The following is a 54,733-nucleotide window of genomic DNA, read 5'->3' as shown; positions in this document are numbered from 1 at the left end:
CTTTGGCGAAGACTTGGGGCAACTGAGTCCGAATCAGGGGTTCATTCGGACAGCTTTGACCAAGACATGGAGCGACCGAGTCCGAATCAGAGGCTCATTCTCTGCAGCTTTTGCGAAACCATAGGGAAATCGGGTCCAAATCAGGGGTTCATTCGGACAGCTTTGGTGAACCCAATGGCATTCGAGTCCAAACTGGAAGCCGTAGGGAGAAACGGTTTAACATTAATTTTGTTCGAAAAACACAATCTATCCGAAAACAACCTAACTAAAAGGGGATGGGAGAAATCTTTCACGGTCAAACAAAGGGGTTTATGTTTGTTGTGATCAACTTCACGAGTTAACTATATCATGGCGTTGTACCTTAAACAATGACTTTGTGCTTTATTTCACAATATTGTCAAAAAGTCATATTTTTTCGAATTGGACAATAAACTAATATTGAGATAAAGCAAAAGTAGGTGGAATTTCCAATGAAGAAGCTCTCGATTTTCTTCATGATTCTTTTTTTTATCCTAGCCTTTTTTCTTCATTTGCTAGCACTGCTTAAAATTTTCCCATTATGGATCAGCATTCCCCTGTTGTTCCTATCCATTTTCGCCATTTTATTCTTCGTAAATGAAAGGAAACGATTTCGCGGGTTTTAAAAAGGGATGACGCATGTTTAAGCGCCATCCCTTTTCTCATGATAACAACTGTTCAAGCTCGTTTAGCTTTTCTTCAAATACCTTGCAGGCATCTTTAATTGGCTGGGAGCTGGTCATGTCCACTCCTGCCTTTTTAAGGACTTCAATTGGGTAATCAGAGCTTCCTGCACTAAGGAACCCTATATAGCGCTTTACGGCAGGCTCCCCTTCTTCTAGAATTTGCTTACTTAATGCGGTTGCCGCACTAAATCCAGTGGCATATTGATACACATAATAATTGTAATAAAAATGAGGGATTCTTGACCACTCTAAGCCAATTTCTTCATCAATGACAATATCCTCTTCTCCAAAATACTTTTTGTTTAGCTCATAGTATTCTTTTGTTAATAACTCAGCCGTTAACGCCTCGTTATTTTGAAGTTTTTGATGGATAAGGTGTTCAAATTCTGCAAACATGGTTTGCCGGAACACAGTTCCTCTAAATCCTTCTAAGTAATGGTTTAACAAATAAATCCGTTTCTGTTCATCATCAATGGTCTTTAATAAATAATCATTTAACAATGCCTCATTACAGGTCGACGCCACTTCGGCAACGAATATTGAATAGTTCCCATATGGATAGGCCTGTGATTTACGTGTATAGAAACTATGCACGGAATGTCCTAACTCATGAGCAAGTGTAAATAGATTATTCACATTATCCTGCCAGTTCAAGAGGATATAGGGATTAGTGCCATAGGAGCCAGAAGAATACGCGCCGCTTCGTTTCCCTTTATTTTCGTGAACATCTACCCAGCGGTTTTCAAAGCCTTCTTTTAAAACTTTAGCATACTCTTCCCCGAGTGGCGCTAGTCCTTTTAAAACAATATCCTTTGCTTCCTCATATTTAATCTCCATTTTTACATCTTTGACAAGTGGTGTATATAAATCGTACATATGCAGTTCACTAAGACCTAGAACCTTCTTGCGCAGCTTTATATATCGCTGTAATAAATGCAAGTTTTCGTTTACTGCTTTTACCAAATTATCATACACACTTTCGGGGATATTATTGGCTGCCAATGCTGCCTGCCTTGCTGATTCATACTTTCTAATTCTTGCATTAAAATTATCCTTCTTCACATTTCCACTAAGGGTGCTTGCGAATGTATTGCGGAAATTACCATAGGTTTCATACACCGCTTTAAAAGCATCCCGGCGTACGCGTTGGTCAGTGCTCTCTAAGAATCGTATGTAGCGGCCATGGGTAATTTCTACCTCTTCCCCATTTTCATCTTTAATGGATGGAAACGCCAAATCAGCATTGTTTAGCATCCCAAATGTATTGCTCGAAGCATCCATCACCTCGCCCGCTTCTGCTAACAATGCTTCTTGTTCAGCTGAAAGAACATGCGGCCTTTGCAGATTAATTTCCTCAATTGCATGCTCGTAAAGCTTTAGCTCAGGCTTCTCCGTTAAAAACCCTTTAAGTTTACTTTCATCAATCGATAATAGTTCTGGAACAATAAAAGCAAGTGCACTACCCGCTTGAGCGTAAAGGTTTTTCATCCGATCATCTAAGCCTTGATAAAATGAATTCGTTGTATCTTGATCATATCTCATATGGGAATAGGCATAGAGCTTTCCAAGTCTTTCAAGAAGTTGATCCTGATACTGAAGGGCTTTAAATAGAGTCTCCGCACTCTCTCCAAGCTTTCCTTCAAATTGTTTCGCTCCAGGGATTTGGCCTTTTACCTCCTGGAATTCCTTTTCCCACGCCTCATCATTTGCAAATATATCTTCTAATTTCCAGGTTTCTTCAACAGGGATTTCACTTCTAGCCGGCAGCGTTTTAATTGCAGTTTCATTTGCCATCTTTCATCCTCCATTCTAATTTCCAAATTACCAAAAGAACCCACTATAATATTTCTCCTTTTCCTTCCAAATTCCTTCATTCTCTATTATTATGCCCTTCATTAATATTTCATTTATCCTTTTGAAATCATTCGCTGATATTTTTGAAAAAAACCCTTCTTCCGATCTTCCCTTTCACGATTTGATTGTGGAAGGGGGATATTCCTGTTTAGTTGAAAAGCAGCTTTTCCCTTTTGAGCCACAATCCCAAGTCTGTCCAATATAAAAAGATATTCCATCACTGCAGTAAAAGGATGAACCTGCTTAATTAACGGGAGATCACGGATGATAATTTCCTTTTTCCCTATTCTCTTATAAAAACTCCTTTCTACTTCTTGAACCGTAAATATGTCCATTGGATGTATTTGAGCCAAGATATCAAGATACACATAGGTTTGCCAAATGATTGGTGAAGTTTGAATCAATAGTGAAGAGTGAACTGGGAGACCAATTTCCGGAGGTAATAGAAAAAGATTAAGATTATGCTGATAAATCTCATGAAGGAAGGAGTTTTGCCTCGAATTTGGGTGAAGCGCCCAATTCAGATTGGCTTTCTCTAATTCAGAATTCCAATTTGAAAGATTAATTTGACCTAGACATTCAGGATTCAATAGACAATTGATTTTTACGTTACCAATGGGATAAAAGTGGTTTTGTATAAAGGCATTTTTTATTGAATAAGAGACAATTGAATCTAGTAGGTGAAAGTGCTTTTTTTCGGGGCAATAGGAGGGCAAGTAATAACTACCTTCTACTGTCTGTTGTATAAATAAATAGTGGAAATTTGAAAGTGAGAGAATATTTTTCCTCTTTTGATGGATTTGTTCATTCCCCAAAATCCAGAATGGAACATAGCCTGCATCAACATAGCTTCTTGTTCTTTTCAAAAAAATTTCATCAGCAATTGGGGAGCATTGAAACTCTAAAGCATATTTTTGATTTTTGTAAGTAAACTTTATATCGGGCCGCTGCTGGATTTCCTTATCATAATATTCAAGGATCGCAGGGATTTTTTGACGTAACAGCCAATGATAGAGCTGAAGTTTTCCTTCCATATGATAAACCGACTCATTTTCATAGGAGTTCCTGCATTCTCCCCCCTTTATATGAGAAAAATGATACATTCTCTGATCGCCCAGCTTTAGTAAAACTCTTTCACCACAAACTGGACAGAAGAATTCATCCCTGTTTCTAAAGTATAATAGCGTTTCTTTTTTGTAATTATAGCCCAGACATATTTTTTGACCATTTTTTGTGCGTGCTGTTAGCATGCCATTCACCTCCTCCTATAATAATTCGATTGATTATTTAAAAGTCCTTTTTTTGCAGAAAAAAAGCAATCAGCCAATTGCCGATTGCTTTGGTTATAGTAACGGGGACATCAGCCTTGCTGTTGATTCCAATAACCGCAGGCCCAAATGTCTTTTTTGGAATGTTTTAAGATCAAGCTGCTTGGCAAATTTTAAATCATTTTCGTATTCATCCACCAGCTTTTGTGCACTTTTCGTTCGAAACAAAAAGGCATTAACTTCAAAATTTAAATGAAAACTTCGCATATCCATATTGGCTGTTCCAATCGAAGCGAGTTCTTCATCTACAATGATAATTTTGCTGTGCATGAAACCACGTTCATATTCATACACCTTCACCCCTGCTTCCAAGAGTTCTGGAAAATAGGAACGTGAAGCGTGAAAAACGATTCGTTTATCAGGGCGGTTGGGCACCAAGAGCCGAACATCAATCCCGCTTAAAGCAGCCACCTTGATCGCCGAAAAAATGTCTTCATCAGGAATAAAATAAGGGGATGCAATCCAAACCGATTTTTCAGCTGAAGCAATCATTGAAAAAAAGATATTTTTAATCACACTCCACTCATTATCAGGTCCTCCTGCAATTAGTTGAACCCCCCCGTGGCTCTTATTATCAAGTTGCGGGGATAAATATTCGGCAGTTAAAAAACTATGGTTGGTCATATAATACCAGTCCTGTAAAAAAATTAACTGAAGGGTCCTTACGGCTTCTCCCTTTACCATTAAATGAGTATCACGCCAAAATCCGATACTTTTAACTCTTCCTAAATATTCATCGCCAATATTTAAGCCGCCTACAAAACCAATGGTACCGTCAATTACAATAATTTTTCTATGGTTACGAAAGTTGAATTTATTATTTAAAAATGGAAGTTTTACCGGACCAAAAGAAACTGTTTCAATTCCTGCATTTCTCAAATCTGCAATATACTTCTTAGACAATTGCCAGGAACCGACCGCATCAAAAAGGAAACGAACCTTGACCCCCTGCATTGCTTTTTCTACTAATATTTCTTTAATTTCTTGTCCAATCACATCATTACGAACAATATAATATTCAAGATGGATATGATGTTTAGCTCTTCTTAGTTCTTCTAAAATATGTTGGAATGTTTCTTCACCATTGGTTAAAATTTTGGTCGAGGTATCAAAAGATATGGGACTGTTCCCAAGCTTTTGCGCCAAACTGAATAATTTCCCTTGATGTTCTCTCATTAAACTTAACTTTTCCCTGCTTCGTGGATCATTTTCCCCTTCGACATTCAAAAAGGCTTGTTTATCTAGAAAATACTTTTTACGGAACATTTTCTCCTTTCGATAATTCCGCCCGAAAAGAAGATAAAAAATAAAGCCAACAAGCGGAAACCCGCCTAAAACAACCAGCCAGGTAATCGTTTGCGTGGGGTGACGATTCTCAAGAAAAATCACAAATCCAATGAAAATAACGGACAAGGAAATAAATAGGCTAAATACCCCGAAAAGACCACCCTTAATATGATCTTTAAAGATCAACATAATTACGGATATGACTATAACAAATAGAACAACCCTAACAGTGTTTTTCAGTGTCCTCACCTGCACTTTAAAATGAATAAATACTAAAAAATACCGATTTCAATAGTGAAATCGGCTCTAATTTTAGTGAAAATGCTTTCTAATTTCAGAAAACACATTTTCAGAAATTATTTCTTTTCCGTATTCCTGAACACGATGGATGGTAACTTGTGTTTCAGTACCGTATTCCAAAAGGATACTTAAGATATCATCTATTTCATCTTCCTCAAATACATCCTCAAGAAATTCGGTGTAGAGATAATATCTTCCTTCAAAATGATAAAGAGTCGTTTTTAATTCATCCAAACCCTCGCGTTTCGATAACATAATAACATCCTCAAAATCCTTAAAGGCAAGCATAAATTCAAGGGGATCTTCATCAAGTAAATAGTCTTCCTCAACCTCATGCTTTGGATTGAAATGTTGATCAAGAATATCTTCAATATTCTCATCAACCGGTATATCCTTTACCTTATCTCCCGGAATTGGCAGTTCAAATTTTTGGCCATCTTTAGAAAGCTGGGCTTTGGTAACAAGAATTTCTAAGCCTTTTTCCAATGCCTGAACTTGGATCCAAAGTGGACCTTCCACAACAAACTCTTCTTCCTGATGAACCTCATCCATCATTTCCCAGAAAAGTTCTTCGCTGCGCTCACGATTGTACCAAATTTCTTCTCGGTCAAAACCTCTGTCTTCTATATCACCATATGAAATGTAGAACTTTACAGTATTCTCATTTATTCTTTCAATCTCCATTTTTACCTCTCCCTTCCGTTTTCCATATTGAAGGGACTAAATACCCCCAAGCAGACAGTGCCAAAAGCATTTACCCAATTTAGAAAGGACTATTATTAGTGAGATTTGTTAAAAAAAGGACATAAATCCTTGTACTTTTATTTTATGACAAAAGCAGCAATAAGGGAAATAAAATTAATCAAATAATCAAAAACCATCAATACGCCTATTTCCCAGCATTAGCTGGCGTTTAAAATATAAAACGGAAGTTTCACTTATTATTAGATATTCATTTTATTGTATCAAAATGCCTTTAAAATCACAAATGAAAAAGACCTTCTGCTTCCAGAAGGTCTTGGCTTTTAATTTACCATTCGCTGTGCTTCACGCAATTGGAATGTTCTCACTCTTCTTGGTAAGAACCGGCGAATTTCATCTTCATTATAACCGACTTGTAAACGCTTCTCATCAATAATGATTGGACGGCGTAATAGTCCTGGATTTTCCTTAATTAATTCGAATAAATTCTGAAGAGGCATGGTATCTAAATTTACATCCAATTTTTGAAATGTCTTGGAGCGAGTGGATATAATTTCATCTGTTCCATCTTCAGTCATACGAAGTATTTCTTTAATCTCTTCAATAGATAAGGGCTCTGAGAAAATATTTCTTTCCTTGTAAGGAATCTCATGTTCTTCCAGCCATGATTTTGCTTTCCTGCATGATGTGCAACTTGGTGAAGTGTATAATGTTACCATTTGTCTTCACACTCCTCTTTATTTAACTATCGGTTTATAAGAAAAACGAAATCTGTTTAATAATTAATACCCTAATTAAAACTATCATAAACAAGGAATCTAATTAAAATTATTATAAACAAGGAATTTATATCATTTATTATACACCACTGATTCTGAAAAAGGTATCTTTTTTTCAAAAATTCACATAGGGCCAAAACTCAAAGAATTTTTTCAAACCACACTATATTAGACGAATATTTACGTAAAAAGTTTCAAGGTTTATCAATTTTTTTCGTTAAAATTTTGTAATACTTTGAGTTTTACTGTAAGATTATTCGTTTACTTTCTGCAGTTTTTGTAGGTCTAAAAAAATATTAATTTCGTCCCTTAATGCTTTTTATTCTAACAGATTATTCTTAAGTATTTCTTAACCTTTTATTAAATTTATATTCTCAATTAAATAAGGCAGAATGAAAACGCATACATCAAGCTGTGACATAGTCACAAAGTTTTCCCTAATTCTAAAGGAAATAATGAAGAATGTCTTTTAATTCCCCCTAAGTTCTTTTAAAATATAAATAGGGGATATTCAAAAGCATTCATCATGCTGACATTTGAAATAAAAATGGAGGGTTAACGATGATTGGTGGTTACATAGCAGATTTAACCATTGTAGCCGTTCTTGTTGTGGGTATTACAGCATTAATGGGTGTCATAACAAATGGTGTTGGTGAAAGAGTTTTCGGAGGAAAGAAACGGACCGAATTTACCGACCGTGTTTCAAAATATCAAACAAACTGGAAACAAGTTGGCGGAAATCAGAAATAAATGACAATAAAAAACGATCTCATTTGAGATCGTTTTTTATTGGTTATTTTGAAGTTTTAAATTGAGCAAACTCTTTTTCTGAGCAAAGGACAAAATGTCCTGGAGTTACTTCACGGAATTCAATCTTATCATTTTCATTATAATGATGGCTTGCCGGATCATAGGATCTCCGTTTTCTCATCCGCTCACTAATTGGGTCTGGTGCCGGAATTGCTGATAACAGTGATTGAGTATAAGGATGAAGTGGGTTTTTATACAATTCATCAGCTGGAGCAAGCTCAACCATTTTACCAAAATACATAACTCCAATTCGATCACTGATGTATTTTACCATGGAGAGATCATGCGCGATGAAAAGGTAAGTTAAGCCCTTTTCATGTTGCAGTTTCTTCATTAGATTTACAACCTGTGCTTGAATGGATACATCCAGGGCAGAAATTGGTTCGTCGGCAATAATGAATTCCGGCTCGACCGCTAGTGCACGAGCTATTCCAATCCGTTGACGCTGACCGCCGCTAAATTCATGAGGATATCTATTTGCATGTTCTCTATTTAACCCAACTGTTTCTAATAGCTGATACACACGTTCCATACGCTCTTGTTTTGATTTAGCAAGACCATGAATGTCAATTCCTTCGGCAATAATATCGGCAACTTTTAGTCTTGGATTTAATGATGCATGTGGGTCTTGAAAAATCATTTGCATTTTACGGTTAAAAGCTTTTAATTCACTTTTTGACTTTTTCCCATGGACATTTTCACCATCATACAATACTTCCCCGCCGGTAGCATTATATAATCGGATAATGGTCCGGCCGGTTGTAGATTTCCCACAGCCAGACTCCCCAACTAACCCTAATACTTCCCCTTTATAAATATCAAAGGAAACATTATCGACGGCACGAACTTCATTTGCTTTTCCAACATTAAAATATTGTTTTAAATTTTTAATCTCGAGTAATTTTTCATTTTGAGCCATTTACTTTCCCTCCTTCATTTCAGGGAATTGACGCTGACGTCTTTTTACAGCTTCCGGTGGTTCAACTTTAGGAGCATCCGGATGTAATAGCCAAGTTGCTGCATAATGAGTGTCAGACACCTTAAAGAATGGTGGCTCTTGCTCTAAATCGATTTTCATCGCATAAGGATTACGCGGTGCAAATGCATCCCCTTTAGGCGGTTCTAATAAATCAGGTGGTGTTCCCGGTATCGAATACAATTCTTCATCATCCGTATCCATATCCGGCATTGAACTGATTAATCCCCATGTATAAGGATGTTTGGGATTATAGAAAATCTCATCTGCTGTACCAATTTCGACAATCTTCCCACCATACATTACCGCAACTCGATCCGCTACATTTGCGACAACGCCGAGGTCATGTGTAATAAAAATAATCGAAGTATCAATTTTCTTTTGCAAATCCTTCATCAATTCTAATATTTGTGCCTGAATGGTCACATCCAAGGCGGTTGTTGGTTCATCTGCAATTAAAACTTTTGGATTACATGCTAAGGCAATCGCAATTACGACCCTTTGTCTCATCCCACCGGAAAATTGGTGAGGATATTGATTGATACGGATTTCCGGCTTAGGAATACCAACTAGCTTTAGTAAATCAATGGCTCTCGCTCTTGCATCATGTCTGCTCATATTTTGATGCTTAATCAGAGGCTCCATAATTTGATTGCCAATTTTCATTGTTGGATTTAATGAAGTCATTGGATCTTGAAAGATCATGGATATATCATGACCCCTGATTTTTTGCATCTCTTTATCTTTAAGTTTGGTTAAGTCCTTACCACCAAAGAGGATCTCACCTTTTTTAATTTCTGAATTATGTTCAGGAAGGAGACGCATAATTGATTTTGTTGTAACAGATTTTCCGGAACCTGATTCTCCAACAATTGCCAGCGTTTCTCCCTTATATAAATCAAAGCTCACACCTCGTATTGCTTGAACTTCCCCTGCAAAGGTGTGGAAGGATATATTTAAATCTTTTACCTCTAAAACTTTCTCCACTACCATTCACCTGCCTTCTAATCACGCATTTTTGGATCTAAAGCATCTCTAAGACCGTCTGCAATTAAGTTAAATGCTATCATAATAAGGGAGATCATAATAGCTGGAATAATCATCTGATATGGAAACGCTATCATTCCCCTAAATCCATCATTGATCAATGTACCTAATGAAGCGTGAGGGTCCTGCAAACCTAATCCGATGAAGCTTAAAAATGCTTCAAAGAAAATCGCATTCGGAATTGAAAACATTGTATTGATGATGATGACACCAAACATATTTGGAATCATATGTTTAAAGACAATAGTGGAATCTGATGCCCCTAATGTTTTCGCTGCCAATACGTACTCCATATTTTTATATTTTAGAACCTGCGCACGTACAACACGCGACATACTTACCCAACCGGTGATACTTAAGGCTAAGATAATCGGGATAATCCCTGCTTTTAAAACGAGAATCATCAGGACAACGACGATAAGGTTTGGAATTCCCATAATGATTTCGACGATACGTTGCATAATACTATCCGTTTTTCCACCGATGTAACCCGAAATCGCCCCATAGGTAACCCCGATTAGCATATCAATTAAAGCTGCAAAAAAAGCAATTAATAAAGAAATTTGGGTGCCCTTCCAAACCCTAGCAAACAAATCTCGTCCTAATCCATCCGTACCAAACCAATAATATTCTTTAACATTTCTTGTTTCATAAGGATGTAATTCTACGCCCTGTCTATTTTTCAATGTACCATCAAATGGAAGCCAGTGAATATTTTCTAAACCTTGAATCCTTGGTGGTAAATTAGCATGTTTAGTATTTTGGAAATCATAAGCATACGGTGTGATTAATGGCCCAACAAATGCCATGATAATCAATAATACAGTCACAATTAAACTAATTACTGCACCTTTATTTTTTCGGACCCTTAACCATGAATCCTGCCAAAAAGTCAAACTTGGCTTTGCAATTTTCTCGCTTTTAGATACATCCACATGGGCGGGCTCAAATAACTCTTGTGAAATTTTTTCATGATTGGTTATCATTTAGATCGCCCCCCTGAAATTCGAATTCGTGGGTCAATAATTCCATATAGAATATCCACCACTAAAATAATCACTACGAATGCAGCTGCAAAAAGAATAGTTGTTCCCATAATAACCGGATAATCATTTACGGTAATGGCCTTAACAAATTGTTCTCCTAGACCTGGGATAGCAAAAATCTCCTCAATGACAAGTGAACCTGTCATTAAGCTAACTGCCAAAGGTCCTAAAACAGTGATAACAGGGATTAAAGCATTTCTTAATGCGTGCTTTACGCTAATTTGAAAATAGCTTGCTCCCTTCGCCTTCGCTAGAGTAATGTAATCCGATCCTAATACATCAATTAGCTCCGTACGCATGAAACGGGCAGCAATCGAAATTGGAAACATTGCCAAGGCAATGGTTGGAAGAATGGTATACTCTGGTCCCCGCCAAAACATTACTGGAAACCATTCTAATTTTACCGCAACATAATACTGAAGTAGTCCGGCAAATATAAAGCTTGGTATGGATTTCCCTGCAACTGCAATAAAGGTCGCACTATAGTCCACCCAAGTATTTTGTTTTAACGCGGCAATAACTCCTAATAAAATCCCAAAAATAGAGCCAAATACCATTGCCTCTAAACCTAATGTTGCTGAAGGTCCGATACGAATTGCTAGAAGTTTGGTAACAGGGGTATTGTTAAATTGAAAGGAGATTCCTAAATCACCTTGGACCATGTTCTTTAAGTAATTAGCATATTGAACAGGTACTGGGTCAGTTAAGTGGTATTTCTCTTGCATAATTGCTAATTGTTCGTGTGTGAGTTTTCCAGCATTACTAAACGGAGTACCAGGAACTAACTTCATTAAGAAGAATGTAACTGAGACAACGATAAACAATGTAAGAATCATGTAAATTACCCGTTGTAAAATGTACTTCGCCATGCCTCCACCTCCTATTTGATTAAAGATTCATCATTTTTCGACAATTCTTATACAGGTAAAAAGAGAGTATACCTTAATATACTCTCTTTTATATAAGTTTACTTACCAATTACTACTTAACAATTTTAATCCATTGATAGCTATAGTCAGGACCAAATCCATGGTGTGCTAAACCTTTAACTTTATCAGCAACTAACAAGTTAGCAGAACGTTGATATAGAGGTGCTAGAGCAGCATCATCTTCTAATACAATTTTTTCAGCTTCTTGTAATGCTTTCCAACGCTCATCAGGTTTAGTAGCTAAAGTAGTTGCTGCATCTTTGACTAACTGATCAACTTTTGGATTTTTGTAGCTCATATGCTGTTGGCCGCTAGTTGATGGCCATAAATCCATGTAAGTCATTGGGTCAGCATAGTCAGGACCCCAACCACTGAAAAGAATATCATATTGTTGTTTATCTTCTCTATCAAGTTTTGTAGCAAATGGAATGTTGTGAAGTTCAACTTTGATTCCTGGTAAAGTTTTCTCTAATTGGTCTTTGATAAATGCATCTGTATCCTTTGCAGCTGCAGTATCTTGACCAACATAATTGAATGTTACTTCCTTCTTACCGATTTCAGATAAACCTTTTGTCCATAATTCTTTTGCTTTTGCTTTATCTGATTTTAAATATTCGCCAGTATCCGCACGGAAGTCTTTACCATTATTGAACGCGAAATCTTTCGCAACGATAAAGTTAGCAGGGATTGAACCATTCGCTAAAACATCATCAGTTAAAGCTTTTTTGTCAATTGCTAAAGCAATAGCTTTACGGATATTAGCATTTGCTAATGCTGGGTTTTTCTCATTAAATTTCAACCAGAAAATGGATGGTTCAGTGTAACGAAGAAGATTTTTTGAACCTTCATATTGTTGAATGATTGCTGGTTGTGCAAGTTTTGGTGTAATGTCTGCTTCGCCAGCTTCAAAAGCATTTGCAGATGCCTGCCCGTCTTTTTGTACGTTAAAGTTGATTTTCTTTAAAGAAACTGTATTTGCATCCCAATAAGTATCGTTTTTCTCTAGTACCCATTCAGTTGCCTGTGGGCCATCCCATTTAGTCATTTTGAATGGACCATTATAAAGAATGTGGGAAGCATCCTTCGCATAATCTTTACCTTGGGACTTAACATACTTTTCATTTTGCGGATAGAATAATTGGAACGTAATATATGACTCAAAGAAAGGAATTGGCTGCTCTAAAGAGATTTCTAGAGTATAGTCATCCACTGCTTTAATTCCTAAATCAGTTACTGGTTTTTTCTTAGCTACGATATCGCTAGCATTTTTGATCTTGCCTTCCATGAAATATGGACCATATGGAGAAGCAGTTTTAGGATCAATTGCACGTCTCCATGCAAAAACGAAGTCATTAGCAGTTACAGGATCACCGTTTGACCATTTTTGATCCTTTTTCAACTTAATCGTGTAAACGGTTCCATCAGCATTCGCAACAGGTTTACCGTCTGCAACACCCTCGATTACCTTTTGGTCTGGATCTAAACGATATAATCCTTCGTTTGTTGCATTTAACATGGTGAAACTCATAACGTCTTGAGCCATAACACTATCCATTGTTGGAACTTCTGCTGACTCTAAAACATTTAATACTTGATCAGGTGTTTTACCATTAGAAGTACCACCATTGTCCTTTTCTTTTCCAGTGTCTTTCCCACCAGAACAAGCTGCCAAGAACATGCTAAGAACTAGTGATAAAACTAAAAGTAGTGAAAGTTTTGATTTCTTCACTAGTAGACCTCCCTTTTCTATTATTCTGAAAAATTACTACATTCCCTATTATACATTTTTTCAACTAATTGTACATTACTTTTTGAAAATTAATTTACATTTTCATAACATTTTAAACATTTGGGTTACTGGAACCTATGTTATCATTTACTCTCGTACTGATTTTTTGTATAATATTTAAAATACTTTTCCTTATAAATCAAGGTTTTGGAGGATAAGAAATGAACTTTCGTTTTAAAAATACTCTGATAATTTCAGCAGTTTTTCAGTTGCTAATTATTTTCCTATCACTCATTTTTTACCAAAAGATTTCTTTGTTAAGCTATATCAATATATCTTTTTACATTTCATTCGCCTTACTTCTTTTTTCTTTGTTATTATTTACTGTTAAAACTGGTTTTTTTGACGCGATAGCTAAGTCATTTAACTTTGCTGCAACAAGAGGAAAGGAAAAAAGAAGTCTAGCCGAAATTCCCTCTCTTTCTGAAATGGTGACAATCAATCAAAAGCCTTTCGTTTTCCATGGAATCATTACTGGCTTTCTAATGTTAATCGCCCTTGGCTTCTATTATGTTTAACGGACTTGATTACGATTATTCATTTCATTATAATATGATTATAAATAGTCACTAAAAGCGTTGAACCATTCTTCCCTATATGGATTAGGTGACGAATGGTTTTTTTATTTAAATGCTTATTAGCAGGAGGAAAAAATACCATGAAAACCATTTTTTCTGGCATTCAACCAAGCGGAACCATTACACTTGGCAACTATATTGGAGCAATGAAACAATTTGTAGAACTGCAAAATGAATATAATTGCTTCTTTTGTATCGTTGATCAGCATGCCATAACCGTCCCTCAAGACCCGCAAGTTTTAAGAAAAAATATAAGAAGTCTTGCTGCGCTGTACATCGCAGTCGGTATCGATCCAGAAAAAGCAACACTCTTTATTCAATCAGAAGTTCCTGCGCATGCTCAAGCCGGGTGGTTGATGCAATGTATTTCCTATATTGGTGAATTGGAAAGAATGACACAATTTAAAGATAAGTCTGCTGGAAAAGAAGCCGTATCTGCAAGTTTATTGACCTATCCGCCACTTATGGCTGCTGACATTTTATTGTATAACACAGACCTTGTCCCAGTCGGTGAGGATCAAAAACAACATCTGGAATTAACCCGTGATCTTTCAGAGAGATTTAATAAGAAATACGGGGAGGTTCTTACTATTCCTGATATAAGTCTTCCGAAAGTCGGAGCGAGAATTATGTCACTTCAAGAACCTACAAAAAAAATGAGTAAATCCGATCCAAATAAGAAAGCTTTTATCACCCCTCTGGATGACCTGAAGCAAATTGAGAAAAAAATTAAAAGCGCTGTAACAGATTCTGAAGGCATAGTTAAATTTGATAAAGAAAACAAACCAGGAATATCTAATTTATTGTCTATTTACTCAATTCTAGACGGTAAATCGATTTCTGAAATTGAAGAAATGTATAGTGGCAAAGGGTACGGTGAATTTAAAGGAGATTTAGCTCAGGTAGTAATCAATGTTATTAAACCGATTCAAGAAAGATACAATCAACTCATTGAATCAAAGGAACTTGATGATATCTTAGACCGTGGTGCAGAAAAAGCGAATAAAATTGCCTCGGAAACACTCAAAAGGATGGAAAATGCAATGGGCCTTGGAAGAGGTCAGAAAAGGTAGAACCAAAAGAATAAAAGCCTGACCCATAAAGGTAGTGACTACCTTTTGGGTCAGGCTTTTAATTTACCTTTGGACCATGCTCCATTTCCCATAACTTTTCAAAGAATGGCTGCCCTTTAATTATATTCTCACAAAATGTTACATGCCTCTTGCCCCATCCGTATTTTGTTTCCTCAAATAATTGCTCCCATACATCCTCAACATTCATTTCCTGGATGGCGGCGTATCGTTCCGGACACCATTCGGTATACCAATAACGAACTTCTGCTTCATTATTTGAAGAGTGTAATTGATCAAGGGCCATAAATAATAACTGCTTTAATTGGCGTTCCTTTCTTGTTAGGCCACGCATTAATTCTGGCTCAGGCGATAAAATATGATGATTTTTCATTTCGCTAGGCTGATAAAAGTGATAAACATTTGCCTCATGCGTTTCAATCATCTCATATACAAGCTGTTCTTGCCTTGGAATTAACCTGCTTTTTCGGATTGGAATGGTATAGCCAATTGTATCAATTGCTAAAATACCTACCCCATCCGTTACAACAAAACAATAATCAAGCTGAATTCGCTCATGGTTTTTTCGTAAATATGCTTTTTGATAAATATCATCTAGGAGTTGTTGAGGTAATTCCGCTAAATCATTCTCAATATAGTTAAATAAAATCGGTTCAATCTTTAAGAGTGGAACTTGATCCAAAAGTTCGACTCCATCATCCTTGCGCCATTCATGAAAGTGGCATACATTATACCCGTTTTCTTCACCTTCAAACCAATTCACCCAAACATCATGAAGATACAACATTGTACAACCCCTCACTTCAAGAAACTGTTTGTCAATCAGTATGGGCAGACCTTAGTTAAATTATTCCTTTATATATGTTTTGCTCCATAATTAACTTTTATTACTAATATTAAAGAATCTTTAAGCAGCTGGTGATACCATCATTTCAATACAAAAAAAGAGATAATCACCAAAAGTGACTACCTCTTTTAACTTTATTATTCTACTTCAGGGGTTTCGCTTGTAACACCAACTTTAGCCCAAACATATGGGTCAGCTGTATAATTGGCAGTTAATGATGTTACACGATTGTTAACTCCTGAAATCGTAGAACGGAATAGTGTTGGAATAACAGGCATTTCATCATTCATAAATGCTTGCCACTCATCGTAAACTTTTTTACGATAGTCATGGTCAAATGCTTTTACGGAATGACCGTCTGCTAATAATTGATCGTTTTTCTCACTTACAAAGCGAGAGTAGTTAAACGGAACATCTTTACCGTATAAACCATATGGGTCAACGTCTGTCCCTGTTCCCCATGCACCAGCATAAATGTCAACTTTCTTGTTATCTTCTTCAACCATTTTGTAGAAAGAGTTAAATTCTGCCAAGCGGCCATCTACAAGGGAAACATCTAGCCCAACATTTTTCCAGCTTTGCATATAGAATTTTGCAAGTGGTTCAGCTGTGTCACCGCCACTCATCGATAAGAAATTAATGTGGAATTTCTTACCGTTTGGATCTTCACGAAGACCGTCATTATCAGTATCTTTATAGCCTGCTTCATCTAATAGTTGTTTTGCTTTTTCCGGATCATATCCAATGGCATTTGCATCTTTGTTATACCAGCTTGGGAAGGACGGCGGAATTAAGGATGTAGCCGGGAAACGTAAACCGTTATAAATTTTCTCACCCACAGATTTCTGATCGAGAGCATAGGCCATCGCTTGTCGTAAGCGTTTGTCTTGGAATTTAGGGTTATCCATAACATTTATGCCTTTTTTAGCATCCCAGTGGCCTAATTTAAAGCCGATGTAGTTATAAGCTAGATCGATTTGACCGATAAATTGGAAGTTCTTAGATCCCTTAGCTGCAGGGTATTGATCGACAGGGAAATCAGCAACATCGACTTCACCTTTTTTAAGTGACTGTAAAATAACTTTTGGATTGACAACTTTTGCAATAATCGTTTTTAATTTTGGTTTTCCTCCAAAATAATCATCATTACGCTCGAATTCTACTGATTCACCTGGAACCATCTTTTTAATCTTGTATGGACCAAATCCAATTGGAGTTTTATGGATTTTGTCTGCCTTTGCGAGGTCTTTTATTGGAATATCCCCAATATAATGCTTAGGCATCGCATATGGCCATAGACCTGTTATTAAGGAAGGATTTGCGTCTTTAAAAGTAATCGATAGGGTTTTATCATCGATAATTTTGATCCCCGAAATATTTTTGGATTTGCCTGCGTGGTATTCTTTCATCCCAACAATACTTTGGATGATCGCATCACCATAACGCACACCTGTGTAATCCTTGTTACCAATTACCAAGAATGAATATTCATAGTCTTGGGATGTTACCGGTTTTCCGTCGGACCAATTAACATTGTCCTTAATTTTTACAGTAATGGTTTTATTGTCATTGGACATTTCATAGGTAGCAGCACCATCATTTGTAAATTCATAGTCTGCATTGGTTGAGAATAGTGGAATGTCGAAGAATTGCAGGACTTCGGCATCTGGTTGTCCAGTATAATAGGCATAGTTTAATGTACCTTCGAATGGAGTATCGTACACTAATGCATATGTTAGTGACCCATCCTCCACCACTGGCTTGTCGCTTTTAATGACTGAAGGGAATGTACTAATATCTTCTTTCGGTTTGTCACTTGATGACGTTGGCTTTTTACTTCCACTGTCTTTGCCTCCGGTCGAATTGGAGCATGCAGACAGGAGCATACCCAAGACAACCAGTAAACTAAAAAACTTAAAAAAATGCTTTTTCTTCATCCTTCTTTTCCCCCTTTTTTATCCTAATCTTTGCCTTGCATCGGCTGCACGTTTTAACGCTTGACCGATATAATTTATACTCAACATCATAACTAAAATAAGTAATGACGCAGGTAACCAAATCCACCATTTATTTTCGAGAACATCCGGATTGGTTGCATAACTAACAAGAGTTCCCAAACTCGGAGTACTTTCCGGTAATCCAAATCCTAAATACGTTAACCCTGATTCAATTCCAATATTTCCTGCAAGATTTAGAGTTAAATTTACGATAATAATAGAACTTAAATTAGGCAGAACTTCCCGGAAAATAATTTTCCAATCAGGCGTCCCAAGCGTTTTTGAGGCACTAACATAATCAAGTTCCCTTTCAGCAAGGGTTTTTGACCTTATTAACCTAGCTTTACCTGTCCATAAAAACAAACTCATAATTAGGATAAAGGTAAAAACATTATATTCTGGCGATATGGAAACAAAAACAATTACTAGCATTAAAGTTGGAAGGATAAGAAAAAAGTCAATAATACGCATGAGGATATTATCGACTTTGCCTCCGAAATAACCTGCACATAATCCGACACAAAGACCGATACAACCTGTTAATAGTGTAATGCATAAGCCAATTGTAAAGGAGTTTTTAGCCCCAATGATTAATTGGCCAAATATATCCCTTCCGCCATAATCGGTCCCTAACCAATGCTCTGAAGACGGAGGTGAATAAATAGATAACAAATCTACCGTTACAATTTTTTCTTGGTCTAATAAAAGAGATGCACCGTAGACACCTACCACGATCAGCCCTAATAGGATTAGAGAACCAAGTGCTAGTTTATCTTTCACAATTTCCCGCCATAAAATGAAGAAAACTCCATTCCTCGGTTTTTTTATTGCCTTTGGCTGATTAGGATTTACGATTTCAGCTTTCATATTGGCTCCCTCCCTTTTATTCAATTCGGATTCGTGGATCAACTGCACTTAAAATGATATCTGAAACTAAAGTTCCAACTAGGGTGGCTAGACCGGATATCATAACAAGTGCGGTGACGACACTAAAATCTCGCTGCATGATGGAGGTGAGGAACAATTGTCCAATACCTGGATATCCATAGATAGATTCCAGAAAGACTGAACCGCCTATTAAATAAACAATTTCATAGCCTAGAAAAGCCGCAATAGGAAGAAGTGAATTTCTAAAAATATGACGCGTATAAACCTTTGATTCACTAACCCCTTTTGCTCTCGCCGTTTTAACAAAGTCCTTTATTTTTGTATCAATGATTTCATTACGTAAATATTGAATCGTTACAGTTGTACTTACAATCGCACCTGAAAATGCCGGCAAAATGAGATGGTTAAATTTGCTTATGTAATAGGCAAATGTCCCATCTTCCACACGAATATCAACACTTCCGCTCGTAGGGAACCATCCAAGCACAAAACCAAATATATATAATACTAATAACGCAAAAATGAAAAGTGGTGTAGCGAATGTTAGATAGTTGTAACCAACAATCATTTTATCCGCCAAAGAATCTGTCCATCTGCCGCCGATAATTCCAAGTGGAATGGAAATAAGATAACTTAAAACCATTATGGCAAAACCTAACAGGATTGTATTTCCCATTTTACCTGCGAGCAGGTGGGTTACCGATGTTTGATGGATGACAGACAAGCCTAAATCCCCGTGAAGTAATCCCTTAATCCATCTTCCATATTGAATATATAAGGGATCGAATAACCCCAATTTCTGTTTTAATTCATGTATTGTCACGGCATCCATTTTAGGATTACTAGCTAATTGTCCTGTTAACGCATCACCGGGCATTGCTTTCGCCAACAAAAATATAAGTATACTTAAAATAATTAATTGAGGGATCATTACTAGGATTCTGCGTAAAATAAATTTCAACATTTATATTAACCCCTCCCTATGGTAGTGCAACTGAATGGGTTTCAGAAATAGATTTAAGATTATAAACTTTACCCTCAGCATTAAAATATTTATTATAGGAATCGTTATATTCGTTGTTTATCTGTTGTCGAATCTTAATTTGCTTTTCTCTGTTTTCCGGATTTATTTCTGGAATTGCTGAAATTAATCTCTTAGTATAGATATGCTGCGGATTTGTATATATATCTTTACTTGTTCCTTCCTCAACGAATTGACCGCGATACATAATACCAATCCGATCACACATGTGTTGAATAATCCCTAAATCATGGCTAATAAATAAATAGGTCAAATTAAACTCTTTCTGAATATCCTGCATAAAGTTTAAGACCTGTGCCTGAACTGAAACATCGAGAGCCGAGACAGGTTCATCAGCAATGATTAACTTTGGCTTTAATGTTAAAGCCCGGGCAATCCCAATCCGCTGTCTTTGCCCGCCGGAAAACTCATGCGGATATTTGTAGATAGATTCTGGATTTAATCCAACTTTTTCTATGTAAAACTGTACCTTTTGTCTCTCTTCTGTTGGCGAAAGCTTTTCAAAATTTCTCAGCGGTTCGGCAACGATATCCAACACCCGTTTTCTTGGATTTAAGGAGGAATAAGGGTCTTGAAAAATCATTTGAATATCTTGTCGATATTGATGAAAATCATGGCGGCTTATTCTCATTAAATCCTGATTTTCAAAAAGAATTTCACCTGAAGTGGCCTTTATGAGTCCGATCAAGGTTCTGCCGGTTGTAGTTTTACCGCACCCTGATTCACCCACTAGTCCATATGTTTCTCCCTGTTTTAGTTCAAAGCTAATATCATCCACTGCCTTTACATGACCAACCACTCTTTTGAAAAAACCGCCACGAATTGGATAATATACTTTAAGATTATTGACCCTAAGAAATGACATAGTTCACGTCTCCCATGTTTTTTTCTGGAAAGTGAAAGTTTTTATAGCAAGTGCATCGCACAAAATGATTTGGTTCAACTTCTCGTAACACCGGATTCTCTTCATGTTCATGGACATCAACCCACTCAATCCGGTCTTTAAACCGACATCCAGTTCTTGGTAAATTTTTCAAGGACGGTACAATACCTTGAATAACATGTAATCTTCCTTTGAATGTGGTAGAGGATGGAATGGAATTAAATAGTGACCTTGTGTAGGGATGTAAAGGCCTTCTAAATAATGTATTCACGTTTGCAATTTCAACAATTTCTCCTGCATACATAACTGCAACGCGATCTGCCATTTCGGCAACGACTCCAAGGTCATGGGTGATGAGAATAATACCAGCTTTCGTCTGCTTTTGCAGTTCCTTTAGTAAATCCATTATTTGGGCTTGTATTGTAACATCTAATGCGGTGGTCGGTTCATCTGCTATCACTAGCTGCGGGTCACATGCAATGGCAATGGCGATTACGACACGCTGCCGCATTCCGCCGGATAATTCATGAGGATATTGTTTGTAGGTTCGCTCTGGATTAGGGATTCCTACCTTTTTCAAGAGCTCAATAACTTTTCTTAGTCTTTCTGGTCCAGATAAATTTGTGTGAAAGGTCATACTTTCTTCTATTTGTTTTCCGCAGGTCATAAGTGGATTAAGAGCTGTCAGAGGATCTTGAAAGATCATTCCAATTTCTTTGCCCCGGATTTTATTCATTTCTGCAGTTTGAAGGGGCAGCAGGTTTTTTCCTTTAAAATTCACATTCCCTTCTTGCTTCGTTCTATCCTTTGGATGTAACCCCATGATGGACAGAGCAAATGCGCTTTTTCCACATCCCGATTCTCCCACGATTGCTAATACTTCATTTTGATTTACTGTCAATGAGACATTATCTACAGCAGCGAAATAATCGTTTTCAATCCGAAACGAGGTTCGAAGGTTCTGTACCTCTAACAGTGGATGATTGACCAAAATTGAGACCCCCTAAACTATATCATTCTATAAAAATCCCTATCTTGAAATCACCATAATTTCAAGTAATAACATATTCTGTTTAATTTTGTATGTTAATAAAATTTTATTACAGAATTATTTCAATTGCAAGACTTTTGGGAAAATTGTTATTTTTCTCTCATATTCAAATAAAAAAACCTGATTTATCAGGCTCTTTCACTTATTCTATTCTATGAATTTGGAGGAAGGGATCGTAAAAGATTGTTTTGTAGAATAGTGATGACCTTCGTAATATTCCTTCACTATTTGGTAACCGGCAGCATATCCCAGCAGTTTAGGAATCCTTCCTCCCCCATATAATAGCTGGTCGTGTGTTCTCTCATTTTTTTTACGATCAAGCTGATCGTTTAAATACTTTTTCCAAAAACCCTTTATTTCTTGTTCGGTATACATGTGACACCAGCTTGCTGTGTAATTTCTCCCACAATTTTTTAATACAGCATATTCAGCAAGTCCTTCAATAATGATAGAATCCAATAGGGTATATTGGTTCATTTTCTTGTTTAGTTTACTTAGCCTGCAGACATGGTGATATTCATGTACAAAAAGGGCTTCTAATTCCTTCGAGTCATCCAAAGGCGATAGAAATAGGAACATTTTATCTGGATAAGAAACACCTGATTTGTTTTTCTCCACCCGAAAGAAAAACCCTCCTGATTGGGCAATTGGAAAGAGAAAAATCGGAATATCCGGACCTGACCACTTTTTTTGGTAATGTTGAAAAAGTTTCTCTACTTGATTCCACATTTTTTCTTTTATCATTATGTCAAAAATATATTTTGAGCTCCTCGAGGGCTTATACATTCCAAAGCTGATTAATTGATGGTAAATTTCATTCGCAGTGTATCCCTTAAAATAGGGCAGTAATTTCTCGCAAATCTTCGTTGGGCGGTCAAACTCCTCTTCGAGCCATTGATTTGTTCGTACAATTCCCATTCCCTCACTCCATTTTCCAGCTAACTCCCTAAAACATTTTATGAATGGGGAAAGTTAAAGGTTCGATATAAATAAGAAAGGACTAGGCATATGCCCAGTCCTTTCTTCGTTTTTATTCATACTTTTTGAAAACAATCGTTGCATTGTGGCCGCCAAAACCAAGAGAGTTGCTCATTACAGCTTTTACTTCTTTTTGACGTGCTTTATTGACAACATAATCCAAATCACATTCCGGATCTGGAGTTTCGTAATTAATTGTTGGCGGAAGAATACTGTCCCTTATCGCCAATACAGAAAAGATTGCCTCCACTCCTCCGGCCGCTCCAAGCAGATGTCCTGTCATCGATTTGGTTGAACTCATTGCCAGTTTATAGGCATGGTCGCCAAACACTTCTTTAACCGCTAATGTTTCAAATTTATCGTTATAATCGGTACTCGTTCCGTGAGCATTAATGTAATCAATTTCCTCAGGCTTAAGGCCACTGTCATTTATCGCCATTTTCATTGCCCGAGCTCCGCCTTCACCGCCAGGAGCTGGAGCAGTAATATGATAAGCATCCCCTGTTGCACCGTAGCCAATAATTTCAGCATAGATTTTTGCACCGCGGGCCAAGGCATGCTCTAATTCTTCAAGAACAACAATCCCTGCTCCTTCACCAATAACAAAACCGTCGCGATTTTTATCGAAAGGTCTGCTTGCTGTTTGAGGATCCGGATTTGTAGAGAGTGCAGTATTGGCACAGAAGCCGGCAACAGACATTTTCGTGATTGGCGCCTCTGCACCGCCAGAAACCATAACATCGGCATCGCCGCGCTGGATTACTTTAAAGGCATCTCCAATTGAGTTAGTACCCGTTGCACAGGCGGTTACAGAACAGTTATTAAATCCTCTCGCACCAAGCGTGATTGAAACTTGGCCTGTAGCCATATCTGGAATCAACATCGGCACAAAGAATGGACTTACTCTTCGATAGCCTCTTTTTTGAAAAATTTCGTACTGATCTTCAAACGTTTCCATTCCACCAATTCCTGAACCGATCCAAACACCCACTCGATGGGAATTCTCCTCATTGATGGTCAAATTTGCATCCTTAGCAGCCATTATAGCCGAAGCAACCGCATATTGGGTAAAACGATCCATTTTTCTGGCATCTTTTCTTTCCATAAAGACTTCCGGATTAAAATCATTGATTTGTGCTGCAACTTTTGCCGGGTATTCATCTGCATTTACTCTCGTTAATGGACCAACACCTGATTTTCCATCAATAATATTTTTCCATGTGGTTTCAGCATCCAAGCCAAGAGGGGTAACCGCTCCAACCCCTGTAACCACAACCCTACGCTTTTCCATGAATTACAGCTCCTTTTCCAACTATTCTTCCCTACTTATTCTAATCTTTTCTATATCAATCTAAGCCCGATTGCTTATAGGTTATCTTCCCCAACGGATCGCAATGGCTCCCCATGTCAAGCCACCGCCGAACCCTACCATTACAATCACATCATCATCTTTAATTTTTCCGGCTTCTAATTCCTCAACAATGGAAATCGGAATCGATGCTGATGAAGTATTTCCATATTTCTGGACTGTTTTCGACATTTTTTCAACCGGAAGCTCTAACCTCTGTCTAGAAGCCTCCATGATGCGAATATTTGCTTGATGCGGAATAAGCAGATCCACATCATCATTGGTTAAACCAGCCTTATTAAGCACATTTACGCAACTTTCGCCCATTTGGCGTACAGCAAATTTAAATACTTCTCGTCCGTTCATAATGATATATTCATCTTGATAAAGATGTTTTGCACCAGTGCCGTCAGCACCCAGTTCAAATGCTAGGATTCCCCGGTTATCTGATACAGGCGCTATAATTGCAGCACCGGCACCATCACCAAATAGAACAGCCGTATTTCGATCATTCCAATCGGTAATCTTCGAAAGTTTTTCAACCCCGACAACTAGAATATTATTATAAACCCCTGTTTCAATAAACTGCGACCCAGTTATAATTCCATACATAAAGCCGGCGCAAGCTGCGCTTACATCCATTGCCGCTGCCTTTTTTGCTCCTAATCGTTCCTGTAGCACGCAGGCAACTGACGGAAACGGATGGTCAGGAGTTACTGTTGCAACTAAAATCAAATCAATGTCCATCGGTGTAATTCCTGCATTTTTAATTGCATTTTGTGCTGCAGCAAAAGCCATATCTGATGTATCTGTATTATCGTCGGCAATTCGGCGCTCTTCAATACCAGTCCGCGTCCGAATCCATTCATCTGAAGTATCCATCACCTTTTCTAGATCAGCATTTGTCACAATTTTTTCAGGCAAATATCTGCCCATTCCAATAATACCGGCTTTCATCACAGCCATCTCCTTTTATAAGGTAAACCCTATTTAATAATAATTAATATCAAATATTATGACTTGGTACTAATTTTATCAAAGACACCCCAATTTAAGCAACTGGAAATTACACATTTATCATCCGCTATTGTCCATACCCTTTATTTTTTTAAACATATTCTAGATTATAAACAATTTTGAAGGGGGTTTTTTCAAATGGATGAAAACCTTCAGGAAGATGTTAGGGATCATGGGAATATGTTTGATCAATTCATGTTTGGACCTGGCCAAAGGAGACAAGAACAACTTCAACCACCGGAAACAAATTATAGTCAAAACTATATCGATTATGGTGAATTAATCGTCCATCTTGATACCTTAGTAGACTCTGCCAGAAATTTAAAACCACTGTTTCAAAATATTTATCCTTTTATTGAACAATTCTGGAAAAAGAAATAAGCTGCCTTTTGTTTGGCAGCTAATTTTTATTCGTGTTCCAATTCCTTCTTGGCTTCTTCCCATCCAAGTTCATAGGCTTCATGCATTACCTTCGTAAATAGGTTCATAAAAGGTTGAATCAGATCCATTGATAATTCTACTCCTGCCTTATCTAATTGGTCTTTTGCTTCTGGTAAGTATTTCATCGCAATTTGCATAAATTGTAAAGATTTATCCTGATTAATCATATGTATCTCCTTCTTCTGGTAATTTTCCTGTTTTTTTATATTTTTCAATTTGCTTGTTCATTTTTTGTCTAAAATTTTTGTTTACGAGTGGACTGTATTTACCTAATGTAATTACATTATCTCTAAAGCCAAATGATAGATTACCCGATTTCAAATGATTTTCATTGTATTGTTTTGCCACTAATTCATATAATTTATCCACTTGTTGAATGGTGCTAGTTAGTACCGTATTTTCGCCTAAATCCGATTGATCCGATACATACCCAATTACATATAATCCGTGTTCCTTTACATTTTCAATCACTGGAACATTAAACCCATCTCCAGCCGGATAGACAACATCCACTCCCTTTTTCATCATATGATCAACCAACTCGATCGCTTTTTTCTCGTCATCCCAATTGCCGACATATTCAATATCAACATTTGTATTTTTATTTTCAGCCAAAGCCCCCTGATAAAAGCCCTCTACTTCAGGCTGCCATTCATAAGCTGCCAGTATACCTACATTATGCCTTTTTGACATATGTGCAGCAACCATCCCGCCAAAAAAACCCATTGCATGCCCTTTAAAATTCAAGCTGGTGGTATTCTTGTTTTTTGCATCACCATTAAAGCTGACAAAATGAATCTTGGGATAGTCTTTGGAAATATCATTAAAGTATTCAGCATATTCAGAACCATGTCCAAAAATTAAGTTAACCCCTTTTTGGCTAAATTCTTTAACAGCTCGTTTCACAACTGGTTCTGAATTCATCCCTTCTTTATAATAAACATCCGTATTAAACTTGGATTGAATTCGGAGCATCCCTTTAAAGCCTTTTGTCCCCCATACTTGATCATTGACTGTTTCGGGAACTAACAGTCCAACTTTCTGTAATTTGCCGGTGGACTTTGTTCCACCACAAGCACAAAGTAAAAAAAAGCATAAAAGAATGATCCCGAATCGGTTTAGCATTAAATGCATCTCCTTCTTACAGCGCCAGACCCATAACACGTTTTACAACACCATTTTAACCCCTATGAAATAAAATGAAAAGATAAATTTCCTCCGTACCCATTATCTGTAAATCAATAATCATTTGCCTTGGTTTACAGTATATTTGAATATAACTGTTGAATATGGTCAATTTGTTTTGAAAAGGAGTCATCGATAGCTGTAACACTTTTGATAGGCACCCTGACAATCTTTCGATTTCCCACAATATTTCCACTGAATTCTGAATCTAATGGTTTCCCATCGATTTGTAAATATTCTGCACACAATTTCCAATAATCCTTTTTACCGCTTTCAAAGAAATAACTGCCAGGCTTTTTGCTTTTGATGATTTCCAACATAGCATCAAGTGCATCATCAATGAACAATGCGTCCGTCCGATCTTCCCGCCCCCCTTGACCCTGAACATTTCGATTCAGATTCGTTAAAATTTTTCTTTGAAAGAGAAAGGTTTCAGGCTGCCAAGGGCCGTAAATAGTAGGTAAATAAAAGAATTGAGTTTCGTCCACCGGTATATTCATTTTCGTAAGAAAGTCATTAAAGGTGTTTAACGTATTTGAGAATTTAGAGCTTGCAGCCAATTGGCTCGGCAGAAGTATTATATTTAAATCTTTTCCTTCCCTTTCATTCACATATTGAAGAATGGGCTTTGTTACAGATTTATTTTCCAAAAGATTCTCTTTATGAAGCATATAGAGGTCATAAAGAGAAATAATAACATTCGTTTTTGAGATAGGCTCGTCATTTCGTACTGCCCATTCTGTTAATGAAACCTCATTAAAGTTAGCATTTCTGCCAACTTCCAGTCTTTTCTCGTCAAGATAGGGTTCCTTTTGACTCTTATCCAAAACCACCCCATTCACTTCTACCCCATTATTCAGCAATGCCTTGCAAAAATGAAAGCTTACGAAATCGAATACATTAAAAATAACTGTCTTGTCCATAAAATCTTCCTCCCTAAAATTACCTTATTGAATCCTATGCAGATAATAAGGAATTATTTCATTTAGGGAGGAGGTGAATTAAAGGAATATTTCATATCGCTTGAAAAACTTTATAAACATTTTACCCAGCTGTTGTTTTTTTTCAGGAACAACATAACTTGGGCTAATTTCCGTTTGGCTGACAATTTGCTGGATAAGCTTTGATTGATGATAGGATTTTCCACCAGACATAACATGAATGATTTTTACAGGTATACCAAAGTCAAGTTTAATCACACCATTTGATTGGAGAAGTTCACCTTCAAGAATTTTATGATCCTTTTTATAAGCTGCCTCTAATTCTTTCATCAATTTTTTATAGAAAAATTTATGTTCTTTCTCTTGTTCAAGATGATGCTTTAACGAAAGAATCGGATTTAGGAGAGCCACTGACCTGAGATGATCCTTCATTTTCTCCATTAACTTTATTGCCACAAGAGCTCCCATACCTTCTGCTAAAATATGAATCTTGTCATTCAAAATTTCATTGCGAATCACATATTGATATAATCTTTCGGCTAGTACCACCGCTTCTTCACTGCCCCAATTTCGGCCATACAGATTTGAGGAAAAAATGGTGTACCCAGATTCTTTTAATTGGTTGATAATCGTAAGCTTTCCTTCATTCTGAACCCAAAAGCTTTTGCTTTCATCCACAAAATGCCTTTCATCACCGATTACTAAAATCCCGAAACCTGTAGGCCTTTCAGGGTAATGGATGATATTCCACTCGGTATCCAACTGAAAATTCCGGTTCTCCATCGTTATATCCCCTTTTACATAAAACCTCACCATATTGTATGTTGCTTCACATAAGTTGAAAGGGGGGTTTGCCCAATTAGCAAGGTATTCAGCGTATTTTTTAGCCCATAATGGAAAAAGCGAAAATAGCGTTTATTAATTTAATATGCTATGGTAATATTAAATGAGATGAAAAATTTTTAGAGGTGAATTTTGTGCGATATTTTTGGGCTTTTTTCTGGGCATTTTTATTAGTTGAGATGTTAACATATGTTGTCAGCTCGATGACTGGAGCTACTTTTAATTTTCAACTCGGTGCAATCTTAGGAGTAATTGTAACTATTTTAGTTTATGTTATTTCTGCAGTGATTCCGAACGAACCTGCTCAAAAACATTAAACAGTAGCAAAAGGTCATCCTTTTCTCAGGATGACCTTTTTTCTTTGCGTACTCTACGCTTTATTGAACGGATATGTCTATTCCCCCATTATTACAATCCACAATTACTTTCGAGTGATCGCGTACTTTTCCCGCAATGATCGCTCTAGCCAGCTTTGTCTCAATGCTCCTTTGGATATACCGCCTTAATGGTCTTGCTCCAAAAACAGGATCAAACCCATTTTCAGCGATAAACTCTTTTGCCTCATCACTTACAAAAATTTCAATATGTTGATCCTTTAAACGATTCTCCAGTTCATTCATCATTTTCACTACAATCGTTTTGATTTCACTTAAAGATAATGGTTTAAAAAGAATGGTTTCATCAATCCGATTCAAAAACTCCGGTCTAAAATGGGTTCTTAATTGATTAAATACTTTATCTCTAGTAGTTTCACTTATTTCACTCTCATTTTGACTACCTTCAAGTAAATACTGTGATCCAAGATTGGATGTCATAATCATGACTGTATTTTTAAAATCTACAGTCCGTCCTTGCGAGTCGGTAATTCGCCCATCATCAAGAGCTTGTAATAAGATATTAAAAACCTCTGGATGTGCTTTTTCAATTTCATCAAGCAAGATGACGGAATAAGGTCTTCTTCGAACGGCTTCCGTCAACTGGCCGCCTTCTTCATACCCCACATATCCAGGAGGTGCGCCAATTAGCCTTGAAACAGAAAACTTCTCCATATATTCCGACATATCAATTCGAATGATTTGCTCCTCACTATCAAATAGAGCCTCAGCTAAGGCTTTGGCTAATTCCGTTTTCCCGACACCGGTTGGTCCTAAAAATAGGAAAGAGCCAATTGGACGGTTTGGATCTTTAATCCCTGCACGAGCTCGAAGTACAGCATCTGAAACCAATTGTACTGCCTCATCTTGACCTATGACTCGCTCATGTAATAGAGATTCGAGCTTTAATAGCTTTTCCCTTTCTCCCTCTACCAGCTTTGATAACGGGATTCCAGTCCACCTCGATACAATATTTGAAATCTCTTCCCCTGTTACCTCTTCCCTTAAAAGCTTATCACTCTTTTCAGCTGCAGTTTCCAACTCCTTTAGTTCCTTTTCGGCTGATGGAATAAGCCCATGGCGAAGTTCTGCAGCTCTGTTTAAATCATAACGGTCCTCTGCTTGCTGGAGTTCACGGCGAAGTTTTTCAATTTGCTCCCGCTTCTCTTGAAGCTTTTGGATGCTTTGCTTTTCAAGAAGCCATTTTGCTTTCATGGCATCTGCCTGTTCCTTAAGTTCCGCTAGCTCTTTTAAAAGGATTTCCAGTCTTTGTTTACTTGCTTCATCCTGTTCCTTTCTTAAAGCAGCCTCTTCAATTTCTAACTGCATGACCCTGCGTGTGACCTCATCCAGTTCTGTTGGCATCGAGTCGATTTCAGTTCGAATCAGTGCACACGCCTCATCTACCAAATCAATCGCCTTATCAGGTAAGTATCGGTCCGTTATATAGCGATCTGATAAAGTTACGGCTGCAACAAGTGCATGGTCATGGATTTTCACACCATGATGAACCTCAAAACGTTCTTTTAACCCTCTTAATATCGAGATAGTATCTTCCACATCTGGCTCCTGAACAAGAACCTGTTGAAATCTTCTTTCAAGTGCAGGGTCTTTTTCAATATACTTTCGATGTTCATCAAGTGTAGTGGCACCAATACAATGCAGTTCCCCACGTGCTAGCATTGGTTTTAACATATTCCCGGCATCCATTGCTCCTTCCGTTTTACCTGCGCCGACAATGGTATGAATTTCATCAATAAACAAGAGAATTTGTCCTTCACTTTTTTTTACTTCATTTAAGACTGCTTTTAGTCTTTCCTCAAATTCTCCTCTGAATTTTGCACCGGCAATTAAAGCACTCATATCCAATGAGAAAATCGTTTTATCTTTCAGACCTTCCGGAACATCCTTTCTTACAATCCTTTGTGCCAACCCTTCAACTATGGCCGTTTTTCCTACTCCGGGCTCACCAATTAAAACCGGATTATTTTTCGTTTTTCTTGATAAAATTCGAATAACATTACGTATTTCTGTATCTCTTCCAATTACCGGGTCCATTTTTCCTGTCTTTACTTCCTCCACTAAGTCTCTACCATATTTCTTTAAGGCATCATACCCTGCCTCAGGATTTTGTGAAGTCACTCTTTGGTTCCCCCTTATTTCTTTAATCGCCTGCATAACTTCTTCCGGTGTCTTCCCCATTGCTTTTATGATTTTTTTGAAGTAGCTTTCATTTGAAAAAGCAGCTGCGAGCAATACATGTTCTACTGATAAATATTCATCTGAAAACTTGGCAGCAAATTCATCACCTTCTGCAAAAAGCCTTTGGAGCAATCCCGTAATGAAAAGTTTTCCTTGTTCTGCCCCTCCCCCAGTAACATGAGGTTTTTTTTCAAGCTCTTCCTGAAATTTCTCTACAACCAGCTGTGATGGCAAGCCAATTCTTTCCATAATTGAAACAGCCAGACTATCTTCCTGACTCATAAGCGCTATAAATAAATGAGGTTCATCTACCTCTTGATGATGATGTTTTACGGCAATTGTTTGCGCATTGAGTAATCCAGTTTGCAAACGTTCTGTCATTTGGTTTAAGTCCATACTCCCACCTCGTTTGACCTTTTTTGACCTTTAAGTATATTATATCCAATTCCTGATAAATTACAAATTTTGCACAAGAGAAAAGCCATCCTCTTTGGATGACTTTTTGTTTGTTTATGGTTTCCGCTGATAGGTCCAATGGCGGTTATCATTTGACGTTTCAGGGAATGCATCTCCTGCTTTTAGCTTAATCTTTTTGGGATTTACAACATTATCTCCTGTTTCGCCTACCTCAATATATAACCCATTGTTTGGCGCCTTTTGTCCTGATTTAAAATGGCGATTTTGTCCCATCCAAATCCCTCCTTATCGAATACAGTATTATTGTTTCCAAATATAACGCAGCCATTAGAGGAATTTCTTTGAAGCACTTACCATTTTCCGACATTATTTCCTAAGTAATATTCGAGATTTTTTTTAGTTTATGACGATTGTATGAACTTATTCTACAGTTATTGCTAAATTTTCTTTGTAATCAATATAATTATAGTATAAACTTGCGATTCGTTTCGCCCCCTTTAAGGTGGTTATGGATATGAAGTCATTAAACGAAATTCCCTTTATGCTGGATGAACTTTCAAAATTGTTCCATCATACTCGTAAAATGGAAAAGGGTTCTTTTCTTTTCCAAGAAGGTTCTGCAGCCAATGAACTATATATGATCCAAAGCGGAATAGTACAATTAACGAAAATAATCCCTGATGGACGTGAGCTTACCTTAAGAATGTGTTCGAGAGGAGAGTTGGTTGGTGAACTTGATTTATTTACCCCAGCCCCGTCCTACCTTTTAAGTTCCCGCGTGGTGGAGAGCGGAGAAGTGGCGGTAATTATGAAGGATGTTCTGGAAGAAAAACTTTCGACAAATCTTCCGCTTTCCTTAGAATTTATGAAATGGATGAGTAAGCAATACCGGAAAACACAGACTAAATTCCGCGATCTCGTCCTTCACGGTAAAAAAGGTGCATTATACTCCACCCTAATAAGGATTACGAATAGTTATGGAGTTAAAACCAGTAACGGAATTTTAATTGAATTACCGTTAACAAATCAGGATCTCGCCAATTTCTGTGGTACATCCCGTGAAGTGGTGAATCGTTTACTTAGCGAACTGCGAAAAAATGGGATAATTTCGGTGAATAAAGGTTCAATTACTGTCCATGACCTTAATTATTTAAAGACAGAAATTGATTGTGAGGATTGTCCGATAGACATATGTAAAATAGACTAAAAAATCGGTCGAGGGACCGATTTTTATTTTAGGATCACCAATTGTATGGTCATAACTATAAAAAAGATGGCCGAATTAATAATTTCATAAATACCAATTTGTTTTGGTGACAATGGTCTTCCATAAAAAAGAATCGAGCGAATAAGGCTCGGTATATAGGCAATCGCCGTAATCCCAAAACCGGATAAGACCCAAACCGCAGGTATTAGGATATGATAAACCCATGATATCCATTTAAAATGCAGATTTCGTTTTTCCCGAATCATTGTTTTTACATAAAATGTACAACCAATAAAGAATAAAACAGAGGCTAAAAAGAGCAGGATGGAATGGGCTGTTATTATCCCCATCCCTAGATAACTGGAAGCTAAACCGGCAATCGAAAAAGCAAAAATAGCGCTAAAGTCATTCATTAAAGCCCTGTCTTTATTCTTTGTTGAAAAAATGGCATTAATGATAAAAAACGGAACCATCAAAAGACCGAAATGAAAGATGGAAGGTCGTTTAAGAAGTGGTAACAGTAAGAATAAAATAGCAGGAATCATGTAAAAAAGGGTCCATTTTGTATAAAAAGGGAGCTTCTTCTTTTTAAATAATAGCAGCATCGGATAGGTCCCTAGATATAATAAAATCCAGCCAATAAAAAAGGGAATGTCCTGCCATATAAATCCCCCATTTATCACTCCGAGCCAAAATGGAATGATGGTCATCGCCCACGCACCATGCTGTTTTGGTAAAAAAAGCTTCATTTCGTTCACTCCTATTCCCTTGGCTTATCCTAAATATAAGATAGAAAAACCAGAAAATATGTGAAACAAATCACAGATTTATCAAGATAATTGTGAAGAAATATTCACTTTTATATCGTTAAAGAACATTTTTGATAAAAAAGTTGATTGGAGCGGAAGGTGCGAAGACTCCTGTGGGAGTACGGGGTAGGGGAGACCCCGCAGGAGCGAAGCGACGAGGAGGCTTCCCGGCACGCCCACGGAAAGCGTAGCGCCTGGAGCGGAAATCAACTACCAATTTTAACAGGGAGAGAAAAAAAGAAGGCTCAGGCCTCCTTTTTTATTAGTAATTCTGCAATTTTATTTACGGCCGTTTTATCGTGAATAGAAAAGTTAATTATATCTTTTTGTTGATCTAAAATTGGTTTTATTGCTTCATCCCAATATAGAACAATTTTTACATTTTGAACTGTTTCTAATAATGAGAGACCCGCTTTATCTCTTATAATCAAAAGCTTTGGATAATGCTGATACTTATGCCCTTCAATTAAGATGACATCTGGCTGTAAATTTTTTAAAAGTTCAATTTGCTTTTCAAGTGGTGTTACTGTGTTTTCCACTTGAAGCAACAATCTCCCCTCACCTTCGACAATGGAAGCAGCTGCTCCAGCATCAATATGCCTTGAAGAATCTTTTCCGGATAATACAGTCGGCTTTCCACCATGGCCATGATGTTTAATCGTAACGGTTTTGCGGTTTCGTAATGTTAAAGCTTCAATAAGCTGTAACATTAAAGTCGTTTTTCCGCTATTTTGAAAGCCCACGATTTGAAAAATAACTGGCGTTACCAAGGCCACTCACTTCCGGTTTGATCTTCTAATAAAAGGATATCGACTACATTTCCCGCCTCAAAACCCCTTGTACCACCAGGCAGCACCATTAAAGAATTTGCACCAGCAAGACTTGTCACGATATTGGACTTATCTGTCCCGCTAGGCGAAACTGTCAGCTTGCCTTCATTTATTTGCACAGTGCTTCGAACAAATCGGGTAAATGGATTTGGTTTTGGAAAATTTCCCAGGAGTTCAGCCTTTTCTTTTCTTAGATGCGGTTGAGTTGAAAACAACATCCTACGAATAATTGGCCTCGAAAATAATTCAAAGCCTACATAACAAGCTGAAGGATTTCCCGAGAGACCAAAAAGAATTTTACCTTGAAATTTAGCAACGGTTGTCACACTCCCCGGCCTCATTGCTACCTTATTAAATAAAACCTCGGCTCCCAACTTTTGATAGATTTCAGGAAGATAATCAAAATCACCAACCGACACTCCACCCGTTGTGATGAGTAAATCGACTTTTTCTAAAGCATTTTTCACTGCATTAAAGCATGTATCAAAATCATCAGGGAGCTTGCCATAATAATGAGCCATTCCTCCGGCTCTTTCAATTTGGGCAACAATCATGTGGGAATTGCTGTTGCGGATTTTTCCTGGTTCCAACGGTTCATTTACCTCCAAAAGCTCCGTTCCTGTTGCAAATAACCCAATAACAGGTTTTTTTGCGACCGGAACCTCACTATAACCAAAGGTTGCAAGAATGGCTTGTACACCAGGATTAATATATGTACCTTTTTTTACTAGGGTTTCCCCAGCTTTTGTATCTTCACCTCGAAATGACACATTATCCCCCTTATTAAGCTTTCGCTTAATGGACATAAAGCGTTTACCATTTTTTTCGAAGCTATTTGTTAACTCAAGCATAACAACTGCATCAGCTCCATTCGGCATCATTGCACCGGTCATAATCCTGACTGCTTGAAATTCATTCACGATTTGACCGGATACATGGCCTGCTCCAATATGGTCAATGACTTCAAACTCAACAGGGTGGTCAAGCGAGGCATTCTTTGTATCAATTGAACGTACTGCGAAGCCATCATAGGGTGACCTGTCAAAGTGTGGGACATCACTCGTGGCAATGATATTTTCCGCTAATATACGACTATAACACTCTTCAATAGGTACATATTCAGTCACGCCAGTTAATTGGTTTTCCATTATTTTTTTTACCGCATCCCCTACTGGTATCGGCTTTCTTCTTTCTAACAAAGCAATCAGCTCCTGCCTTTAATCGGTCAAATTCTTAATTCATAATAGATAATTTTATTATAAGACTATCGAAACGGTATGAACATCGCAACTATCAGTGACGACATACTCTTATTTTAAACAAAAAATTCATATGAATTGTGTGATTCATGTCACCTGTTTTTTATTCGATTTCGATTATGCTTATAGTAAGAAATAAAAAATACTTTTCAATTTTAGGAGGAAACAAAATGTCCATTCCATTTACTTCAGATACATTAGTTAAAGATATTGTAAACGAATTACCTAAAACAAGTGATGTGTTTAAAAAGAACCGGATAGATTTTTGCTGTGGCGGTAATATACCACTATCTCAAGCTGCTGAACAAAACCACCTAAATATGGACAATTTAATCGAAGAATTAAAAGAGGTTTATGAAAAAAGTGAACCTGCTGATACAGATATAGAAGTATGGACTAATTCTGATTCCAATACGATTATCGATCATGTTATTGTGGGTTATCACCGTGTTACCGAAGAAGAGTTAACACAACTTAGCCCCTATGTGACAAAGGTATCACGTGTACATGGTGACAACCATCCAGAGCTGTTAAAAGTAAATGAACTATTTTATGAATTTAAAAAAGAAATGATTGAACACATGGCAAAAGAAGAAGAAATTGTTTTCCCATTAATTAGACAGCTGGCAAACAATACAGCACCAAATCGTGTAGAGGCCATTGCAATGATTGTCGAACTTGAAAAAGAACATGACCATGCCGGAGAAATTTTAAGACAAATTCGCGCGGTAACAGCTGATTTTGAACTTCCATTAGATGCCTGCGGAACTTATCGATTAGTTTACAAGCGTTTGGAGGATCTTGAAGGATTAACCTTTATGCACGTACATCTTGAAAATAACATTTTATTCCCTCGCTATATAGATTAATAAAAAAACAGCCTGCTTGAAGTGAAAGCAGGCTGTTTTTTATTATCCACCGATATAAGACATTTCAATTTTTTTCCGCTTCTTATTGGATTCAGCCATTCTTTCGTCAGAATAGCGATCATCGCGACCATTCCAAATTTCTGAAATCCGCTTGGTAAGCTCCTCTTCCGTCGCACCATTTCTCATGATATTACGAAGGTCATGACCGTTTCCATTAAACAAACAGGTAAATATTTGGCCATTTGCCGACAAGCGTGCACGGGTACAGCTTGAACAAAAAGACTCAGACACGGATGAAATAAACCCAACGTTTACATTCGTATCTTTATAACGGTAAAGTTTCGCCACCTCACCAAAATAAGCAGGGTTCACCGGCTCCAACTCATACTGTTCTTTTAGCATTTCATAAATCTGCTTTTTCGTAATGACATCATCCATCTTCCAGCCATTCGTTGAACCGACATCCATAAATTCAATATACCGGAGCTCAAGGCCATTTTTCTTGCAAAAATCCGCCATCGGGACAATTTCGGTATCGTTTAGCCCTTTTTTAACTACCATATTAATTTTTACGCCTAATCCTGCTTGTTTTGCCGCTTCGATTCCTTCTAGAACAGGTTTGGTTCCGATATTTCGCCCGTTTATTTTTCCAAACAATTCATCATTCAGGCTGTCAAGGCTGACATTCACCCGTTTAAGTCCGGCCTGTTTTAGTTTTTCAGCAAATTTCTTCAGCATTACACCGTTTGTTGTTAAACCAATATCTTTAAGACCTTCTATTTTAGAGAGTTTGCTAACCAAAACAGGTAAGTCTCTTCTTAACAGGGGTTCTCCACCTGTTAATCGAATTTTTTCAACTCCTAATTGAACAAAGATCTTTGCTAGCCGCTCAATTTCTTCATAGGTTAATAAAGCGCTTTTTGGTAAAAAAACAAAATCGGGTCCAAATTGATCGGCTGGCATGCAATACTGGCAGCGGAAATTACAGCGGTCAATAACAGAAATCCGCAAATCATGTAATGGCCGATCAAATTTATCTTTAATAATGGTATTTTCCATTCTAATCAACTCCATTATTTTTAAAAACCCACTCATTTATTATAGTTTCAATGAATCCACTTTTCACTAGTTAACTTATTTTTATCATAACAGAAGATGGATTGAGTACAAACGATTGTTATTGGAAATACCCATCCACAACATTTCAAAACATTAAAAAGCATAATCAGTTTTCACTATATTGTCATTGTTTACTTCTTTTTTTTACAAAAACCTGAGGTAAAATGTTTATAACAATACAAAAATGACCTAGTGAAATATAACTAGTTTTTAACTATAGACGGGGTGAGAACTGAATGATGACGAAAATGAAACCAACCCATTCATTAGAAATAAAAGAATTACTTAAATTCGCTGACCGTAAGTTCAGAAGTGAGAGAGGAAAATTTTTATTCCAAGAAGGAATGGCGGCTGAGGAGCTCTATATCATCCTTTCCGGCAAAATCCAAATTAGTAAAATTACCTCAGATGGACGGGAGCTTTCCTTAAGAATCTGTGGGGAAAATGATATTTGTGGAGAGTTGACACTATTCACGGATAATCCAAAATTTTTACTTAGTGCCAAGGTCCTAGAAGAAGGGGAAATTGTCGCTATTAAAAAAGATGTGATTGAAAGCGAAATTTTCCAAGACAGCAAACTTGCTTTTGAATTCATGAAATGGATGAGTGATCATTTCCGCAAAACCCAAACAAAATTTCGTGACCTTGTCTTAAATGGTAAACGCGGCGCACTTTTTTCAACGCTTATTCGAATGTCTAATAGTTATGGTATTCATAAGGACCGTGAAATATTAATTGATTTACCCCTTACAAATCAAGAGCTTGCCAATTTCTGTGGCACCTCCCGCGAAAGTACGAATCGTATTTTAAGTGAATTAAAGAAGGACAATGTTATTTCAGTTAAAAAAGGAAAAATCTCAATTTTAGATCTTCAATATTTAAAAGATGAAATCGGCTGCGAGAATTGTCCAGCTGTTTATTGCAATATCGAATAGGATGGGAAACCATCCTATTTTATTTTTAATCGGGGAAGCACCCGGTTTTAATTACTTCCCCGAAATTTTTACTGGACTTGCTTATCCCTTAATGCTTTTGGAATGTAAACGCAGAATGGTTCACTTTCAAGATAATCCCCTGTCATCGCATATGCTCTAGATCTTGATCCACCACATACATAGCGGAATTCGCAAACACCACATTTCCCTTTAAACGAGTCCGGATCTCGCAACGATTTAAAGATTGGAGACTCACGGTAAATTTCTGCAAGTGATGTCTCACGGATATTCCCCGCTTTTACAGGTAAAAGTCCACTAGGATAGACATCACCGATATGAGAGATGAATACAAAACCATTTCCGTCATTTACACCTTTTGGTGCACGGCCTAGGCCGTCAATTGATCCTGTTAGTCCTTTTTCCGTTAGAGCAGTTAAATAGTCAATTTCATCGGTTTGTTGTTTCGCTTCACGCATTTTTTGCTGGATGACGACACGGCGGTAATGCATTGCTTCTGTTGTTTTAATATCAAAGGATACTCGTTTACTTAAATCATAAAGCCACCTTAGAACCCTTTCATGTTCTACTGGAGTGATCATATCCGAAGCCTGTCCTCTTCCAGTCGGTACAAGGAAAAAGACACTCCAAAGTACACAGTTTAAATCCTCGACCATTTTCGCCATTTCATTAAGATATTCAACATTATATCTTGAAATAACCGTATTAATTTGAATTGGCAGTCCTACCTCATGCAAGTAATTTATTCTTTCCATCGTCAAATCAAAGGACCCTGCGGTACCGCGGAAATGGTCGTGGATTTCTGCATTTGGTCCATCAATACTAAATGCCCAGCGGGAAAGACCAACTTCCTTCGCCTTTTGAATGGCTTCCTTCGTAACATTTGGAGTCGCACTCGGGGTCATCGAAACTCGGACGCCTTTTTCGACTGCATATTTAGCAATATCAAAGATATCTTCCCTCATAAGCGGATCTCCGCCTGTAAAGACTAGCATAGGATTATTCATTTCATATATTTGATCAATAAGATTTTTTCCTTCTTCAAAGTTTAATTCACGCGGGTCCCTTGCATATTGGGCATCGGCACGGCAATGCAGACACTTTAATTGACAAGCACGTGTAAGTTCCCAGATAACGATAAATGGATCTTTATTAAAATCTCGGCAAATAGCCATGATGAAACGCCTCCTACATCAGCTATTTCAAAAAAACAAACAGCTTTAATAACTGTATTATAAAGTTGTTTATATTTGAAAAATGTGAAGTAACTCACTAAAGAGGCGATTAAATATGTCTGTTTTGTGAAGACAAAAAAACAGCAAGAGTTCGACTCTGCTGTTTAAAAACTAAATTCTAGCGAATTCCAAGGGCAATTTTAGCGTAGCGTGACATCATTTCTTTATCCCATGGCGGATTCCAAACGATATTAACCTCTACATCTTTGACTTCCGGAATATCTGCTAATGATCTTTTCACCTGATCCACAATGGTTCCTGCAAGTGGACATCCCATTGAAGTTAACGTCATCGTAATATCAACTTTTCCTTGATCATCCATTTCCACATTATAAACTAAACCTAAATTAACGATATCAACACCCAATTCTGGATCGACTACTAACTCTAGGGCACCCATTATATTTTCTTTTAATTCCTCATTCATTGTGTTCACTCCTGTTCATTTTCTATTTACTTTACAAGTATTTTGCAAACCAATCAACCGTTGCTATTAAGCCGTCCCTGCTAACCTTATGACCGGCATGCTCATCTGTTATAAAAGCTAGCCTTTCAGGGTTTTGGCTATAGCTAGACATAATGCCTTCATAAAATTGATATGTTAAGGAATAGGGAACAATTGGGTCTTTTTTTCCATGCCAAAACAATAGCGGTCTTTGTTCTAGTTTTTCCGGATATAGACTTAGGTCATAATCCCTAAGAATCATGAGCTGATCCGCAATTTCTTCCTCAGTAAAAGGAATTTCCATTCCTTGGCTTTTTAAATGGTCAAGCTGCCAGAGAGAAAATTGCTCGTATGCCGGCATTCCCATTAAGCTAACTGCCGCTTTAATCCATGGGTACTGGGTGATAGCACCGAGTGTTACAATTCCACCCATTGAAGTGCCTACAAGGCCGATTCGGTTTGGATCAGCCAATCCAAGTTGAACGAAATGTTCTTTTAGCGTCTTAAGTTCAGAAATGGTTTTGATGACGATGTTCCAAAATTCGGTTACTAACTCCCTCTCCTCTATTGCTTTCTGACGTTCACCATGGTGCATGGTATCAGGCAAAATCACCCGAAAACCTTTTTCTGCTAATAGATAGGCATAGTGAAGATTATGTTCCTTTGCACTAGTAATTCCATGAATAAAAATAATGGTTGGCAGTGATTCTTGATGTATTTCTTTTTTAACTACTTCTAATGCAGGTATATCCTTAATGTACTCTCTTTCGATGATAACCACTATAGAATCCTCCTGAAGCTATATATAAGTATATCGATAATTTACATGGGATGATGTGAATTTTTTTACAGGTTAGGTATAAAATTGTTAACATAGTATTTATATAAGTTTTAGACCTGCTTTTCAATTATATGTAGAAAATCACATTTGTAGTGTATCATGTAAACAATCATTTTCCTAAAATAAAGCTTTTATCGCTTCCAAAATAAAAATAGAGAAGGAGTCCATATCCATATGGCAGAAAGACACTTAATTGCTTTAGATTTAGATGGGACATTATTAAAAGACGACAAAACGATTTCATTAAAAACAAAGGATATTTTGAAAAAAGCCCAAGACGCAGGACATATCGTTATGATTGCTACAGGGAGACCGTACCGCTCTAGTGAAATGTATTATCATGAATTGGAATTGAATACTCCTATTGTTAATTTCAACGGAGCATTTATGCATCATCCACGAAACCCTGGCTGGGGATTTTTTCATGAACCCTTGGATGTTAAAGTGGCAAAGGAAATTGTTGATGCCTGCAGATCCTTCCAATTTCATAATATTATTGCGGAAGTGATGGATGATGTTTATTTTCATTATCACGATGAAAAACTTCTTGATATTTTTGGAATGGGAAAACCAAAGGTAACAACAGGGGATTTAAGTAATTTTTTAAAGGATTCACCAACAAGTTTATTAATTCATACAGAAGAGGATGAATTACGGCTCATTCGCCAGCATTTATCTGAAATCCATGCGGAAGTGATTGAACAACGCAGTTGGGCTGCACCATGGCATGTGATTGAAATTATTAAATCGGGTATAAACAAAGCGGTTGGTTTGAAAAAGGCTGCTGATTTTTTCAATATTCCTGCTGAAAGAGTGGTTGCATTTGGGGATGAGGATAACGACCTTGAAATGATTGAATATGCTGGGCATGGAATTGCGATGGGCAATGCAATTGATCAGTTAAAAAATATTGCAAACGATATTACCCTTACGAACGAAGAAGATGGCGTCGGAAAATATATAGCTGATTTATTACATTTAAAATAGTGCTTTTTTCGCCATTGTTTACCTAAATGAAAACGTCAATTCGGAGCATACTAATTTTTGAGGCAGCACCTGCTGTTTCAATCGAAGCTCAAACATTGGAGGGATTCGAATGGGTAAACGAAACAAATCAAAACGCTTTGTCCAGCAAGGAAAAGATACGGTCTCTAAGCACGCCGAACGTATCCCCTATCACATGACCTACGCTGAAGCGGAAGCTCAGAAAATGTCTAATGTGCAAGACTCCTCGCTGGGAGGAATATAAAAATGGGTAACCAATTATTCCAGGAAGCACGAAGATTTGTGGAGATGGCGAAGTCTGCCAGCCCTGCTGAACGTGATTCGGCTGTGGAAAAAGCCAAAAATGCTTTAAGTTCCGCATTTGCCAATTCTACATTCGCCGAACAACGTCAGCTCCAACAAATGCAAAATGAGCTTGAGCAATAAGAAAAAGGAAAGCGCCTGGCGCTTTCCTTTTTCTCTCCTACTGATAAAATTTTTCTAAAGTAACTGAGAAGGAATGGATTATTTTATTTTCATGGTCTCGTTCATATAAAAATAAAATCAATGAACCATTATCCGGAAGCTTTGTTTCAGGAATTTGAATTTGTATAGTAAATGAATTCCAATCCTGTGGTTTCCCGTCAAGCTTTATTTGTGTTTCGTTAACAAACTCCTCATGCCCATCTTCCACTGTATAGTAAAAAACCCTTTGTGATGGTTTGATTTCACCACTTATTTTGTATTTTCCACGATTACCATTCACTTTCACATGGCGGAAAGCTGAATTTTCTTCAGGGATCATTATTTTTTTATGAATCGTTAATTTCTCTCTATTTGATATAGGTTCCTCATTCAAATTTACAGGTTTTAATGTGATATGAGCATTGTATTCACCGGCAGGAGCCCTTTTTCCGTCCACCATATAATCCCAGACAACAATTCTTTTATAAGAAGTTTTTGGCTCTATCTTTATTGTTTGAAATGCCTGCAAAAAATAGCGCCCTTTGGAATAGCGATATACTTCATTACCGCTTTTATCTGTGACGGTAATTTCAAAAAGCTGAGAAGTTGGAAATTCCAATTTAAGCGGTATTGCTCCTTCATTCTTGAGAAGAAACTCAAATTCCACAGATTCCGGCCCTGCTGAAGGAATTACATTAAATGTAAACGGCGAATCACTTACATTCCTCTCGTTTCCATTTGCAAACGTATTTGTATGAAAAGAAAAAAATAGTAGAAAGATACACAATAGATTTTTCATAATACCTCCTGTTAATCTTTTCGAAAGAAACCATAAATTCCTGCTGTTTGAACGATATTCGTAAATGCCTTTGGGTCAACTTCCTTTATAATTCTTTCTAAATCAAAAAGCTCATATCGTGTAATCACAATCATCAACATATCACGATTTTCATTTGAAAAAGCTCCCTTTGCCGGAATCAGCGTGATTCCTCTAACTAATTTTGAGTGAATTTCCTTTTTTAATTCATCCGCTTTTTTTGTAATGATCATGGCAGTCAGCTTTTCATGTCGTGTATGAATGGCATCAATGACCCTTGTGGATGTGTACAAGGTCACCAACGTATAAAGGGCCTTTTCCCAGCCGTAAAGCAGCCCTGCGGCAGCAATGATAATCCCATTTAAAATAAACATATACGTCCCCACCGGCTTGTCTTTCATCCTTGAAAGAACCATTGCAATGATATCCAATCCGCCTGTTGAGGCTCCCCATTTCAAGGTTATTCCCACCCCAACAGCCAAAATAACACCACCAAACACAGCATTTAACAAGATATCATAAGAAACTTTATGAATAGGAATGATGGATAAAAATATTGAGGAAAGGACTACACTGAGGAAACTATAAATAGTAAATGACCTTCCTACCTTCATCCAGCCTAGAATGGCAACCGGAATATTTAACACCAGCAATAAAAATCCCATTGAGACATGAAGTGGAGTATAGTCACTTAACACTCTTGAAAGCAATTGCGCAATCCCAGCAAAGCCACTGGAATAGACATTTGCAGGAATTAAAAATAGGTTCATTGCTATTGCATTTAATAAAGCCCCTGCCACAACAATGATTAGTTTTTTCGCTTGCAGCCAAAGCATTTCATCATCCCCTTCATTTGTAAAATTCAATGTTCTGCTTGTGCAGTTATTTCCATTTCTGGATTGTATTTTTAGCTTTAAACCGATAAACTAAAGTTAACCATATTAGCTTGAAAGCAGGTGAGCTTCATGCCGATAAAGATTCTGGCGGATAGCGCATGTGATTTACCTCTCAGTTTTTATTCTGAAAGCAATGTAACACTGATTCCGCTAAAGGTTCACGTAAATGGTCAGGAATATGAGGATGTAAAAACCATTGATCCTAAAACTGTTTATGATGCCATTCGAAACGGAAGTGTACCGAAAACATCCCAAGCATCCCCTCTATTATTTGAGCAGATTTTTACAACCATGGCTGAAAATAATGAAGTTGGAATTTATATAGCCTTTTCCTCACAGCTATCCGGAACCTATTCAACCGCTGTTATGATTCTTGACCAAGTCAAGGAAAAATATCCAAATTTTGATCTAACAATTATTGATACGAAGTGTGCCTCTCTTGGACAAGGCCTGATTGTGATGGAAGCGGCAAGGCTTTCATCGAAAAATGTTCCGAAAGAAGAAATTTTGAAGGATGTTGTATTTAGAAGTCAGCATATGGAACACCTTTTCACGGTTGAGGATTTAGATTACTTAGCAAAGGGTGGCCGTGTTTCCAAAGCATCGGCGTTTCTCGGAGGATTACTTAATATTAAACCGGTTTTAAACGTAGAGGACGGAAAATTAGTTCCGATTGAAAAAATACGCGGTAAAAAGAAAGTATTGCGCCGTTTAATTGAATTGATGAGGGAGCGCGGTTCCGATATACAGGAGCAAGTCGTTGGAATCAGTCATGCTGACAATGAAGAAACAGCCTTGGAAATAAGAGCAATGATTGAAGAGGAATTACACCCCAAAGCGGTATATATTTCTTCCATTGGCTCAGCAATTGGATCCCATACCGGTGCCGGAACCATTTCAATTTTCTTCTTAAATCAACTTCCAAAAAAAATGGAATGAGGCATGCGCCTCACTCCATTTTTTATTTATGATCCGTCTTTTTCGAGTATTGATTTTTCCCTGCTTGGCGATTTTTTTCGCGCATCATGTTTTTTTCGTGTCTTAAGGCATTATTGTCCTGTGCTTTTTTATCATTATCTGATGTATGAGGCAAATTCAAAACTCCTTTCCTTCATGTTCAATCATTAGTGTAAGCATTTCGAAAAGGAGTATGTAATATGTTTGCTAATCTTTTTTTACATAGGTCCAACCATTCTCTTGATAGACCTTGCCTTCTTTCATCAGCTTTCCAAGAGCACGTTTAAAGGAACCTTTGCTTAAACCAAATCGTTCTTTAATATCCTCAGGCATACTCTTGTCCCCGTATGGCATGGCGCCATTTCTGCTCATTAAATATTCATAAATTATTTCTCCATCCTGATCCAGCGATTCCTCTTTTCTGGCAAGCAGTGAAATATTAACCGTCCCATCTTCTTTTACATCAATGATCCTGCCTTCGATTTTTTGTCCAAGACGGGGTTCTTGCTGTCTTTGTGACTCATGAATAAAACCCTTAAAGCCCTCAATTGTATAAACCCAGCTGCCGACCTTTGCCGTACGGAAAATATGGCCCTGAACATTTTTATTGAAAGCCTGTCTTGTTGCTTTGACGGAAATAGATTGAATGATCTGGTCACTGGCAAGCTTTGCGTACAAAAGATAATTACGATTTACCCTCAGAGTAATGTAAACCATATCACCAGGCTCCGGCCAGACGGACTTATGGGCTGGAAGATCGTCTGCACCTAATAAAAGGTCCTTTTGCATTCCAATATCTAAAAAGACTCCGATTTTCGGATTAACATCTGTTACCTTGACCCAGCCATACCTGCCAACAGAAATTTCCGGAATCTTTGTTGAAGCAATCATCCTGCCCTGCGAATCATGGAAAAGAAAGACCTCTAAGCGCTCTCCTTCTTCATATTCACGCTCGGTTTCATTTATATGTAACAAGACATCCTCATTTCCATCTGTTAAAAAATAGCCAAATGGCGCTTTTCGTGCCACTTCCAAACTGGTAGTCTGGCCAATCAATTCTTTTAATGACATGTTTTATTCCCCTTTTCTTTCCTTTGGAGATAGTTGTTTGAACTGCTATATTTTACTATAATTAATACCACTGCTCAACAATCGACAGTTTATTAATGGCTAAAACCTTATTAAATCAGTGTTTTTGACGTAATATTTATATTTTCTGCTTTGTAGAATAATGTATTCTCCTTCATTTATTTTGGGGATGTTTTGGGGGAACTTTTAATAAAAAGTGGACAGACGTGCAAAATAAAAAAGCCTCTCAATACCAGTAGGCTTTTTTAGTCAGTTGAAAAGTCCTTCGTTACATAGCTGTAAGCATCTGTATGTTCAGAAATTTGCTTCATGTATAACGCTTGAAGCGCCAAGTTAGATAATCTTTTCTTTTGAGGTAGTATTCTGTCCCTAGAAATAGATTGCACTTGTGTGAAATCTGCAAATGATTCTTTAATGCTAAATTCTTCGGATGCAGGAAGATAAAAGTATTTTGGATGTACATTTTGTCGAATAATTTCTTTTTCTCCTTCGGAAATATAATCCTTATCGAGAGTAAAGGTAGGAATTACAAAGATTGTGTCACTCTGTTGATTAAACGAATGATTGGACAGAATAATACCTGGCCTTTTTTTCGCTTTATAAACAACTAGTTCTTCTTTTTGGTGAATTCCTAATTTTTTCACTTCCGGTAAATCCTCACTAAATGCATCTGTAGGATTACGTTTTAAGGTTACAGATATTTCTGGTAATCTTTCATCAGACCGCAACGGGGGCGGTAATAATAGCTCTGGATTCTTATCTGTATCAACTCGCAAAATTAAAGGACTAGGGTTGTCAAGAAATAAAAAAGGGGCATGAACAAATAAGCCAGAAGTAAGACACTTTGGCACACGTAATTTCCCAACGTGCCAATCATAAAATGAAGGTGTCATGCTTTATCATTCCCCTTCAACATATGAACATCATTTAACTTTAGACGTTCAACAGGAATATAAGGTGTTTTACTTGATAAATGCCCTTTAATATTTACCTCTTTTAATAAATCCATATTCGGTTTTTTGTAGAATGGATTTGAACTTAAATTACCCATAATAATGCCTAACTCGTCATTATTCTTATGAGTATTCATTTTGAGATCCCCTCTGGTTCTCTCTTTATATTTTAATGGATTGCTATAATTTATAATTTGTTTTGCCTGTAATTCAATTATATCCGTTCTATGTTGATAATTTAAATTTACAACCATGCCTAGTCCTGTTATTAAGGAAAGTGTGCTTAATGTTTTGTTACGACTCGTTGATCTTTTACTTCTTTTAGTAAGTAGGTGATTTATTCTTACTTCTTCCACTTCACTAAGTAACATATTCAAGTTTGACATTATTATGCCCCTCAATCAAATTTTATAAACTGTTTTGAAAATTTATTTATTAAGAATGATTTATGTTCAGGAATAATAGTTGAAATATCTGCTAATCTTAGATAAGGAACGTCACCGTCATCTTCTAGGTAATCATCAACATCGTAAAAGCAGTCCATTTTCAAAAAAAATACTGATTCATCATCTGGAAGGAGTTCAATTTCGTAATGCCATGTGTAATCGTCAAGGCTAAATTTCAAACCTATTGAATTAACATCAACTCCTAATTTATCAGATAATTCAGATATATTATCATCATAGTTGTCCTTGCATCCAATTGTTGGGGGAAATATCATGTATGCATCGTTAATGATACCTGTATAAACTATTTTCGCCGATAATATTTGTTCGATGTCATAACTTTCCAGAAACGAAATTATTTTATTTAAGTATGCAGGTAAAGGTTGGCCAATCTCAAAATCAGAAAAATCAATTATGAGAAGATCATTAGCTAACACAATAACCTCGTTTTCATCCTCTTCCTCATTTGTTAGGATGATTGTATTTTTACGTGTTTCAACATTATCAAACTCATCAACTAATTGTTTTTTTAAATCATTTATTATTTCTGAATCTATAGATTTATTTAAGTTTAAGGTAAGTCTATACGTAATAGAATTGCCCATAATAATCTCCTTAAAATATTATTTTTTTTCGGGATTTCAATTTATTTTTTTTATAAATTTTAACTATTTTACCAACATTTAACAGGTATACTTGGTGCTATATAAAAATACTAAATACAAGAAATCAAACCAAACATTATACTAACATACCTGCAAAATATAAAAAAGTGTAAAAAACTTCATCATTGATTAATTTTTTTAATTAATCAATGATTCGACAAAGATATCAAATAACCCTTCTTGTCTGAAAAATATTTTTTCTACTCAACTTTTTTGCAGACAAATTAGCATTTATTGTCTATTCTTTTATGGTAGAAAAAATATCTAAGGGGGACCATAAATGTCACTGAAAATTTATGCTGATGATATGGAAATTATTATTGACGGTGAAAGCGAAGTTTTTAACGGTTTAGTTCTTCAAGTAAAAGCAATTAAAGCACTAATTGAAACATTAGATTTCAAATTTGCACAAGAAGAAGATATGGAAGCTTCTCAAAAAAGCTATCTTGTTCTGCTGGATGCAATTGGCGCCATGTTAAAGGTAGAAATGCCCGTATTTGATAACGATGAAACACCCAATATTGAGACTGTCAACCAATTCTTAACATGGATTTTGGAGAAAGAGGTACATAAGCAACCTGGTTATGCAGAATTATTAGACCAGGACGAAGAAGATAATTGGTATTAATAATTACCCAAAAAAATGCTCATAGAATCATCTATGAGCTGTTTTTTATGATGTATTCAATCTCTGTCAATAGCAACACATCATCCTTGTTCCTGCAACAATGGCAAATCGGCAGCCAGATCTTCAACTCTTGCAACCGTTAACTGAAGAAGAAAAACTTATCTTCATTTATTGAAAAAATGTACCTGTTAATCGAATGAATTGTCTTTTTTCTCTGTTGACAATGAAATCGTTGTTTTGGAATCAGCTTCTCTTTTCCTCTTCATGATCATCTCTAGTTCTTTTTTTGTATCAGGATGTAAGATAATCTTATCAGTTAGGTCCAGCCCTGATGGTTTAAACTTCCTTCCCCATTTCCTTGAAAACGACAGCCTATCACAAACCATTTCGATGAGATATTTTCTTGGCATGGGCAAGGCTATTTTGTTTTTCGGATCAACAACTTAATATTCCCAATGATGCTTATTTTTATGTTGATGGTGAGACCAGGCATACTTCCATTTCAATTCATCATTAGCACTTTTTTGTCCGATGTAAAAAAATTTCTTCGCATAAGGGAAAAACTCTGTTGGAGAAAACTTTGACCAATCATGAATAATTCCTTGTAGATATAAACCTTCTTTCCAACATTCAACAAGGACGTTCAGTTTATATTTTAGAATATTTAGTAAATTACTCCAACAAGCCTTTAACATGAATAATACCTCCTCCTCGCATTCCCGAGTTAACAAAAATTATATGTAATATTTTACCTAACCAAACAGTCTATTTAGAACCATTTTAATATTCTTTGTTCAACTAAACGGCCCTGGTAATGAAATAGAAAAGTCACAAATACCATAAATTCTTAAACAAAAGACTAACGTCCTCTCTGGACGCTAAACGTGATTAGTCTTATTTCTTCCCTCTGCAGCAGCTGCAGGATTTTCTTTTCTTACTTTTGACTAAGAATGCAGCTGGCTTTCTGTGGATTCCACAATCCTTACACAAGGCATACTTCACATTATCAATTTTAATTTGAATTCCCATCCTTTTTCCTCCTCAAAATATATTGTAAACCCCACCTTAAACCGCATTTCCTACCTGTTTAAGTACATTCAAGATAAGAGGGGATACCTGGATTAATACATGACCTAAACCCGCCTTCATAATGGTCTCCCAACCTTTTTCTGATTGATTAAACATAAAATAGAAACAAGATCCTACAATGATAACAGAAGCAATTGGAAAACTCAGGGCAACCATAATATCAACTAATGGATCTAGCGCATGAGCGAGAGCTGATAAGGTTTGCTCGCTCATCCATTCCATAGCTCCAACGCAGAAGGATACTGGGTTGCATAGATTACGTAGTAACCGGCCCCTCTTCCTTTTCTTACAATATCGGTCAATATCTCCATGCTCGTATTGTCGTCGGCTAGGTCCGCTGCCTCGTCGGTCACAAGAAAATGTCTTTCATTTATTCCTGCTTCTGTTACATCCTCAAAACCCACGTCGACAATTTTCTTATAATCTTGATTCATTTTCTTCTGGACATCAATTAGGATTTTCAAAGCGTCTTTGTTATCAACTCCAAAATTGACCACCTGTTTGCAATTTTTAAACCGTGCAAAAGCCGGTCCTCCTTTTAAATCAATTAGAGAAAATAATACATCATTAGGTTTAGAGAGTATTAAAGAAGTAATTATGATTTTCATAATTACGGATTTTCCGAAACCTGTTGCTCCAGCAATGATAAGATGTTTCCTTTTATCGAAATCATGATAGAAGGTTTCTGTACGGTCGGTACCAATTGCTATTGACCAAGTATTCTTTTTCAATAAACCCTCACACCAATCAATCTTTGTTGGTAATGGTTCATTGAAAACTCTAACCTTTAGAATCCCATCATAAGATAGCTCTATTTCCTTCTGCTTACCTAGTTTCTTTTCTTTGAGACCTTTTATATTAGTGATAACAATATCTGAGTAAGTCTTTTATTATCCAAATTTAAAGTAATGTTACGAGACTTACATTGCTGTTCCTCTAATTCCTTCAATGCAGCAGTAGCTTTCTTAGCTTCTCTGGTTACTGCCTTCAATCCTTTTAATTCATCGGATACATCGACATCTATCTTTACTGAAAGAGAAGACATATCTTTCTTAACGACAAACCTATAACAATCCGCCGGAATAAACTGCTTTGATGTTACTGCTGAGAAAAAAGCTTTATTACCCATTTCTTTTACAGTTTCTTTATTATCGGAAACTACAAAGCCACCATCAGCTGGGTGATAAACATCATATGTCTTTCCAGTTCTCAAATCCTCAATAACAATGTTTGACTCGCGCTTCTCAGCCATGTCACAACAACTCCTTATATTAAAGTATATAATCTCCAATCCTATTGGTACTTTCCAAGTCTTCACCAGAATTCTAATACAAAATCCCTTATATTCTTCCAAAAATGATAATATTTTCCTATGAAGAGGTGATTACTTATGGCTCAAATTCCATACTCGGACACAAATGACAGTTTATCAGTGGAAGTTCACTTACGACATGCAGCAGATGTATTTCTTGTAGACAGTAACAATTACAGAAAATACACCTCTGGTCAGAGCTTCAAGTATTATGGTGGACATTATACTAAGACACCTGTAAACATTTCAGTCCATGGAGCTGGTAGATGGTATCTCATTGTCCATGGGGGCGGTCAATATGAATATCGTTTCTACTAATCTCATCAAGGCTACCGGAATTTTTGCGGTAGTCTTTTATTTGCTTTTAAAGGCGCCTCCGCGCCCTCTATAAAACCGGTCTCTATTTACTCCCATGATTTCATTCCAGTCTACTTTCTCTTGTTTCCTCTTGTTGTCCTTATTACTTGGTGATTTAATCTTTTCCAATTGTCTTTTCTGCTCATCTGATAAACGATCAGCAATCCTCATAGCATCACCTTCTTAGGCAAAATAAAAAACACCTAAACTTCAGATGTTAATTTGATCATAGTATCGTGCTCATGGTAACTGTCACTGGCCCTGGTATACACTCAGGGTATTTCTCCTTTCAATAAGCAATAACTTTAGTCTCAATTGATTTATCCAAACTGCAGCTCAAATAAGATGATGTGGGATAGTTTAAAAGCTGGTCGATAGCATACGAACTGGTCCCCATTATGGAGGCAACATCATTTGTATCAAGAAAAGGAAAATACTTTAAAATGAATTTAACCTTTCCAAACTAATCAGAAAGAATTTCCCGATGGTTGAAAATCTTTTTCTCCTTTTTCAATTCATTATCTGGACACGACACATACTCTAAAATGAAGTAGTTGTTAACCAAATACCTTTTAATTAAGGCTTTCCCTCTTTGACGTATCTTTTTAAACACTAGATCTGTAACCTTATATTCCGCAGCAATTTCTTTAGGTTCTTTATTCGTCAACAAATACTCAAAGTTTATTTTCTTAAAAGTCTCTGACTCTTCAAATAAAGCTTCTTCAATAATCTGTCTGATATCCTGTTCATCTAAAGAAATAGTGTTTGGATCCTCAATAAAATGTTCAAGGGTTGTTTCAGTATCTTGTCCGGCCGAAAAGGTATGCTGTAAGCTTGTTTCTGAATTATATTTCCTGTTTTTTGAGTATTCGGCAAATATTTCTTTCTTAATTTTAGAAAATACAATTTTTTCAAAATTTGATATCAGGATTTTCCTCAAGGTAAACTATTACCTTTGCTAAACCTAGATATGCCCATCCAAAAACCTATACTTGTTTGCAAAAAAAAACTACCTTTTGATATTTTAGGGCCAATTCATTTTTCTTGTGTTCGCTTAGTGCTTGGGTTTCATTAACCAAAGCCCTCACCCTTTTTTAACTTTTCTAAATTTCTTAAATGCCATTTTTTCTTTTTCGCGATTCTGTTCATTCAAATATTCCCCCTTTTTCAATGGAGGTGTTGTTGCAGCGTCTTCAGGACTCCATCCTAATTTAATGCGACTACAATAGGTTTCCCGATGTATACCGTTTTTTAATGCCAGCTTGGTCCATTTCAATTCCGGTCTAGTGGGATTGGATAACGATGGTTTTCGAGGAGCTGCATCTATCAGAGACCAACCGTATCTTACTCTGTATCCAAACGTAGACTCTTTAATGCCATTTTGTTTAGCTAGATTAAGGTAATCAAAATATCCTTCTGGCCTTTTAAAGGCTGAACCTTTTGTCGGGACACTAATGGCATCTTGGACGGTCCAGCCATGATAATAAACCCTTGCACGGACAGTACGTTCTTTAATTTTGTTATTCGCAGCTATCGCTATATGCTGAGGAGTTAACTTAAACATGTTTTCCTCGTCATTAAAGATTCTCTCATCCATGAGCTCTTTTATTTCAGCCTTCATCTGATTCCCTAATTTACTGACCTCTACCTTTGTCATTGGAGGAGTAGTAGCTGCTTCCTCTGGACTCCAAAAAAGATTATCTACTCGGTGTACATAAACTCTATGGCTAATACCATTAGATTGCGCTATCTCCTGCCATTTTCTATCCGGACGTCTTCTTACGGGTTCAGTCGCGGCTTTTTCAGGACTCCAACCGTATTGGTTGACTCTGCTACTAAAAGTGCTTGGATTAATGCCATTCTTGATGGAGATTTCAAGCCACCCTTTCATTGGAATACTCCTTTTTAAAGACTCTTCGAGGGGTTGAACCTCATCCTCATGAATTTCTTCATTTGTGACCAATTACACTAAAGAGCCATAATCGTATCTACGCATTAAACGACATCCTTCGGGAGATTGTGGCTAGGATATGATCGGAAATCCTTTGTAGCTGTTGACAAGCGGTAGCGGGCAAAATAAAGACAGCTCTTTGTTCCCAATATGATGAACGCCTAATACGTAAATACATAAAAAAGCCGGACCTCCTAACCCTTCACTTGGTCGAGATGGTTGGCTTGTGCGTTGTGGTGCACTGCCAGCGTTTTATTTATAAGGCTCAACCACAAATCACCTTATGGGTTTTCGTTTGTTCCTCTGTTCCCGGGATAGGGTCCAAGTTTGGACCCACAGAAGAACAAACTATACTGGCTGTTAGGTACAGTACTCATTTAAAGCTAAACTTAGCTCACCAACATATTTGTACACCTTTAACCGGTCCCTTCGTGCACTTGTCTCCCCCTTATACTCAGGAGCTCCTCCCCTAAAACAAGGCAGCCAAACATAAAATTGTGCATCTCTCGCCAGCCTCTTCATGCACTTGACCTCCCCAATATCCAGAGGCACCCCCAAAATAAAAAGCACCCTCTAAAGGATGCCTGAATTTAATTAATATGTTTTTTCAGTAATGGTTGCGTAAATCTTATTAAATGTTTGAGTGATTTGAGAATCGTTCAACCATTCTTTAACTTTGTTATCTTTGACCATATTAGCATCTATCGAACTAATAATGTCTGCTTTTGCTTTAATAACAGCAATGGTTAATTCCGTTGCGAGTTCTTTATCCGTTTTAGATATTCCAGACATATTTCCACCTCCTTTCGCCCTAATTATGAGCAAAAGGAACTATATGGACAAACACTATCGTTCGTCAAATTTTGACAAACATATAAAAACA

At 37.0% G+C, this 54,733-nt stretch carries 62 protein-coding genes and 1 pseudogene; 14 read left to right on the top strand and 49 right to left on the bottom strand.

The genetic code is table 11. The features are described from left to right. Positions 1-680 precede the first annotated feature (680 nt). The 5 genes from pepF to spxA form a co-directional block, all read right to left on the bottom strand. Positions 681-2,498, bottom strand: coding sequence for an oligoendopeptidase F (gene pepF / locus M028_RS0114800; RefSeq protein WP_026574543.1), 1,818 nt, complete (start codon positions 2,496-2,498; stop codon positions 681-683). 113 nt (positions 2,499-2,611) lie between these two features. Then, complete coding sequence (locus tag M028_RS0114795; protein ID WP_026574542.1) at positions 2,612-3,808, bottom strand: competence protein CoiA; 1,197 nt, start codon at positions 3,806-3,808, stop codon at positions 2,612-2,614. A gap of 93 nt (positions 3,809-3,901) precedes the next feature. Continuing rightward, a complete protein-coding gene (gene cls / locus M028_RS0114790) occupies positions 3,902-5,413 on the bottom strand; it encodes a cardiolipin synthase (RefSeq protein WP_026574541.1) in 1,512 nt (503 codons plus the stop codon). A 72-nt stretch (positions 5,414-5,485) separates the two neighbouring features. Beyond that, on the bottom strand, positions 5,486-6,157 hold the full coding sequence (gene mecA, locus M028_RS0114785) for an adaptor protein MecA (RefSeq protein ID WP_026574540.1): 672 nt from the start codon (positions 6,155-6,157) through the stop codon (positions 5,486-5,488). Positions 6,158-6,498: 341 nt separating this feature from the next. Further along, a complete protein-coding gene (spxA, locus tag M028_RS0114780; protein WP_026574539.1) occupies positions 6,499-6,894 on the bottom strand; it encodes a transcriptional regulator SpxA in 396 nt (131 codons plus the stop codon). A 624-nt stretch (positions 6,895-7,518) separates the two neighbouring features. Here spxA and M028_RS0114775 point away from each other — a divergent pair. Next, positions 7,519-7,704: a hypothetical protein gene (locus tag M028_RS0114775; RefSeq protein ID WP_081810827.1), complete on the top strand. Its 186-nt coding sequence runs from the start codon at positions 7,519-7,521 to the stop codon at positions 7,702-7,704. A gap of 43 nt (positions 7,705-7,747) precedes the next feature. On the opposite strand, the gene M028_RS0114770 is transcribed toward M028_RS0114775, so the two are convergent. The 5 genes from M028_RS0114770 to M028_RS0114750 form a co-directional block, all read right to left on the bottom strand. Next, positions 7,748-8,683 (bottom strand): ABC transporter ATP-binding protein, encoded by a 936-nt coding sequence (locus M028_RS0114770; RefSeq protein ID WP_026574537.1) that lies wholly within the window; start codon positions 8,681-8,683, stop codon positions 7,748-7,750. Then, complete coding sequence (locus tag M028_RS0114765) at positions 8,684-9,727, bottom strand: ABC transporter ATP-binding protein (protein ID WP_026574536.1); 1,044 nt, start codon at positions 9,725-9,727, stop codon at positions 8,684-8,686. It lies immediately after the preceding gene. A gap of 17 nt (positions 9,728-9,744) precedes the next feature. Continuing rightward, positions 9,745-10,773 carry an oligopeptide ABC transporter permease gene (gene opp3C / locus M028_RS0114760; protein ID WP_026574535.1) on the bottom strand — a complete coding sequence of 343 codons (1,029 nt, stop codon included), beginning with the start codon at positions 10,771-10,773 and terminating at the stop codon, positions 9,745-9,747. Then, a complete protein-coding gene (gene opp3b, locus M028_RS0114755; RefSeq protein ID WP_026574534.1) occupies positions 10,770-11,702 on the bottom strand; it encodes an oligopeptide ABC transporter permease in 933 nt (310 codons plus the stop codon). Before opp3b ends, opp3C begins: the two co-directional genes overlap by 4 nt. Before the next feature lie 112 nt (positions 11,703-11,814). Then, positions 11,815-13,491 (bottom strand): peptide ABC transporter substrate-binding protein, encoded by a 1,677-nt coding sequence (locus M028_RS0114750; RefSeq protein WP_026574533.1) that lies wholly within the window; start codon positions 13,489-13,491, stop codon positions 11,815-11,817. Positions 13,492-13,712: 221 nt separating this feature from the next. Here M028_RS0114750 and M028_RS0114745 point away from each other — a divergent pair, with 221 nt between their 5' ends. Together M028_RS0114745 and trpS are read left to right on the top strand one after the other, a co-directional pair. Then, positions 13,713-14,069 (top strand): DUF3899 domain-containing protein, encoded by a 357-nt coding sequence (locus tag M028_RS0114745; protein WP_051591056.1) that lies wholly within the window; start codon positions 13,713-13,715, stop codon positions 14,067-14,069. Between the two features lie 140 nt (positions 14,070-14,209). Beyond that, positions 14,210-15,202: a tryptophan--tRNA ligase gene (gene trpS / locus M028_RS0114740; RefSeq protein ID WP_026574531.1), complete on the top strand. Its 993-nt coding sequence runs from the start codon at positions 14,210-14,212 to the stop codon at positions 15,200-15,202. Positions 15,203-15,260: 58 nt separating this feature from the next. On the opposite strand, the gene M028_RS0114735 is transcribed toward trpS, so the two are convergent. The 9 genes from M028_RS0114735 to M028_RS0114695 form a co-directional block, all read right to left on the bottom strand. Continuing rightward, positions 15,261-16,007 carry a YjbA family protein gene (locus M028_RS0114735; protein WP_026574530.1) on the bottom strand — a complete coding sequence of 249 codons (747 nt, stop codon included), beginning with the start codon at positions 16,005-16,007 and terminating at the stop codon, positions 15,261-15,263. A 197-nt stretch (positions 16,008-16,204) separates the two neighbouring features. Next, a complete protein-coding gene (gene opp4A, locus M028_RS0114730; protein WP_026574529.1) occupies positions 16,205-18,004 on the bottom strand; it encodes an oligopeptide ABC transporter substrate-binding protein in 1,800 nt (599 codons plus the stop codon). Positions 18,005-18,022: 18 nt separating this feature from the next. Further along, positions 18,023-18,931, bottom strand: coding sequence for an ABC transporter permease (locus M028_RS0114725; RefSeq protein WP_035424159.1), 909 nt, complete (start codon positions 18,929-18,931; stop codon positions 18,023-18,025). 16 nt (positions 18,932-18,947) lie between these two features. Next, positions 18,948-19,916, bottom strand: a complete 969-nt coding sequence (gene opp4B / locus M028_RS0114720) for an oligopeptide ABC transporter permease (RefSeq protein ID WP_026574527.1) — start codon at positions 19,914-19,916, stop codon at positions 18,948-18,950. Positions 19,917-19,932: 16 nt separating this feature from the next. Beyond that, complete coding sequence (locus M028_RS0114715; protein ID WP_026574526.1) at positions 19,933-20,859, bottom strand: ABC transporter ATP-binding protein; 927 nt, start codon at positions 20,857-20,859, stop codon at positions 19,933-19,935. Next, positions 20,846-21,868, bottom strand: coding sequence for an ABC transporter ATP-binding protein (locus M028_RS0114710; protein WP_026574525.1), 1,023 nt, complete (start codon positions 21,866-21,868; stop codon positions 20,846-20,848). The genes M028_RS0114715 and M028_RS0114710 overlap by 14 nt, the downstream gene beginning before the upstream one ends. Before the next feature lie 207 nt (positions 21,869-22,075). Then, positions 22,076-22,846 (bottom strand): DUF2268 domain-containing protein, encoded by a 771-nt coding sequence (locus tag M028_RS0114705; protein ID WP_026574524.1) that lies wholly within the window; start codon positions 22,844-22,846, stop codon positions 22,076-22,078. Between the two features lie 112 nt (positions 22,847-22,958). Then, positions 22,959-24,197 (bottom strand): beta-ketoacyl-ACP synthase II, encoded by a 1,239-nt coding sequence (fabF, locus tag M028_RS0114700; RefSeq protein WP_026574523.1) that lies wholly within the window; start codon positions 24,195-24,197, stop codon positions 22,959-22,961. Between the two features lie 81 nt (positions 24,198-24,278). Next, positions 24,279-25,211, bottom strand: coding sequence for a beta-ketoacyl-ACP synthase III (locus M028_RS0114695; protein WP_026574522.1), 933 nt, complete (start codon positions 25,209-25,211; stop codon positions 24,279-24,281). A gap of 198 nt (positions 25,212-25,409) precedes the next feature. Between M028_RS0114695 and M028_RS30125 the strand changes: the two genes are divergently transcribed. Beyond that, the gene (locus tag M028_RS30125) at positions 25,410-25,652 is read left to right on the top strand and encodes a hypothetical protein (RefSeq protein WP_051591055.1); all 243 of its coding nucleotides are present in this window, start codon (positions 25,410-25,412) and stop codon (positions 25,650-25,652) included. A 26-nt stretch (positions 25,653-25,678) separates the two neighbouring features. Here M028_RS30125 and M028_RS0114685 read toward each other — a convergent pair whose 3' ends face one another. From M028_RS0114685 to M028_RS0114670, 4 genes are all read right to left on the bottom strand, one after another. Then, positions 25,679-25,876: a ComZ family protein gene (locus tag M028_RS0114685; protein ID WP_197031442.1), complete on the bottom strand. Its 198-nt coding sequence runs from the start codon at positions 25,874-25,876 to the stop codon at positions 25,679-25,681. Continuing rightward, on the bottom strand, positions 25,872-26,837 hold the full coding sequence (locus tag M028_RS0114680; RefSeq protein WP_026574520.1) for a BMP family ABC transporter substrate-binding protein: 966 nt from the start codon (positions 26,835-26,837) through the stop codon (positions 25,872-25,874). Before M028_RS0114680 ends, M028_RS0114685 begins: the two co-directional genes overlap by 5 nt. A gap of 134 nt (positions 26,838-26,971) precedes the next feature. Beyond that, complete coding sequence (locus tag M028_RS0114675; protein ID WP_026574519.1) at positions 26,972-27,820, bottom strand: hypothetical protein; 849 nt, start codon at positions 27,818-27,820, stop codon at positions 26,972-26,974. Positions 27,821-27,898: 78 nt separating this feature from the next. Then, positions 27,899-28,621, bottom strand: coding sequence for a hypothetical protein (locus tag M028_RS0114670; protein WP_026574518.1), 723 nt, complete (start codon positions 28,619-28,621; stop codon positions 27,899-27,901). Positions 28,622-28,815: 194 nt separating this feature from the next. Between M028_RS0114670 and M028_RS0114665 the strand changes: the two genes are divergently transcribed. Next, positions 28,816-28,998: a YjzD family protein gene (locus tag M028_RS0114665; RefSeq protein ID WP_026574517.1), complete on the top strand. Its 183-nt coding sequence runs from the start codon at positions 28,816-28,818 to the stop codon at positions 28,996-28,998. 60 nt (positions 28,999-29,058) lie between these two features. Here the strand turns inward: M028_RS0114665 and clpB are convergent, their stop codons facing one another. Together clpB and M028_RS0114655 are read right to left on the bottom strand one after the other, a co-directional pair. Further along, positions 29,059-31,653, bottom strand: coding sequence for an ATP-dependent chaperone ClpB (gene clpB, locus M028_RS0114660; protein WP_026574516.1), 2,595 nt, complete (start codon positions 31,651-31,653; stop codon positions 29,059-29,061). A gap of 114 nt (positions 31,654-31,767) precedes the next feature. Continuing rightward, entirely contained in the window at positions 31,768-31,947 is a 180-nt protein-coding gene (locus M028_RS0114655) for a YjzC family protein (protein WP_026574515.1), read from the bottom strand. 268 nt (positions 31,948-32,215) lie between these two features. Between M028_RS0114655 and M028_RS0114650 the strand changes: the two genes are divergently transcribed. Then, positions 32,216-32,881 (top strand): Crp/Fnr family transcriptional regulator, encoded by a 666-nt coding sequence (locus M028_RS0114650; protein ID WP_051591159.1) that lies wholly within the window; start codon positions 32,216-32,218, stop codon positions 32,879-32,881. A 23-nt stretch (positions 32,882-32,904) separates the two neighbouring features. Here the strand turns inward: M028_RS0114650 and M028_RS0114645 are convergent, their stop codons facing one another. The 3 genes from M028_RS0114645 to M028_RS0114635 form a co-directional block, all read right to left on the bottom strand. Further along, entirely contained in the window at positions 32,905-33,630 is a 726-nt protein-coding gene (locus tag M028_RS0114645; protein WP_026574513.1) for a YwiC-like family protein, read from the bottom strand. A 305-nt stretch (positions 33,631-33,935) separates the two neighbouring features. After that, the gene (gene mobB / locus M028_RS30120) at positions 33,936-34,466 is read right to left on the bottom strand and encodes a molybdopterin-guanine dinucleotide biosynthesis protein B (protein ID WP_051591054.1); all 531 of its coding nucleotides are present in this window, start codon (positions 34,464-34,466) and stop codon (positions 33,936-33,938) included. Further along, positions 34,454-35,719 carry a molybdopterin molybdotransferase MoeA gene (locus M028_RS0114635; protein WP_026574512.1) on the bottom strand — a complete coding sequence of 422 codons (1,266 nt, stop codon included), beginning with the start codon at positions 35,717-35,719 and terminating at the stop codon, positions 34,454-34,456. The genes mobB and M028_RS0114635 overlap by 13 nt, the downstream gene beginning before the upstream one ends. 230 nt (positions 35,720-35,949) lie before the next feature. On the opposite strand from M028_RS0114635, the gene ric reads away from it, so the two are divergent. Beyond that, entirely contained in the window at positions 35,950-36,648 is a 699-nt protein-coding gene (gene ric / locus M028_RS0114630; RefSeq protein WP_026574511.1) for an iron-sulfur cluster repair di-iron protein, read from the top strand. 42 nt (positions 36,649-36,690) lie between these two features. Here the strand turns inward: ric and moaA are convergent, their stop codons facing one another. Beyond that, entirely contained in the window at positions 36,691-37,707 is a 1,017-nt protein-coding gene (gene moaA / locus M028_RS0114625) for a GTP 3',8-cyclase MoaA (RefSeq protein WP_026574510.1), read from the bottom strand. Positions 37,708-38,003: 296 nt separating this feature from the next. Here moaA and M028_RS0114620 point away from each other — a divergent pair, with 296 nt between their 5' ends. Next, complete coding sequence (locus M028_RS0114620) at positions 38,004-38,702, top strand: Crp/Fnr family transcriptional regulator (RefSeq protein ID WP_026574509.1); 699 nt, start codon at positions 38,004-38,006, stop codon at positions 38,700-38,702. A 68-nt stretch (positions 38,703-38,770) separates the two neighbouring features. Here M028_RS0114620 and M028_RS0114615 read toward each other — a convergent pair whose 3' ends face one another. The 3 genes from M028_RS0114615 to M028_RS0114605 all read right to left on the bottom strand — a co-directional run bounded on the left by M028_RS0114615 (position 38,771) and on the right by M028_RS0114605 (position 41,181). After that, on the bottom strand, positions 38,771-39,895 hold the full coding sequence (locus M028_RS0114615) for a TIGR04053 family radical SAM/SPASM domain-containing protein (RefSeq protein WP_026574508.1): 1,125 nt from the start codon (positions 39,893-39,895) through the stop codon (positions 38,771-38,773). Between the two features lie 178 nt (positions 39,896-40,073). Then, positions 40,074-40,382: a metal-sulfur cluster assembly factor gene (locus M028_RS0114610; RefSeq protein ID WP_026574507.1), complete on the bottom strand. Its 309-nt coding sequence runs from the start codon at positions 40,380-40,382 to the stop codon at positions 40,074-40,076. A 31-nt stretch (positions 40,383-40,413) separates the two neighbouring features. Continuing rightward, on the bottom strand, positions 40,414-41,181 hold the full coding sequence (locus tag M028_RS0114605; RefSeq protein ID WP_026574506.1) for an alpha/beta fold hydrolase: 768 nt from the start codon (positions 41,179-41,181) through the stop codon (positions 40,414-40,416). A gap of 234 nt (positions 41,182-41,415) precedes the next feature. On the opposite strand from M028_RS0114605, the gene M028_RS0114600 reads away from it, so the two are divergent. From M028_RS0114600 to M028_RS0114590, 3 genes are all read left to right on the top strand, one after another. Beyond that, positions 41,416-42,228, top strand: coding sequence for a Cof-type HAD-IIB family hydrolase (locus tag M028_RS0114600; protein WP_026574505.1), 813 nt, complete (start codon positions 41,416-41,418; stop codon positions 42,226-42,228). A 109-nt stretch (positions 42,229-42,337) separates the two neighbouring features. Further along, the gene (locus M028_RS33365; protein WP_165976391.1) at positions 42,338-42,490 is read left to right on the top strand and encodes a hypothetical protein; all 153 of its coding nucleotides are present in this window, start codon (positions 42,338-42,340) and stop codon (positions 42,488-42,490) included. A 2-nt stretch (positions 42,491-42,492) separates the two neighbouring features. Next, complete coding sequence (locus M028_RS0114590) at positions 42,493-42,672, top strand: DUF3813 domain-containing protein (RefSeq protein WP_026574504.1); 180 nt, start codon at positions 42,493-42,495, stop codon at positions 42,670-42,672. A gap of 37 nt (positions 42,673-42,709) precedes the next feature. On the opposite strand, the gene M028_RS31520 is transcribed toward M028_RS0114590, so the two are convergent. Continuing rightward, complete coding sequence (locus tag M028_RS31520) at positions 42,710-43,489, bottom strand: BsuPI-related putative proteinase inhibitor (protein WP_051591053.1); 780 nt, start codon at positions 43,487-43,489, stop codon at positions 42,710-42,712. Positions 43,490-43,500: 11 nt separating this feature from the next. Further along, positions 43,501-44,343, bottom strand: coding sequence for a YitT family protein (locus tag M028_RS0114575; RefSeq protein WP_026574503.1), 843 nt, complete (start codon positions 44,341-44,343; stop codon positions 43,501-43,503). A gap of 129 nt (positions 44,344-44,472) precedes the next feature. Between M028_RS0114575 and M028_RS0114570 the strand changes: the two genes are divergently transcribed. Beyond that, the gene (locus tag M028_RS0114570) at positions 44,473-45,342 is read left to right on the top strand and encodes a DegV family protein (RefSeq protein WP_026574502.1); all 870 of its coding nucleotides are present in this window, start codon (positions 44,473-44,475) and stop codon (positions 45,340-45,342) included. A 22-nt stretch (positions 45,343-45,364) separates the two neighbouring features. Here the strand turns inward: M028_RS0114570 and M028_RS32130 are convergent, their stop codons facing one another. The 5 genes from M028_RS32130 to M028_RS0114545 form a co-directional block, all read right to left on the bottom strand. After that, the gene (locus tag M028_RS32130; RefSeq protein WP_081810752.1) at positions 45,365-45,496 is read right to left on the bottom strand and encodes a DUF3941 domain-containing protein; all 132 of its coding nucleotides are present in this window, start codon (positions 45,494-45,496) and stop codon (positions 45,365-45,367) included. 71 nt (positions 45,497-45,567) lie between these two features. Beyond that, positions 45,568-46,431: a CvfB family protein gene (locus M028_RS0114560; protein WP_026574501.1), complete on the bottom strand. Its 864-nt coding sequence runs from the start codon at positions 46,429-46,431 to the stop codon at positions 45,568-45,570. A 263-nt stretch (positions 46,432-46,694) separates the two neighbouring features. Then, complete coding sequence (locus M028_RS0114555) at positions 46,695-47,342, bottom strand: type II toxin-antitoxin system PemK/MazF family toxin (protein ID WP_026574500.1); 648 nt, start codon at positions 47,340-47,342, stop codon at positions 46,695-46,697. Beyond that, entirely contained in the window at positions 47,339-47,788 is a 450-nt protein-coding gene (locus tag M028_RS0114550; protein ID WP_026574499.1) for a hypothetical protein, read from the bottom strand. Before M028_RS0114550 ends, M028_RS0114555 begins: the two co-directional genes overlap by 4 nt. Before the next feature lie 11 nt (positions 47,789-47,799). Next, entirely contained in the window at positions 47,800-48,453 is a 654-nt protein-coding gene (locus M028_RS0114545) for a hypothetical protein (RefSeq protein ID WP_026574498.1), read from the bottom strand. Positions 48,454-48,793: 340 nt separating this feature from the next. On the opposite strand from M028_RS0114545, the gene M028_RS0114540 reads away from it, so the two are divergent. Continuing rightward, positions 48,794-49,141 carry a hypothetical protein gene (locus M028_RS0114540; RefSeq protein ID WP_026574497.1) on the top strand — a complete coding sequence of 116 codons (348 nt, stop codon included), beginning with the start codon at positions 48,794-48,796 and terminating at the stop codon, positions 49,139-49,141. Between the two features lie 188 nt (positions 49,142-49,329). Here M028_RS0114540 and M028_RS30105 read toward each other — a convergent pair. The 5 genes and pseudogenes from M028_RS30105 to M028_RS30090 form a co-directional block, all read right to left on the bottom strand. Further along, positions 49,330-49,836, bottom strand: a pseudogene (locus tag M028_RS30105) (DUF5662 family protein). Positions 49,837-50,035: 199 nt separating this feature from the next. After that, the gene (locus tag M028_RS33870; protein ID WP_269320942.1) at positions 50,036-50,170 is read right to left on the bottom strand and encodes a hypothetical protein; all 135 of its coding nucleotides are present in this window, start codon (positions 50,168-50,170) and stop codon (positions 50,036-50,038) included. Between the two features lie 36 nt (positions 50,171-50,206). Beyond that, positions 50,207-50,443 (bottom strand): hypothetical protein, encoded by a 237-nt coding sequence (locus M028_RS30100; RefSeq protein ID WP_051591052.1) that lies wholly within the window; start codon positions 50,441-50,443, stop codon positions 50,207-50,209. Further along, complete coding sequence (locus M028_RS30095) at positions 50,440-50,961, bottom strand: FtsK/SpoIIIE domain-containing protein (protein ID WP_051591051.1); 522 nt, start codon at positions 50,959-50,961, stop codon at positions 50,440-50,442. Before M028_RS30095 ends, M028_RS30100 begins: the two co-directional genes overlap by 4 nt. Before the next feature lie 122 nt (positions 50,962-51,083). Continuing rightward, positions 51,084-51,482, bottom strand: coding sequence for a hypothetical protein (locus tag M028_RS30090; protein ID WP_035424157.1), 399 nt, complete (start codon positions 51,480-51,482; stop codon positions 51,084-51,086). A gap of 138 nt (positions 51,483-51,620) precedes the next feature. On the opposite strand from M028_RS30090, the gene M028_RS0114510 reads away from it, so the two are divergent. Continuing rightward, complete coding sequence (locus M028_RS0114510; protein WP_026574496.1) at positions 51,621-51,860, top strand: DUF1883 domain-containing protein; 240 nt, start codon at positions 51,621-51,623, stop codon at positions 51,858-51,860. 36 nt (positions 51,861-51,896) lie between these two features. On the opposite strand, the gene M028_RS32845 is transcribed toward M028_RS0114510, so the two are convergent. From M028_RS32845 to M028_RS0114480, 5 genes are all read right to left on the bottom strand, one after another. After that, entirely contained in the window at positions 51,897-52,070 is a 174-nt protein-coding gene (locus M028_RS32845) for a hypothetical protein (protein ID WP_155925616.1), read from the bottom strand. Positions 52,071-52,362: 292 nt separating this feature from the next. Next, the gene (locus M028_RS0114500) at positions 52,363-52,839 is read right to left on the bottom strand and encodes a hypothetical protein (protein WP_026574495.1); all 477 of its coding nucleotides are present in this window, start codon (positions 52,837-52,839) and stop codon (positions 52,363-52,365) included. A 144-nt stretch (positions 52,840-52,983) separates the two neighbouring features. Further along, positions 52,984-53,790, bottom strand: a complete 807-nt coding sequence (locus M028_RS32840) for a hypothetical protein (RefSeq protein WP_051591050.1) — start codon at positions 53,788-53,790, stop codon at positions 52,984-52,986. A gap of 420 nt (positions 53,791-54,210) precedes the next feature. Then, positions 54,211-54,372, bottom strand: coding sequence for a hypothetical protein (locus M028_RS32835; protein WP_155925614.1), 162 nt, complete (start codon positions 54,370-54,372; stop codon positions 54,211-54,213). A 72-nt stretch (positions 54,373-54,444) separates the two neighbouring features. Then, a complete protein-coding gene (locus M028_RS0114480; RefSeq protein ID WP_026574494.1) occupies positions 54,445-54,642 on the bottom strand; it encodes a hypothetical protein in 198 nt (65 codons plus the stop codon). Positions 54,643-54,733 lie beyond the last annotated feature (91 nt).

The organism is Bacillus sp. UNC438CL73TsuS30 (assembly GCF_000482325.1).
In the GTDB taxonomy this organism is placed as follows: Bacteria; Bacillota; Bacilli; order Bacillales; family Cytobacillaceae; genus Neobacillus.
Note: the sequence above shows the minus strand (reverse complement) of the source record. Positions and strands in the feature narration are given on the sequence as shown.

Excerpts from the sequence above, each read along its gene's own strand:
- pepF (WP_026574543.1), bottom strand. The coding sequence starts at position 2,498 with ATGGCAAATGAAACTGCAATTAAAACGCTGCCGGCTAGAAGTGAAATC.
- M028_RS0114795 (WP_026574542.1), bottom strand. The coding sequence starts at position 3,808 with ATGCTAACAGCACGCACAAAAAATGGTCAAAAAATATGTCTGGGCTAT.
- mecA (WP_026574540.1), bottom strand. The coding sequence starts at position 6,157 with ATGGAGATTGAAAGAATAAATGAGAATACTGTAAAGTTCTACATTTCA.
- spxA (WP_026574539.1), bottom strand. The coding sequence starts at position 6,894 with ATGGTAACATTATACACTTCACCAAGTTGCACATCATGCAGGAAAGCA.
- M028_RS0114770 (WP_026574537.1), bottom strand. The coding sequence starts at position 8,683 with ATGGCTCAAAATGAAAAATTACTCGAGATTAAAAATTTAAAACAATAT.
- opp3C (WP_026574535.1), bottom strand. The coding sequence starts at position 10,773 with ATGATAACCAATCATGAAAAAATTTCACAAGAGTTATTTGAGCCCGCC.
- opp3b (WP_026574534.1), bottom strand. The coding sequence starts at position 11,702 with ATGGCGAAGTACATTTTACAACGGGTAATTTACATGATTCTTACATTG.
- M028_RS0114745 (WP_051591056.1), top strand. The coding sequence starts at position 13,713 with ATGAACTTTCGTTTTAAAAATACTCTGATAATTTCAGCAGTTTTTCAG.
- trpS (WP_026574531.1), top strand. The coding sequence starts at position 14,210 with ATGAAAACCATTTTTTCTGGCATTCAACCAAGCGGAACCATTACACTT.
- M028_RS0114735 (WP_026574530.1), bottom strand. The coding sequence starts at position 16,007 with ATGTTGTATCTTCATGATGTTTGGGTGAATTGGTTTGAAGGTGAAGAA.
- opp4A (WP_026574529.1), bottom strand. The coding sequence starts at position 18,004 with ATGAAGAAAAAGCATTTTTTTAAGTTTTTTAGTTTACTGGTTGTCTTG.
- M028_RS0114725 (WP_035424159.1), bottom strand. The coding sequence starts at position 18,931 with ATGAAAGCTGAAATCGTAAATCCTAATCAGCCAAAGGCAATAAAAAAA.
- opp4B (WP_026574527.1), bottom strand. The coding sequence starts at position 19,916 with ATGTTGAAATTTATTTTACGCAGAATCCTAGTAATGATCCCTCAATTA.
- M028_RS0114715 (WP_026574526.1), bottom strand. The coding sequence starts at position 20,859 with ATGTCATTTCTTAGGGTCAATAATCTTAAAGTATATTATCCAATTCGT.
- M028_RS0114705 (WP_026574524.1), bottom strand. The coding sequence starts at position 22,846 with ATGGGAATTGTACGAACAAATCAATGGCTCGAAGAGGAGTTTGACCGC.
- fabF (WP_026574523.1), bottom strand. The coding sequence starts at position 24,197 with ATGGAAAAGCGTAGGGTTGTGGTTACAGGGGTTGGAGCGGTTACCCCT.
- M028_RS0114695 (WP_026574522.1), bottom strand. The coding sequence starts at position 25,211 with ATGAAAGCCGGTATTATTGGAATGGGCAGATATTTGCCTGAAAAAATT.
- M028_RS30125 (WP_051591055.1), top strand. The coding sequence starts at position 25,410 with ATGGATGAAAACCTTCAGGAAGATGTTAGGGATCATGGGAATATGTTT.
- M028_RS0114680 (WP_026574520.1), bottom strand. The coding sequence starts at position 26,837 with ATGCTAAACCGATTCGGGATCATTCTTTTATGCTTTTTTTTACTTTGT.
- M028_RS0114675 (WP_026574519.1), bottom strand. The coding sequence starts at position 27,820 with ATGGACAAGACAGTTATTTTTAATGTATTCGATTTCGTAAGCTTTCAT.
- M028_RS0114670 (WP_026574518.1), bottom strand. The coding sequence starts at position 28,621 with ATGGAGAACCGGAATTTTCAGTTGGATACCGAGTGGAATATCATCCAT.
- clpB (WP_026574516.1), bottom strand. The coding sequence starts at position 31,653 with ATGGACTTAAACCAAATGACAGAACGTTTGCAAACTGGATTACTCAAT.
- M028_RS0114655 (WP_026574515.1), bottom strand. The coding sequence starts at position 31,947 with ATGGGACAAAATCGCCATTTTAAATCAGGACAAAAGGCGCCAAACAAT.
- M028_RS0114650 (WP_051591159.1), top strand. The coding sequence starts at position 32,216 with ATGCTGGATGAACTTTCAAAATTGTTCCATCATACTCGTAAAATGGAA.
- M028_RS0114645 (WP_026574513.1), bottom strand. The coding sequence starts at position 33,630 with ATGAAGCTTTTTTTACCAAAACAGCATGGTGCGTGGGCGATGACCATC.
- ric (WP_026574511.1), top strand. The coding sequence starts at position 35,950 with ATGTCCATTCCATTTACTTCAGATACATTAGTTAAAGATATTGTAAAC.
- moaA (WP_026574510.1), bottom strand. The coding sequence starts at position 37,707 with ATGGAAAATACCATTATTAAAGATAAATTTGATCGGCCATTACATGAT.
- M028_RS0114620 (WP_026574509.1), top strand. The coding sequence starts at position 38,004 with ATGATGACGAAAATGAAACCAACCCATTCATTAGAAATAAAAGAATTA.
- M028_RS0114615 (WP_026574508.1), bottom strand. The coding sequence starts at position 39,895 with ATGGCTATTTGCCGAGATTTTAATAAAGATCCATTTATCGTTATCTGG.
- M028_RS0114610 (WP_026574507.1), bottom strand. The coding sequence starts at position 40,382 with ATGAATGAGGAATTAAAAGAAAATATAATGGGTGCCCTAGAGTTAGTA.
- M028_RS0114600 (WP_026574505.1), top strand. The coding sequence starts at position 41,416 with ATGGCAGAAAGACACTTAATTGCTTTAGATTTAGATGGGACATTATTA.
- M028_RS33365 (WP_165976391.1), top strand. The coding sequence starts at position 42,338 with ATGGGTAAACGAAACAAATCAAAACGCTTTGTCCAGCAAGGAAAAGAT.
- M028_RS0114590 (WP_026574504.1), top strand. The coding sequence starts at position 42,493 with ATGGGTAACCAATTATTCCAGGAAGCACGAAGATTTGTGGAGATGGCG.
- M028_RS31520 (WP_051591053.1), bottom strand. The coding sequence starts at position 43,489 with ATGAAAAATCTATTGTGTATCTTTCTACTATTTTTTTCTTTTCATACA.
- M028_RS0114575 (WP_026574503.1), bottom strand. The coding sequence starts at position 44,343 with ATGCTTTGGCTGCAAGCGAAAAAACTAATCATTGTTGTGGCAGGGGCT.
- M028_RS0114570 (WP_026574502.1), top strand. The coding sequence starts at position 44,473 with ATGCCGATAAAGATTCTGGCGGATAGCGCATGTGATTTACCTCTCAGT.
- M028_RS0114560 (WP_026574501.1), bottom strand. The coding sequence starts at position 46,431 with ATGTCATTAAAAGAATTGATTGGCCAGACTACCAGTTTGGAAGTGGCA.
- M028_RS0114555 (WP_026574500.1), bottom strand. The coding sequence starts at position 47,342 with ATGACACCTTCATTTTATGATTGGCACGTTGGGAAATTACGTGTGCCA.
- M028_RS0114550 (WP_026574499.1), bottom strand. The coding sequence starts at position 47,788 with ATGTCAAACTTGAATATGTTACTTAGTGAAGTGGAAGAAGTAAGAATA.
- M028_RS0114545 (WP_026574498.1), bottom strand. The coding sequence starts at position 48,453 with ATGGGCAATTCTATTACGTATAGACTTACCTTAAACTTAAATAAATCT.
- M028_RS0114540 (WP_026574497.1), top strand. The coding sequence starts at position 48,794 with ATGTCACTGAAAATTTATGCTGATGATATGGAAATTATTATTGACGGT.
- M028_RS33870 (WP_269320942.1), bottom strand. The coding sequence starts at position 50,170 with ATGGGAATTCAAATTAAAATTGATAATGTGAAGTATGCCTTGTGTAAG.
- M028_RS30100 (WP_051591052.1), bottom strand. The coding sequence starts at position 50,443 with ATGAGCGAGCAAACCTTATCAGCTCTCGCTCATGCGCTAGATCCATTA.
- M028_RS30090 (WP_035424157.1), bottom strand. The coding sequence starts at position 51,482 with ATGGCTGAGAAGCGCGAGTCAAACATTGTTATTGAGGATTTGAGAACT.
- M028_RS0114510 (WP_026574496.1), top strand. The coding sequence starts at position 51,621 with ATGGCTCAAATTCCATACTCGGACACAAATGACAGTTTATCAGTGGAA.
- M028_RS32845 (WP_155925616.1), bottom strand. The coding sequence starts at position 52,070 with ATGAGGATTGCTGATCGTTTATCAGATGAGCAGAAAAGACAATTGGAA.
- M028_RS32840 (WP_051591050.1), bottom strand. The coding sequence starts at position 53,790 with ATGAAAGGGTGGCTTGAAATCTCCATCAAGAATGGCATTAATCCAAGC.
- M028_RS32835 (WP_155925614.1), bottom strand. The coding sequence starts at position 54,372 with ATGAAGAGGCTGGCGAGAGATGCACAATTTTATGTTTGGCTGCCTTGT.
- M028_RS0114480 (WP_026574494.1), bottom strand. The coding sequence starts at position 54,642 with ATGTCTGGAATATCTAAAACGGATAAAGAACTCGCAACGGAATTAACC.